General features: G+C 58.3%; 54 protein-coding genes and 1 tRNA gene (1 of these 55 cut by a window edge). 14 read left to right on the top strand and 41 right to left on the bottom strand.

The window, feature by feature from the left end:
- From ACR0L1_RS12115 to ACR0L1_RS12080, 8 genes are all read right to left on the bottom strand, one after another.
- Positions 1-520, bottom strand: partial view of an SMP-30/gluconolactonase/LRE family protein gene (locus ACR0L1_RS12115; protein ID WP_480859045.1) — the 5' portion only. It extends 341 nt beyond the left edge of the window; 520 of the gene's 861 nt are visible here — the first part of the coding sequence; the start codon lies at positions 518-520; its stop codon lies beyond the left edge, outside the window.
- Positions 517-1,122 (bottom strand): 2-dehydro-3-deoxy-6-phosphogalactonate aldolase, encoded by a 606-nt coding sequence (locus tag ACR0L1_RS12110; protein ID WP_170785923.1) that lies wholly within the window; start codon positions 1,120-1,122, stop codon positions 517-519. Before ACR0L1_RS12110 ends, ACR0L1_RS12115 begins: the two co-directional genes overlap by 4 nt.
- Entirely contained in the window at positions 1,119-2,012 is an 894-nt protein-coding gene (locus ACR0L1_RS12105; protein ID WP_480859043.1) for a 2-dehydro-3-deoxygalactonokinase, read from the bottom strand. The genes ACR0L1_RS12110 and ACR0L1_RS12105 overlap by 4 nt, the downstream gene beginning before the upstream one ends.
- A gap of 4 nt (positions 2,013-2,016) precedes the next feature.
- Positions 2,017-2,781: an SDR family NAD(P)-dependent oxidoreductase gene (locus ACR0L1_RS12100; RefSeq protein WP_170790003.1), complete on the bottom strand. Its 765-nt coding sequence runs from the start codon at positions 2,779-2,781 to the stop codon at positions 2,017-2,019.
- 66 nt (positions 2,782-2,847) lie between these two features.
- Positions 2,848-4,188, bottom strand: coding sequence for an alpha-galactosidase (gene melA, locus ACR0L1_RS12095; RefSeq protein WP_480859041.1), 1,341 nt, complete (start codon positions 4,186-4,188; stop codon positions 2,848-2,850).
- Positions 4,189-4,210: 22 nt separating this feature from the next.
- Complete coding sequence (locus tag ACR0L1_RS12090) at positions 4,211-5,059, bottom strand: carbohydrate ABC transporter permease (RefSeq protein ID WP_170773509.1); 849 nt, start codon at positions 5,057-5,059, stop codon at positions 4,211-4,213.
- Between the two features lies 1 nt (position 5,060).
- Complete coding sequence (locus ACR0L1_RS12085) at positions 5,061-5,987, bottom strand: carbohydrate ABC transporter permease (protein WP_480859038.1); 927 nt, start codon at positions 5,985-5,987, stop codon at positions 5,061-5,063.
- A gap of 95 nt (positions 5,988-6,082) precedes the next feature.
- Entirely contained in the window at positions 6,083-7,342 is a 1,260-nt protein-coding gene (locus ACR0L1_RS12080; RefSeq protein ID WP_170773513.1) for an ABC transporter substrate-binding protein, read from the bottom strand.
- Between the two features lie 152 nt (positions 7,343-7,494).
- Here ACR0L1_RS12080 and ACR0L1_RS12075 point away from each other — a divergent pair, with 152 nt between their 5' ends.
- The 7 genes from ACR0L1_RS12075 (at position 7,495) to ACR0L1_RS12045 (ending at position 16,101) form a co-directional block, all read left to right on the top strand.
- Positions 7,495-8,301, top strand: a complete 807-nt coding sequence (locus ACR0L1_RS12075) for an IclR family transcriptional regulator (protein WP_480859320.1) — start codon at positions 7,495-7,497, stop codon at positions 8,299-8,301.
- Positions 8,298-9,356: an ABC transporter ATP-binding protein gene (locus tag ACR0L1_RS12070; RefSeq protein ID WP_480503789.1), complete on the top strand. Its 1,059-nt coding sequence runs from the start codon at positions 8,298-8,300 to the stop codon at positions 9,354-9,356. The genes ACR0L1_RS12075 and ACR0L1_RS12070 overlap by 4 nt, the downstream gene beginning before the upstream one ends.
- A 155-nt stretch (positions 9,357-9,511) precedes the next feature.
- Positions 9,512-10,471, top strand: a complete 960-nt coding sequence (locus tag ACR0L1_RS12065; RefSeq protein WP_480503790.1) for a dihydrodipicolinate synthase family protein — start codon at positions 9,512-9,514, stop codon at positions 10,469-10,471.
- Complete coding sequence (locus ACR0L1_RS12060; protein ID WP_480859036.1) at positions 10,462-11,394, top strand: 4-hydroxyproline epimerase; 933 nt, start codon at positions 10,462-10,464, stop codon at positions 11,392-11,394. The genes ACR0L1_RS12065 and ACR0L1_RS12060 overlap by 10 nt, the downstream gene beginning before the upstream one ends.
- Positions 11,391-12,629 (top strand): NAD(P)/FAD-dependent oxidoreductase, encoded by a 1,239-nt coding sequence (locus tag ACR0L1_RS12055; protein WP_480859034.1) that lies wholly within the window; start codon positions 11,391-11,393, stop codon positions 12,627-12,629. Before ACR0L1_RS12060 ends, ACR0L1_RS12055 begins: the two co-directional genes overlap by 4 nt.
- Before the next feature lie 9 nt (positions 12,630-12,638).
- Complete coding sequence (locus ACR0L1_RS12050) at positions 12,639-13,664, top strand: trans-3-hydroxy-L-proline dehydratase (RefSeq protein ID WP_480503792.1); 1,026 nt, start codon at positions 12,639-12,641, stop codon at positions 13,662-13,664.
- A gap of 220 nt (positions 13,665-13,884) precedes the next feature.
- On the top strand, positions 13,885-16,101 hold the full coding sequence (locus ACR0L1_RS12045) for an NADP-dependent isocitrate dehydrogenase (RefSeq protein ID WP_480859033.1): 2,217 nt from the start codon (positions 13,885-13,887) through the stop codon (positions 16,099-16,101).
- Between the two features lie 173 nt (positions 16,102-16,274).
- On the opposite strand, the gene ACR0L1_RS12040 is transcribed toward ACR0L1_RS12045, so the two are convergent.
- From ACR0L1_RS12040 to ACR0L1_RS11985, 12 genes are all read right to left on the bottom strand, one after another.
- Entirely contained in the window at positions 16,275-17,381 is a 1,107-nt protein-coding gene (locus ACR0L1_RS12040) for a LysM peptidoglycan-binding domain-containing protein (RefSeq protein WP_170773525.1), read from the bottom strand.
- Between the two features lie 44 nt (positions 17,382-17,425).
- The gene (locus tag ACR0L1_RS12035; RefSeq protein ID WP_170790013.1) at positions 17,426-18,688 is read right to left on the bottom strand and encodes a transporter substrate-binding domain-containing protein; all 1,263 of its coding nucleotides are present in this window, start codon (positions 18,686-18,688) and stop codon (positions 17,426-17,428) included.
- A gap of 19 nt (positions 18,689-18,707) precedes the next feature.
- Positions 18,708-19,496 (bottom strand): PP2C family protein-serine/threonine phosphatase, encoded by a 789-nt coding sequence (locus ACR0L1_RS12030; protein ID WP_170790014.1) that lies wholly within the window; start codon positions 19,494-19,496, stop codon positions 18,708-18,710.
- A 3-nt stretch (positions 19,497-19,499) separates the two neighbouring features.
- A complete protein-coding gene (locus ACR0L1_RS12025; RefSeq protein ID WP_480859030.1) occupies positions 19,500-20,534 on the bottom strand; it encodes an FHA domain-containing protein in 1,035 nt (344 codons plus the stop codon).
- Positions 20,535-20,736: 202 nt separating this feature from the next.
- Positions 20,737-22,941, bottom strand: a complete 2,205-nt coding sequence (locus ACR0L1_RS12020) for a serine/threonine protein kinase (RefSeq protein WP_480859028.1) — start codon at positions 22,939-22,941, stop codon at positions 20,737-20,739.
- A 337-nt stretch (positions 22,942-23,278) separates the two neighbouring features.
- A complete protein-coding gene (locus ACR0L1_RS12015; protein WP_480859026.1) occupies positions 23,279-24,559 on the bottom strand; it encodes a dynamin family protein in 1,281 nt (426 codons plus the stop codon).
- Entirely contained in the window at positions 24,556-26,598 is a 2,043-nt protein-coding gene (locus tag ACR0L1_RS12010) for a dynamin family protein (protein ID WP_170790018.1), read from the bottom strand. Before ACR0L1_RS12010 ends, ACR0L1_RS12015 begins: the two co-directional genes overlap by 4 nt.
- Before the next feature lie 67 nt (positions 26,599-26,665).
- Positions 26,666-27,505: a hypothetical protein gene (locus ACR0L1_RS12005; protein WP_480859024.1), complete on the bottom strand. Its 840-nt coding sequence runs from the start codon at positions 27,503-27,505 to the stop codon at positions 26,666-26,668.
- A 23-nt stretch (positions 27,506-27,528) separates the two neighbouring features.
- A complete protein-coding gene (locus ACR0L1_RS12000; RefSeq protein ID WP_170773536.1) occupies positions 27,529-27,930 on the bottom strand; it encodes a hypothetical protein in 402 nt (133 codons plus the stop codon).
- Between the two features lie 30 nt (positions 27,931-27,960).
- Positions 27,961-29,610, bottom strand: a complete 1,650-nt coding sequence (locus ACR0L1_RS11995; protein WP_480859023.1) for a dynamin family protein — start codon at positions 29,608-29,610, stop codon at positions 27,961-27,963.
- A gap of 8 nt (positions 29,611-29,618) precedes the next feature.
- Entirely contained in the window at positions 29,619-31,628 is a 2,010-nt protein-coding gene (locus ACR0L1_RS11990) for a dynamin family protein (RefSeq protein ID WP_480859021.1), read from the bottom strand.
- Between the two features lie 2 nt (positions 31,629-31,630).
- A complete protein-coding gene (locus ACR0L1_RS11985; protein ID WP_174819453.1) occupies positions 31,631-32,038 on the bottom strand; it encodes a hypothetical protein in 408 nt (135 codons plus the stop codon).
- Positions 32,039-32,430: 392 nt separating this feature from the next.
- Between ACR0L1_RS11985 and ACR0L1_RS11980 the strand changes: the two genes are divergently transcribed.
- Positions 32,431-32,515 (top strand) — tRNA-Leu (locus ACR0L1_RS11980).
- Positions 32,516-32,617: 102 nt separating this feature from the next.
- On the opposite strand, the gene ACR0L1_RS11975 is transcribed toward ACR0L1_RS11980, so the two are convergent.
- The 7 genes from ACR0L1_RS11975 to ACR0L1_RS11945 all read right to left on the bottom strand — a co-directional run bounded on the left by ACR0L1_RS11975 (position 32,618) and on the right by ACR0L1_RS11945 (position 39,034).
- Positions 32,618-32,959: a plastocyanin/azurin family copper-binding protein gene (locus tag ACR0L1_RS11975; protein ID WP_480859020.1), complete on the bottom strand. Its 342-nt coding sequence runs from the start codon at positions 32,957-32,959 to the stop codon at positions 32,618-32,620.
- Positions 32,959-33,480, bottom strand: coding sequence for a DUF4142 domain-containing protein (locus tag ACR0L1_RS11970; protein ID WP_170773541.1), 522 nt, complete (start codon positions 33,478-33,480; stop codon positions 32,959-32,961). The genes ACR0L1_RS11975 and ACR0L1_RS11970 overlap by 1 nt, the downstream gene beginning before the upstream one ends.
- 220 nt (positions 33,481-33,700) lie before the next feature.
- Positions 33,701-34,678: an HpcH/HpaI aldolase/citrate lyase family protein gene (locus ACR0L1_RS11965; RefSeq protein ID WP_480503809.1), complete on the bottom strand. Its 978-nt coding sequence runs from the start codon at positions 34,676-34,678 to the stop codon at positions 33,701-33,703.
- A 28-nt stretch (positions 34,679-34,706) separates the two neighbouring features.
- The gene (locus tag ACR0L1_RS11960; protein ID WP_480859318.1) at positions 34,707-35,678 is read right to left on the bottom strand and encodes a 2-hydroxyacid dehydrogenase; all 972 of its coding nucleotides are present in this window, start codon (positions 35,676-35,678) and stop codon (positions 34,707-34,709) included.
- Positions 35,678-36,568 (bottom strand): succinate--CoA ligase subunit alpha, encoded by an 891-nt coding sequence (gene sucD, locus ACR0L1_RS11955; RefSeq protein WP_170773545.1) that lies wholly within the window; start codon positions 36,566-36,568, stop codon positions 35,678-35,680. Before sucD ends, ACR0L1_RS11960 begins: the two co-directional genes overlap by 1 nt.
- Positions 36,565-37,764 (bottom strand): malate--CoA ligase subunit beta, encoded by a 1,200-nt coding sequence (locus ACR0L1_RS11950; RefSeq protein ID WP_170790024.1) that lies wholly within the window; start codon positions 37,762-37,764, stop codon positions 36,565-36,567. Before ACR0L1_RS11950 ends, sucD begins: the two co-directional genes overlap by 4 nt.
- Before the next feature lie 28 nt (positions 37,765-37,792).
- Entirely contained in the window at positions 37,793-39,034 is a 1,242-nt protein-coding gene (locus ACR0L1_RS11945) for a pyridoxal-phosphate-dependent aminotransferase family protein (RefSeq protein WP_480859017.1), read from the bottom strand.
- Between the two features lie 218 nt (positions 39,035-39,252).
- On the opposite strand from ACR0L1_RS11945, the gene ACR0L1_RS11940 reads away from it, so the two are divergent.
- Positions 39,253-39,882, top strand: coding sequence for a response regulator transcription factor (locus ACR0L1_RS11940; protein ID WP_170773551.1), 630 nt, complete (start codon positions 39,253-39,255; stop codon positions 39,880-39,882).
- Here the strand turns inward: ACR0L1_RS11940 and ACR0L1_RS11935 are convergent.
- The 4 genes from ACR0L1_RS11935 to paaZ form a co-directional block, all read right to left on the bottom strand.
- Positions 39,879-40,763, bottom strand: coding sequence for an SGNH/GDSL hydrolase family protein (locus ACR0L1_RS11935; RefSeq protein ID WP_170773553.1), 885 nt, complete (start codon positions 40,761-40,763; stop codon positions 39,879-39,881). The two genes, ACR0L1_RS11940 and ACR0L1_RS11935, sit on opposite strands and share 4 nt — an antisense overlap.
- Before the next feature lie 23 nt (positions 40,764-40,786).
- Positions 40,787-41,650, bottom strand: coding sequence for an SGNH/GDSL hydrolase family protein (locus ACR0L1_RS11930; RefSeq protein ID WP_480859014.1), 864 nt, complete (start codon positions 41,648-41,650; stop codon positions 40,787-40,789).
- A 149-nt stretch (positions 41,651-41,799) separates the two neighbouring features.
- Positions 41,800-42,534: a hypothetical protein gene (locus tag ACR0L1_RS11925; protein WP_480859012.1), complete on the bottom strand. Its 735-nt coding sequence runs from the start codon at positions 42,532-42,534 to the stop codon at positions 41,800-41,802.
- Positions 42,535-42,608: 74 nt separating this feature from the next.
- Positions 42,609-44,660 carry a phenylacetic acid degradation bifunctional protein PaaZ gene (gene paaZ / locus ACR0L1_RS11920; protein WP_480859010.1) on the bottom strand — a complete coding sequence of 684 codons (2,052 nt, stop codon included), beginning with the start codon at positions 44,658-44,660 and terminating at the stop codon, positions 42,609-42,611.
- 149 nt (positions 44,661-44,809) lie between these two features.
- On the opposite strand from paaZ, the gene paaI reads away from it, so the two are divergent.
- Genes paaI through ACR0L1_RS11905 form a run of 3 tightly spaced genes read left to right on the top strand, consistent with a single transcriptional unit; the run spans position 44,810 to position 47,160 of the window.
- On the top strand, positions 44,810-45,235 hold the full coding sequence (paaI, locus tag ACR0L1_RS11915) for a hydroxyphenylacetyl-CoA thioesterase PaaI (protein WP_480503814.1): 426 nt from the start codon (positions 44,810-44,812) through the stop codon (positions 45,233-45,235).
- Between the two features lie 10 nt (positions 45,236-45,245).
- Positions 45,246-46,547, top strand: coding sequence for a phenylacetate--CoA ligase PaaK (gene paaK / locus ACR0L1_RS11910; protein WP_480859008.1), 1,302 nt, complete (start codon positions 45,246-45,248; stop codon positions 46,545-46,547).
- Positions 46,548-46,551: 4 nt separating this feature from the next.
- A complete protein-coding gene (locus tag ACR0L1_RS11905) occupies positions 46,552-47,160 on the top strand; it encodes a TetR/AcrR family transcriptional regulator (RefSeq protein WP_170773565.1) in 609 nt (202 codons plus the stop codon).
- Here ACR0L1_RS11905 and ACR0L1_RS11900 read toward each other — a convergent pair.
- From ACR0L1_RS11900 to pqqA, 10 genes are all read right to left on the bottom strand, one after another.
- Entirely contained in the window at positions 47,157-48,224 is a 1,068-nt protein-coding gene (locus ACR0L1_RS11900) for a 2Fe-2S iron-sulfur cluster-binding protein (RefSeq protein WP_480859006.1), read from the bottom strand. The genes ACR0L1_RS11905 and ACR0L1_RS11900 overlap by 4 nt on opposite strands.
- 9 nt (positions 48,225-48,233) lie before the next feature.
- Complete coding sequence (gene paaD / locus ACR0L1_RS11895; protein ID WP_480859004.1) at positions 48,234-48,692, bottom strand: 1,2-phenylacetyl-CoA epoxidase subunit PaaD; 459 nt, start codon at positions 48,690-48,692, stop codon at positions 48,234-48,236.
- Positions 48,693-48,697: 5 nt separating this feature from the next.
- Positions 48,698-49,459, bottom strand: a complete 762-nt coding sequence (gene paaC / locus ACR0L1_RS11890; protein ID WP_480859002.1) for a 1,2-phenylacetyl-CoA epoxidase subunit PaaC — start codon at positions 49,457-49,459, stop codon at positions 48,698-48,700.
- Positions 49,459-49,749 carry a 1,2-phenylacetyl-CoA epoxidase subunit PaaB gene (gene paaB / locus ACR0L1_RS11885; RefSeq protein ID WP_170785990.1) on the bottom strand — a complete coding sequence of 97 codons (291 nt, stop codon included), beginning with the start codon at positions 49,747-49,749 and terminating at the stop codon, positions 49,459-49,461. Before paaB ends, paaC begins: the two co-directional genes overlap by 1 nt.
- Positions 49,750-49,752: 3 nt before the next feature.
- Complete coding sequence (gene paaA, locus ACR0L1_RS11880; RefSeq protein WP_480858999.1) at positions 49,753-50,748, bottom strand: 1,2-phenylacetyl-CoA epoxidase subunit PaaA; 996 nt, start codon at positions 50,746-50,748, stop codon at positions 49,753-49,755.
- A 126-nt stretch (positions 50,749-50,874) separates the two neighbouring features.
- Positions 50,875-51,954, bottom strand: coding sequence for a pyrroloquinoline quinone biosynthesis protein PqqE (gene pqqE, locus ACR0L1_RS11875; protein WP_480858997.1), 1,080 nt, complete (start codon positions 51,952-51,954; stop codon positions 50,875-50,877).
- Positions 51,951-52,238 carry a pyrroloquinoline quinone biosynthesis peptide chaperone PqqD gene (pqqD, locus tag ACR0L1_RS11870; protein ID WP_170790036.1) on the bottom strand — a complete coding sequence of 96 codons (288 nt, stop codon included), beginning with the start codon at positions 52,236-52,238 and terminating at the stop codon, positions 51,951-51,953. The genes pqqE and pqqD overlap by 4 nt, the downstream gene beginning before the upstream one ends.
- Complete coding sequence (pqqC, locus tag ACR0L1_RS11865) at positions 52,235-52,963, bottom strand: pyrroloquinoline-quinone synthase PqqC (RefSeq protein ID WP_480503821.1); 729 nt, start codon at positions 52,961-52,963, stop codon at positions 52,235-52,237. Before pqqC ends, pqqD begins: the two co-directional genes overlap by 4 nt.
- Entirely contained in the window at positions 52,960-53,847 is an 888-nt protein-coding gene (gene pqqB / locus ACR0L1_RS11860; protein WP_480858995.1) for a pyrroloquinoline quinone biosynthesis protein PqqB, read from the bottom strand. Before pqqB ends, pqqC begins: the two co-directional genes overlap by 4 nt.
- 27 nt (positions 53,848-53,874) lie before the next feature.
- Complete coding sequence (gene pqqA / locus ACR0L1_RS11855) at positions 53,875-53,982, bottom strand: pyrroloquinoline quinone precursor peptide PqqA (protein WP_170537497.1); 108 nt, start codon at positions 53,980-53,982, stop codon at positions 53,875-53,877.
- 197 nt (positions 53,983-54,179) lie between these two features.
- Between pqqA and ACR0L1_RS11850 the strand changes: the two genes are divergently transcribed.
- Both ACR0L1_RS11850 and ACR0L1_RS11845 read left to right on the top strand, forming a co-directional pair.
- Complete coding sequence (locus ACR0L1_RS11850; RefSeq protein WP_480858993.1) at positions 54,180-56,243, top strand: 4Fe-4S binding protein; 2,064 nt, start codon at positions 54,180-54,182, stop codon at positions 56,241-56,243.
- Positions 56,240-57,130, top strand: coding sequence for an FAD:protein FMN transferase (locus tag ACR0L1_RS11845; RefSeq protein ID WP_170790040.1), 891 nt, complete (start codon positions 56,240-56,242; stop codon positions 57,128-57,130). Before ACR0L1_RS11850 ends, ACR0L1_RS11845 begins: the two co-directional genes overlap by 4 nt.
- Positions 57,131-57,217: the final 87 nt, after the last annotated feature.

Raw genomic sequence — 57,217 nt, 5'->3', positions numbered from 1 at the left:
AGCCATCCGATGAATTCAAAGTCCAGCGCATCACCTGCTGGGTCGCTGTATCGCTGAAATAGGCGCAGGATCGGTCGGGCGCGAAACAGATCGCGTTCGAGATCGTGACGTCAGGCACCAAACGGCGCAGTTCCCCGCGCCAAAACCGATAAATCGCGCCTGCTCCACGCTCAGCATTTTTCCCCATCGTTCCGATCCAGAACCCGCCCCACGGATCAGCGCGGCCATCATTCGAGCGTGTGACAGAGTTTTCTGCCTCAAGCGCAGTGATCAGGGTCTTTTTGCGGCTTTCAAGATTGAAGTGCCACAACCCGGTTTCGGACGCGATCAGCAGCGTCTCAGTGTCGACCCACCCGGCGGCCGAGACATGTTCGTCGAACTGCCATTCAACGGGCGCGCTATCGACCTGCGTCATCAAACGTTTGCCAAGAATGTCGAACCAGAAAAGCTGCTTCCGTTGGGGATGCCACAGCGGCCCCTCGCCCAATGCGCAAGGGCGGTCGTCAAAGACGGTGCTCATCCGGCGGCCTCGTTGTAGGCCGCGACGATTCCGCGTGCACGTTCCGAGATCTCGGCTACTGAAAAGCCTGGCTTGAAAAGGGCCGATCCAATGCCGAAACCGTCCGCCCCCGCATTGATCCACACATCGAAATTATCGGGCCCAGCACCACCAACGGCGTAGACTTTTGCCCCTTCCGGCAATACTGGGCGCATAGCGGCCAATCCGGTCGGTCCCGCCATCACACCGGGAAACAACTTGAGCCCCGTTGCGCCTGCTTTGAGGGCGGCAAACGCCTCGGTTGGGGTGTAGACGCCGGGCCAGCTTTGCATGTTCAGCGCGACCGTGCGCTGGATGACATCCGTGTCGCAATTGGGCGAAACGATCAGCTTGCCGCCAACCTTGGCCACGGCATCCACTTGTTCCACGGTCAACACCGTGCCCGCACCAATCAACGCCGTGTCACCAAATTTTTCGGCCAGTATGCCGATGCTTTTCAACGGCTCGGGCGAGTTCAGCGGCACTTCGATCTGGTCGATACCGGCATCAATCAGAGCCTGGCCAACATCGGCCGCTTCGGTCGGGTGAAGACCTCTGAGGATTGCAATAATGGGACGGCTCATGCGGTCTGCCTCGTCAGGTTTCGGGCCTGATGCAGACCCGCCAGAGTGGTGTTCGTACTATCGGCGATTTCAAAAAAAGCGCCTTGCTGTTTCAGGGCGTGACCATAGACATCCGACAGCCCCTCAGCCCCGATGATCGCGATCTGCTGACCTAGCCAATAGGGTCGCGTGGCAGCCAGTTCTGCCCCGATTAGAAATCCTGACAGACGGGCGCGGGCAACAGAAGCATCCTGCCCATTCAGCAAATCAGCTGCGCGCAGTCCAAACAGGCGCGCCGCCATCTGTTCAGGTTTGGACAAAGCATCTGCCGCGGCTTCAGCAAAAGCCGCATCGTCCCATCCTTCTCCGACCGAGTGACGCAGCACCGAATGCCCGCTGAGAAGGCTGAACATCTCACCGGTCATGAAGGTGCGAAAGCTGACCACTTCGCCCGCGCTGACTTGCACCCACTTAGTATGGGTCCCCGGCAAGCAGATCACGCCGTCCCAATTCTTGTATCCTGCCAGATAGCCTGCGATCTGAGTTTCCTCACCCCGCATGACGTCTGGCGGGTTGGCCTGTTTCAAACCGGGCACCACAAAAGCGCGGAAGCGCGGGTCCGTGCCCGGCACCCTGATCGGAGCGCGTGGCACTGGCGCTGAAGGCACAGCAGAGTAAGGGGCCTCGACCCAGCCCTGACGCGCGCCTACCATACCACAGGCGATGACATCGACCGGCTCGGCACCAAGCCAATCCTCGATCAATTCCAGCAATGCATCCTGAAACGCGCCCCGGGTCAGACTTCCCATACCCTTATCCGAGTCCGCCTGATCCAGAACATGGCTGCCCTGCATCGCCCAAACTCGTAAATGAGATGTTCCCCAATCTGCTGCGATCCATTCGATACTCATGGTCTCATCCCGTCACCACGACACCGCCATCGACCGCCATGCACTGACCAGTCATCGCTCGGCTGGCCTGCGAGGCCAGAAAAAGCGTAGGCGCAATCATGTCTTCTGGGGTCAGATGTTCCTTCAGGCATTGCCGGTGCAGATGCGAGGCCAGATCTTCGGGCGTGGCCCACATGTCCAGTTGTTTCTGCGTCAGCACCCAGCCGGGGGCCAGCGCGTTGACACGGATATTCCTGGGGCCAAGTTCACGTGCTAATGAGCGGGTCATGCCGGTTATCCCTGCATTCGAAGTGGTGTAGACCGGATAGCCGGCATTGCCCATCATGTAACTGATCGAACTGAAATTGATGATCGCGCCGCCTTCAGTCATCTGACGTGCGGCTTCCTGTGAGGCAAAGAAATACGCCTTGAGGTTCACCTCGATCATCCAATCCCAGAATTCGGGCGTTGTTTCTTCGAGTGAGTGGCGCTTGTCATTGGCTGCGTTGTTGACCAACACGTTGAGCGGTCCGTGCGCCTCGGCCGCTTTGGTCATCGTGGCGCGTAGCAGTTCGGTATCCGTCATATCCCCTTGCAGGAACAGCGGCGCACGACCGTGTTTTTCGCGCATCTCTTCAACAAAAGCACTGGCATCAGACCGGCCGATGAACGCGACATTGGCCCCCTGCGCCATGAACCCGTCGGTTAGCGCAGCGCCAACGCCTGAGCCTCCACCGGTGATATAAACCGAGGCACCGTTTAGGTCGTGGAATGTGGCGGGTTGGCTCATCAGCGGCTCTTTCTGCTTACGGGGCGCGTAGTTTGGCCCGTTTGGAAAAATAATTTGTCGGGCCTCTCAGGCGGCCCTGGCAGGCTGACACCAATCGGGCAGCCATTCGGAATGCGCGGTCAGGAGATCGGTGACCAGATTGCGAATTTGCCGCAAGTCCAGTTCCGCAGCTGTATGCGGGTCCACCATCGCGGCGTGATAGATATATTCAGGGTTTTGGTCGACAAGCGCACGCACGGTCAACTCCTGCACATTGATCTGGCTGCGCATCAGCGCGATCAGTTGCGGAGGGATATCTGTCACGACCGAGGGCTGTACCCCGTTACTATCCACCAGACAGGGCGTTTCAACCGCCGCGCCCAAAGGCAATTGCGGGATTTGGCCGGTGTTGGGCAAGTTGCCATAAGCCACATAAGGCGTGTCGGTTACGATAGCATTCATCAGATCGGCCGCAAATTCGTGGCTGCGCGTCACTGCGATGTCGCGCCCATCCGTCAGGGTCTTTGCCTGTTCTTTCCAACTGACGATTTGTTCCTCGCAGCGGGTGGGATATTCATCCAGCGGAATCGAAAACTGCTCGATCAGGTCCTCACGACCGTCCTTGATGAACCATGGAACATACTCGGCCAGATGCTCGGAACTCTCGGTGCAAAAATAGCCAAGGTGGTCCATCACCTCGTACCGCACTTTGTTGGGACAGCGGGGCATCAACAAAGGCGGCTTCGGGAACCGCCCACCGGCATAGCCCTGACGCAGCGCGGGATAAAGATCGTGTCCTTCATGCTCCAACCGCAGGAAAAAGGCGACGTGGTTTACGCCCGCTACCTTGTAGCGAATATCGCTTTTTGGAAGGTCCAGATCATGGGCCAGTTCTTCGACGGTGTTCTGGACCGAGTGACACAGCCCGACATGTTTGAGCGTCGGGAAACGTTCGGCCAGAGCCCAGGTGTTGATCGCCATGGGGTTGACGTATTGCAACATCGTTGCATTTGGACAAAGCTTCAGCATTTCATGCGCGATATCCCAAAGAACCGGAACGGTGCGCAGGCCCCGCATGATGCCGCCGACGCCCAATGTATCGGCGATGGTCTGGCGCAGCCCGTATTGCTTGGGGATATCGAAATCCGTGACCGTGCAGGGTTTGTAGCCCCCCACCTGAAACGCTGTTACCACGAAATCCGCCCCATCAAGCGCCGCGCGGCGGTCTGAATGGGTCGTGACGGTTGCGCCGGTCCCGACCGAGCGGATCATGGCGCGGGCAACGGTTTCACTTTCTGCCAAGCGGTTCGCGTCTATATCCATCAACGCGAAATGGCTGTCTGCAAGTGCAGGGGTCAGCAGGGCATCGCCGACGATATTCTGCATGAAGATCGTGGAGCCCGCTCCGACGAAGGCAATCTTTGTCATTTTGCAAACCTTTGGTTTGACGTTATTTTACGGCACCGAGGGTCAGACCCGCGATGAAGTGTTTCTGCATCAGGAAGAACATCGCCACGGGCGGCAGTGCCGCGACGATGGAACCGGCACTCATCAGTTGATAAGCGGCGCGGAATTGGGCGTTAAAGCTGGTGATCCCGGCGGTAACAGGCTGGCTTTCAGCCCCTTGGGTCAACACCACCGCCCAGAAATAGTCGTTCCAGATGAAGGTGAAGATCAGCACGCTCAACGCAGCGATGGCCGGCTTCATCAGCGGCAGAACGACGTACCAAAAGATACGCACCTCGCTAATACCTTCTACCCGCGCGGCCTCGATCAGCTCAAACGGAAGCGCCCGGATGAAGTTGCGCATGAAGAGGGTGCAGAACCCAGTCTGGAAGGCAATGTGAAACAACACCAGCCCGGTTTTGGTGTTGTAGAGGCCCAATTCCAGCGTGAGATCGCGCACCGGCACCATCAGGATTTGGAAAGGCACGAAGTTGCCGGCCACGAAGAGGAAGAAAATCCACAGGTTCGACCTGAACTTGTAGATACCAAGGGCAAATCCAGTCATGCAGCTGAGCGCAACGGCACCAATCACAGTAGGAATGGTGATTAGGAACGAGTTCAACAGATATCGCGGCATGTCCGAGTTGAAGAACACCTGCCCATAGTTGAATGCTCCTTCAAAACTGGACGGCATACCCCAGTAGTTGGCGTTGGTGAAATCCGCCGCGGGTTTGACCGAGAACAGCGCCACCGCCAGCAATGGTCCCAACCACAGCAGCAGGGCAACGGGTAGCATGGCCTGATAGGTGATCTGCGCCGCGCGGGGCTGTTTTTCGATAGGTTTGGGAAACATCTCAATGTCCCCTTTCTTCGCGGTACATCGACCACAGGAAGTAGGCGATGAAGCACAGCATGATGAGGAACAGGATAACCGCAATGGCGGCACCGTAGCCCATGCGGAATCCATATTCGGACAGGGCAACTTCGAACATGTAGTAGGCCAGCACGCGAGACGAACCGAAAGGACCGCCCTGGGTCATGATCGAAATCAAGTCAAAGCTGCGCAAGGCGCCGATGATTGTAACGACGAAAGCAATGAATGTGGCAGGGCGCAGTTGCGGCAGGATGATGTGCCACAGCATCCGCCAGCCCTTTGCGCCATCCAAGCGGCCGGCTTCAATCTGTTCCGGGTCCACGGCGTTCAAACCTGTCAGATACAGGATCATACAATAAGCGGTTTGCGGCCAGAGACCGGCAACGATGATGCCATAGGTCACAAAGCGCTCGTCGCCCAGCACGTTGAGCGGGCCAGGACCGAAGAAGGCAAGGAATTCGTTCAGCAATCCAAAGGTCGGGTCGTAAAACCATGTGAAAACAAGGCCCACAACAACCTGTGAGATCACGAACGGAAAGAAAAACAGCGACTTGTAGAGGCGAATACCCCAAACGGTCTGGTTCAGGAACAGCGCAATGAAAAGCCCTGCAGGGATCGCGGCCAGATACAGTATTAGCCAGATCAGGTTATTCTTGAGTGAGATGAAAAAGGCATCCCGGTCGACCCACTCCCAATAGAGGTCCTCATAGTTGCGAAAGCCTACATATTCCGCAGCACCCAGCCCATCCCACTCATAAAGAGAGAGGTTAAAGGACTGAAAAACTGGAATGATGACGTAGACCATGAAGAACAGCAGGCCAGGGGCAAGGAACAGCCACGGGGCGATGCGCTGCTGGTTGCGGTGAAACCAGCTTTCCTGTTCAGGAGCTTCTGCGGCAGTGGTCATGGGGACACTCGGATTGGATCAAAGGAGCAAGGCGGGCTTTACCCGCCTTGCGCAGGTCTTGGTACAAACCGGGCCAGAGGCCCGGTCTGACCGGATCAGTTGTCGTAGATGCGCTGACGCGCGCGTTCCAGCTTGGCCAGGATGCGGTCGGCATTGTCAGGCTTGACCATGAATTCCTGGAAGCCTTCCATCGACACTTTGGCCATTTCTGCCGGTGCGTCGCGGTCCCAGAACTGGGCGACACCGCCGGGGCTGTTGGACGACAGCATCTCGAAGCCCTGGTTCAGGAATTTGTCGTCATCCACGGCCGATTTTGCGTTGACAGGAAGCTGGCCCAGGTTTTTGCCGTTGTTAATTTCGGTCTGTTCGTCAGGCGAGACAACGAAGCGCAGGAATTCACGCGCAGCTTCCTTGTTCGAGGCGTTCGACGGGATGTGGAACGTATCCGTTGGCGCGTCCTCGGCAAGTTCGACATCGGGGTTGATCGACACAAACTGATAGAAATCCAGCTGATCATCGCTCAGACCGGCTTCGCGCAGCGGGGCCACGGCGAAGTTGCCCATCAGATAGGCTGCAGCTTCGCCATTGACCATGAAGGGCAGGGCTTCTTGCCAGCTATAGGTCTGGTGGTTGTCGATGAACGCGCCCATGTCGATCAGCTGTTTCCAATTGGCGAAGGTCTGCTTGACGCGGTCGTCTTCCCAGCTCACTTCGCCATTGGCCAACTGCTGGTGGAAGTCGAAGCCGTTGGTACGCATGTTCAGATAGTCAAACCAGCCGCCTGCGGTCCACAAGAATTTGGTGCCGATCGTATAGCAGGCGCGGCCGGAATCGACGATCTTCTGACAGTTGGCCAGCTCTTCTTCCCATGTGGTCGGCTCGGTCAGACCCAGCTCATCGAAGATGTCTTTGCGATAGTAAACACCCCACTGGTAATAGGTATAGGGCACGCCCCATTGCTTTCCGTCGATGGTCATCGCGCCTTTGGTCGAGGCCAGATTGTCGCCAATCTCGGCTTCGGCCCAAAGGTCCGACACGTCTTCGAACAGGCCAGCCTCGACATAGGGCTTCATCCGGTTGGCAGCATACCAGGTGGCAACATCCGGAGTATCGGCAGTCAGAAAGTTGCGTATCTGAGTCTTGTAGGCTTCACGGTCGATCACAGTGGTCTCGATCTCCAGACCAGGGTGTTGCGCCGCAAACCGGTCGATCATCGCTTCCATCGTTGCGCGAGGCGCCGGGTTCGATGTGTCCAGGAAAATGCGCAGCTCGCCGGTCAGTTCAGCTGCTACAGGCGCTGCAAGTGCCACACTCGCCGCTAAAGCTGCCGCAGTGCGCTTGAAGATGGAATTCATGGTGTCCTCCCTTAGATTCCATTTTTTTGGTTATTTTGGTTCCAAATAATGAAACCTTGTTTTACATATTGAAAACTACACATCGAATCGGTTAATCTTGTCAAGACCCTCGTGACGAAGACGGTGGATCAATGGGAGGATGGAAGGCGCTCGTGGCTGGCGACGGTACTATAGGAAAAGCGTGCGACGTATTGGAACAGGTGGCAGCGTTTGCCCGCCCGGTCCGATTCGCGGAACTTTTGGAAAGCAGCGATTTTCCAAAGGCGACCCTGTATCGCTTTCTTCAAAGCCTGACAAACCAGGGCATGCTGTCTTATGACCCGGACCGGCAGACATACGCGCCCGGGCTGCGCCTTGTCCGTTTGGCGCATGCGGCGTGGACCCAAAGTTCGCTTGCCCCGATTGCACGACCTTTTCTGGACGCGCTCAGCCGCGAAACGGGCGAGACTGTACACCTTGCCCAACTGGATTCAGGTCAGGTTCTGTATGTCGACAAGCGCAACGCGACCCAACCTGTAGAAATGTATTCGCAAGCGGGTAAAGTTGGCCCCGCTTATTGCACAGGCGTGGGAAAGGCCATGATGGCGTATCTGGACGCTGACGCGCTGGATAAAGCTCTGTCGCAGCAAAGCTTTCATCGGTTTACCGACAAGACCTTGGCGTCAGAACAACTCTTGCGGTCGGATCTCGATGTCATCCGTGCGCGGGGATACGCCGTGGATGATGAAGAACACGAACCGGGCATTATCTGCGTAGCCTGTCCCGTCCTGACCGAAGGGGGGCGGATTTTGGGTGCGATTTCGATCACCGGATCGACGGAACGAATGAGCTTTGATCAGTTGCAGGCATGGGTACCCCGTGTACGCCGCGTGGCTGATCAAATTGGAATTGAAGCGCAAGCGTGGCGGTTTCCCGAAAGCCGTCCAAACGGATCTAAGGACAGGATGCAAGCGACATGACAGGCGTCACTCTGAACAGTGCGATCAAGCGATATGGTGAGACGCAGGTTATTCACGGAATCGATTTACAGATCGAGGATGGCGAGTTTTGCGTCTTTGTGGGTCCATCTGGGTGCGGCAAATCCACTTTGCTTCGGATGATCGCGGGGCTTGAGGAAACGACAGAGGGTGAGATCCGGATCGGGTCGCGCGATGTGACCCATTTGGACCCGGCCAAACGGGGGGTTGCAATGGTGTTCCAGACCTACGCGCTCTACCCGCATATGACAGTGGCCGAGAATATGGGTTTTGGTCTTCGTATGAACGGCGTCGCCAAGACCGAAATCGACAAGAAGGTACAAGAAGCGTCGAGCATTCTGAAACTCGATCAGTATCTGAAGCGCAAGCCCAAAGCTCTGTCCGGTGGCCAGCGGCAACGTGTTGCTATCGGTCGAGCCATCGTGCGCGGCCCCGAGGTGTTTCTGTTCGATGAGCCTCTGTCCAACTTGGATGCCGAGTTGCGCGTCGAAATGCGTGTCGAGATCGCGCGCCTGCACAATGAAATCGGCGCGACCATGATCTATGTGACCCATGATCAGGTCGAAGCGATGACCATGGCGGACAAGATCGTGGTTCTGCGCGATGGCCGGATCGAACAAGTGGGCGCGCCGATGGACCTCTATCGCGACCCGGACAACCGGTTCGTCGCGGGCTTCATCGGTTCGCCTGCGATGAACTTTTTGGAGTGCGACGTGACAGATGGCCATGTGACGCATCCCGCGTTCAGCCAGCCAGTGCCGGTGACGTCTTCGGTTCCTGCTAACGCAACGAAAGTGACGCTGGGCGTTCGCCCCGAACACCTTCAGGTGGACCGTTCTGGCGACAGTTGCACCGTGGACCTGACCGAAGCTTTGGGGGGAGTCAGTTACTCGTATCTGCTGACCGCGAATGGCGACAAGCTGATCGTGGAAGAGCGGGACGATGAGCGCAGCAGGCAAGGCGCACGTATTGGCGTCACCTTCTCGCCCAACCGTGCAATGATGTTCGACGCCGAAACGGGTGAACGGTTGCGGTAAACGCAGACCAGTCCATCGCAGAAGGGCGTTGGCCACGAGACACGGCGCCTTTTGAAGCGCAATTTTGTTGTGGATTTTGTATCCAATATCCGATATCGCGGTTGAAACGGCGCATCTCCTGCGCCGCAACCTCAGATTTGTCGAAGGATCGCCGTATGACGACCAATGTTTTCACCGGCACAATGCCAGCGCTCATGACCCCCTGCACAGCGGACCGTCAACCAGATTTCGACGCGTTGGTGCGCAAGGGGCGACAGATGATCGACGCAGGCATGTCTGCGGTTGTCTATTGCGGGTCGATGGGGGATTGGCCTTTGCTGACCGATGCCCAGCGTATGGAAGGGGTTGAACGTCTGGTGGCCGCGGGGCTGCCCGTTGTCGTGGGCACCGGGGCGATCAATACCAAATCCGCTGTGGCCCATGCGGCGCATGCGCAAAAGGTGGGTGCCGTTGGGTTGATGGTGATCCCACGTGTTCTGTCGCGTGGCAGCTCGCCGACCGCGCAGAAGAACCACTTCAAGGCAATCCTGACCGCAGCACCGGATGTGCCTGCGATCATCTATAACAGCCCCTACTACGGGTTCGCCACGAGGGCCGATTTGTTTTTTGCACTGCGAGCCGAGCATCCCAACCTGATCGGCTTCAAAGAGTTCGGCGGCAAAGAAGACCTGCGCTATGCAGCGGAAAATATCACCAGCCAGGACGATCAGGTCACGCTGATGGTTGGCGTTGATACCGAGGTTTATCATGGGTTCGTCAATTGCGGCGCAACCGGCTCGATTACAGGCATCGGCACCGCATTGCCGCGCGAGGCGCTGTTGCTGGCCGAACTGTCCAAGAGGGCAGCCAAAGGTGATGCCGAAGCCCGCCAGCGCGCGCAGGAACTAACCGAGGCGATTCACGTTCTGTCCAGCTTTGACGAAGGGCCGGATCTGGTGCTTTACTACAAGCATCTTCTGGTGCTGGACGGGGACGAGGAGTACCGGTTGCACTTCAACGAAACGGACGAGCTGACTGACGCGCAGCGTAACTATTGCGAACAGCAATATGCCTTGTTCGGCGCGTGGTTCGCCAATTGGTCGAAACAGGGCGGAGTGATCGCTGAATGCATGTGATCGACAGCCATACCGGAGGCGAGCCCACGCGGGTTATTCTGGATGGTGCACCCGATCTGGGTACTGGGTTGCTGGCCGACCGCGCCCGCAGGCTGGCAACCGATCACGAAAAATTCTACCGCTCGATCATGCTGGAGCCACGCGGTCAACCCGCCATGGTCGGGGCGTTGCTGGTTGAACCGGTCGACGCAACATGCGTAACCGGCGTAATCTATTTCGACGTTGACGCAGTGCTGGGTATGTGTGGCCACGGCACCATCGGGCTGGCGGTGACGCTGGCGCATCTGGGACGTATCGGCATCGGGGAACATCGCATCGAAACCCCCGCTGGTGTGGTGACGGTCACTTTGCACGACGCAAACACAGTGACCGTCCAGAATATCGAAAGCCGCCGGGTGCATCGCGACGTGACACTGGACGTGCCGGGTCATGGCCAGGTGACCGGCGATGTTGCATATGGCGGAAACTGGTTCTTTATAGTAGATCCCAGCCCGATTGCCGTTGAATCTGCCAATATTCGCAAGCTCACCGATATGACGGTCGCTATTCGCGAGGCCTCGATTGCGCAGGGGATAGGCGGCGAACAGGGTGAGCCGATAGACCATGTGATCTTTCAGGGCGCGGCGGATGATCCAGCCATTCACAGCCGCAATTTTGTGCTGTGCCCGGACGATAACTATGACCGCTCGCCCTGCGGCACCGGCTGTTCGGCCCGGTTGGCCTGTTTGGCCGCCGATGGCGCGCTGGCCCCCGGCGATGAGATCACGCAGCAGAGCGTTATCGGCAGCACCTATCGCCTGTCTTATCAGCCCGGCCTGGATGGCGGCGTGATCCCCTCCATCACCGGGCAGGCTTATGTCATGGCGGAAACCACGCTGATCTTCCCGGAATCTGACCCGTTCAGAACAGGGATACAAGTTTGAGCGAGCAGGTCGTCATCATCGGGGCTGGGGTAATTGGCATCACGACCGCGCTGGAACTGCAGCGCCGAGGGCATTCGGTTCTGGTGTTGGACAGGGACGGGGTCGCCTCTCAAACCTCGGCGGGGAATGCAGGGGCATTTGCTTTCCCCGAGGTCGAGCCGCTGGCTACGCCCGGTATCATGCGCAAAGCGCCAAAATGGCTGCTGGACCCGCTGGGTCCTTTGTCTATCCCGCCCTCATACGCGCCGAAGATCGCACCGTGGATGTACCGCTTTTGGCGGGCAAGTCGGCCTTCGCGCTATGCGGATCTGCTGGACGCGCAGGCCCGACTGATGCAGGTCTCAAGCTCTGCGTTAGAGCGTTTGATACCGGCCGTCGAGGGCGAGACGATGATGCAGCGCGATGGACAGATGCAACTTTACGAATCCGAAGCTGAGTTCCGCATCAGTTTGCCCGCTTGGGACCAGCGGCGCGCGCATGGGATTGAATTCGAACTGCTTGAAACGCGCGAAGCGATAGCCGAGAAACAACCGGGCCTCAGCCCCCGCTTCACCCATGCAGGGTTTACGCCGAACTGGATGAATACAATCGATCCAAAGACGTGGGTCCAACATCTGGCCAAAGCATTCAGCGACCGGCAAGGGCGGATCGAGACGCGCGGCGTCCGGGCCCTGACCCCGCTGGAACATGGGACACGCATCACCCTTGAGGATGGAACGTTGGATGCGGCAAAGGTCGTCGTCGCGGCGGGCGCGTGGTCGCACCATCTGGCACAAACGCTGGGCGATCACATCCCCCTTGAGACCGAGCGCGGCTACAATACGACCCTGCCGCCGGGCGCCTTCGATCTGCGGATGCATCTGACGTTTTCCGGCCACGGCTTTGTAGCCAGTCGGATCAACGGCGGCGTGCGCATCGGTGGTGCGGTCGAATTGGGAGGGCTCTCCCTGCCACCCAATTTCAAACGCGCCGAGACTCTGCTGAACAAGGCCGCGCAGTTCATGCCTGGACTGAACACGCAAGGGGGCACACAGTGGATGGGCTTTCGACCATCGCTGCCAGATAGTATCCCGGTCATCGGGCCGTCCCCCAACGCGCCCGATGTGATCTATTCGTTCGGACATGGCCATCTGGGGCTGACGCAATCCGCAGGCACCGCCGAATTGGTTGGTGCGTTGCTGGACGGGACACAGCCGTCCATCTCAATGAACCCCTATTCCGCCACTCGGTTTTAGGGAGGTCAGATGCGCAGCGTGAAAACCATCCACATCATCTCCGCCCACGCAGAAGGCGAGGTGGGCGATGTCATCGTCGGGGGCGTTTTGCCTCCGCCCGGTGAGACCCTCTGGGATCAGCGGTCCTTCATCGCGCGGGACCAGACGCTGCGCAACTTCGTGCTCAATGAGCCGCGCGGCGGCGTGTTTCGGCATGTGAACCTTCTGGTGCCGCCCAAACACCCCGAGGCGGATGCAGCGTTTATCATCATGGAGCCCGAGGATACGCCGCCTATGTCCGGGTCGAATTCCATCTGCGTAGCGACAGTGCTGCTGGATAGCGGGATGATCCCCATGCAGGAACCCGTCACGCATCTGACGCTCGAGGCCCCCGGCGGGCTGGTCCGCGTGCGGGCCGACTGTCGCAATGGCACGGCCGAGCGCATCTATGTGCAGAACCTACACAGCTTCGCCGACCGGATTGCGGCATCGTTGGAGGTTCCGGGGCTCGGGCACCTGACAGTGGACACCGCCTATGGCGGCGATAGTTTCGTCGTGGTCGACGCGACGCAGCTTGGCTTTGACATCGTCGAATCTGAGGCACGTGAACTGGCGCGTGTTGGCGTTGCAATCACCAATGCTGCGAATGAACAACTCGGTTTCCGGCACCCCGAAAACCCAGACTGGACCCATATCTCGTTTTGCGCATTCTGTGGCCCGGTTGAGAAGACAGAAACCGGGCTGCGGGGCAAATCCGCCGTCGCTATTCAACCGGGCAAGATCGACCGCTCGCCCACAGGAACTGCTGTATCGGCGCGCATGGCCCTGATGGCCGCCAAGGGTGAACTGGCCGTTGGGCAGACGTTCGAGGCCGTCTCGATCATCGGCTCTCGCTTTACCGGCAAAATTCTGGACACCGCAACAGTCGGGTCACACCCCGCCATCATCCCCGAAATCAGCGGTCGCGGCTGGATCACCGGCACTCATCAACACATGCTGGACCCCAGCGATCCCTGGCCGGGCGGCTACAAGCTGAGCGACACCTGGGGCGTCTGAAAATTGAGCGCGACGGGGTGATTGACGCGATTTTCCGCAAACCGTGTCAAAATGCGCGGTCAGATGTGATTGATCCCAAGCCAAACGTGATTTAAGGGAGGCCCTGTCAAATCAGAGTCACCGTTGGGGCACCAGGATAGCCGTGCCCCGCCTATGCCACTCGAAAGTGGCCAACTCTTGGAACGCACGCCCCGAAAGGCTTTAAAAAAGGTAAAAGAATATGGCAGATAAATCAGACTTCGACATATTGTATACCATTGTAGACGAAGCGCCCGAGCTGGCCAGCGCCTCGTTCCTTCCCATCATCCGCAAGTTCGCATCCGCCGCAGGCGTAAGCGTTGGGACCAAGGATATCTCGCTGGCCGGACGTATTCTGGCGACCTTCCCCGAGAACCTGACTGACGCGCAGCGCATCACCGATGATCTGGCCGCCCTGGGTGAACTGGTGAAGACACCCGAAGCGAATGTGATCAAGCTGCCCAACATCTCGGCCTCGGTCCCGCAATTGGTGGCCGCAGTCGAAGAACTGCAATCGCAGGGCTACAACATTCCGAACTATCCCGAAGAACCCTCGAGTGACGAAGAAAAGGCTATTCGCGCGCGCTATGACGCCATCAAGGGCTCGGCCGTGAACCCGGTTCTGCGCGAAGGCAACAGCGACCGTCGCGCGGCAAAGGCCGTGAAGAACTACGCCCAGAAGAACCCGCATTCGATGGGCGAATGGGTCTCGGACAGCAAAACCAAAGTGTCGTCCATGCCCGGCAACGATTTCTACGCAAATGAGAAATCGGCCACCATCTCCGCAGACCAAGCAGGCGACGCAAGGATTGAATTCGTCGGCAAAGATGGCAGCACCACCGTTTTGAAAGACGGCTGGCCGTTGGCGGAAGGCACCGTGGCCGACGCGACATTCATGTCGGTCAAAGCTCTGTCCGCGTTTCTGGCCGAGGCCATCGAGGACACCAAAGCAGACGGCACGATGTTCTCGCTGCACATGAAAGCCACCATGATGAAGGTCTCGGACCCAATCATTTTTGGCTATGCGGTAAAGACGTGGCTGGCCCCGGTGTTTGACAAATTCGGCGCGGAACTGGATGCGCTGGGTGTGAACCCGAACTCAGGGCTCGGCGACCTGTTGGAGCGCGTTCAGGGTAATGCAGATATCATGGCCGCCATCGACGCGATCAAGGGCGACCGCCCGTCCATGTATATGGTGGACAGCGATAAAGGCATCACCAACCTGCACGTGCCCTCGGACGTGATCATCGACGCTTCGATGCCTGCCGTGATCCGCGCGGGTGGTAAGGGCTGGGACGAGACCGGTGCCAAGGGCGACACCAATTGCGTGATTCCTGACCGTTGCTATGCGTCCGTCTATGACGAAACGATTAACTTCTTCAAAGCCAATGGCGCTCTGAACCCGGCCACAGCCGGCGCGGTAGCCAATGTGGGCCTGATGGCGCAGAAGGCCGAAGAATACGGCAGCCACCCGACGACGTTCCAGGCACCCGCCGACGGCACCATTCGCATCGTTCTGGCCAATGGTGACGTGCTACATTCGCACGACGTCGAAAAGGGTGACATCTGGCGTTCTTGCACCGTCAAGAAAGCCCCAATCGAGAACTGGATTCAGCTGGCCATGGACCGTCAGCGCCTGACCGGGTCCGAGGCGATCTTCTGGCTGGACGCAAACCGCGCACATGACGCTGAGTTGATCAAATACGTCAAACCGGCGCTTGAGGCCGCAGGCGTGGCTGACAAGTTCATGATCCTGGCCCCGCGCGAAGCGACCCGTCAATCGCTGGAGACGATCACGGCCGGCAACGACTCGATTGCGATTACCGGCAACGTGCTGCGCGACTATCTGACCGATCTGTTCCCGATTCTCGAACTGGGCACCTCGGCCAAGATGCTGTCCATCGTCAAGCTGATGAATGGCGGTGGCCTGTTCGAAACCGGCGCGGGTGGTTCCGCCCCGAAGCACGTGCAGCAGCTGGTCGAGGAAAGCCATCTGCGATGGGATTCGATGGGGGAATTCTGCGCGTTGGGCGAGTCGCTGAACTTCCTGGCCGACAGCAAAGGTAATGCCAAGGCGGGCGTTCTGGGCGCGGCAGCCGAGGCTGCGACGCAGGGCATTCTGGACAACAACCGCTCGCCCAGCCGCAAGGTCGGTCAGCCCGATAACCGCGACAGCCACTATTGGTTTGCGCGCTACTGGGCCGAGGCTTTGGCGGCGCAATCGGACGATGCCGACCTGGCCGCCGAGTTCGCGCCTTTGGCCAAAGCGCTGGCCGATAGCGAAGAAGCGATCCTGTCCGAGCTGGCCTCGGCGCAGGGTGGGGCGGCAGATCTGGGCGGCTATTACCACACTGATCCGGCCAAGACCGCCAAGGTTATGCGCCCCAGCGCCACGCTGAATGCGTTGATCGACGCATAAAACACCGCGTTCGCGCACAGTATCAAAAAAAAGGGCCGACCCCCAAAGTCGGCCCTTTTTTTAGAGTGAGTAGGAAAGAACTGCGCCTTCCCGATCGAGGTTCTTGGTCTGCAACGCCTGCTATGCGGCGTCGTCGCAAAAAAGGGGCCGATCGTGTGACCGGCCCCAGTCTCTTAGTTCGATGCTGCGTTCAGCTTTTCATTCTGCTCGCGCAGCGTGTCCGAAATGATCGCATACCATTCGCCACTTTCGCGCATCTCGTTCAGGCCCTTGTTCATCATGGCGATGTATTCGCGTGCGAACGGGTTGGTGCGGTGCGCCAGGAAACTCATGGACGACAGGGTCGAAACATAGGGGTTTTCCACGATGTCAGCCGACGTAAGGCCCATGTCTTTCTTCGTGGCCGCAAACAATTCAACTTCGAACGCTGCGACATCGGCGGTACCAGTCAGAACCGCATCCAAGCATTCGCGGGCCGAGTTGGGTTGAACCACGGTGGTGTTGCTGCGGTTCAGGCCAACCTCTTCCAGAACGACCATGCTCCAACCGGCCATCCGGCAGATGGTTGCGCCTTCGAAATCCGAGAAGGAGGTTGCGTCGACATATTCGCTCTCGGGCAGGGTGAAAAAGCCGCCTACGACGTCATAGACCGGAACCGAAGCCACAAATTGCGAGCAGCGTGCTTCGGTTTCTTCGGACCATTCATAGGTGCGGTTGGTGCAATCCGGAACTGTCCAGGCGATCGAGATATCGAACGCGCCAAGCGGCAGTAGCGTATCCAGGTGCGATGCCCAATCATCCACAAAGCTGACCGAATATTCACGCTGGTTTCCTGCACGCTGGAGGCTGGTGGTCGCCAGACGGGTCATGATACCGCCGCCGCCCAGACCTTCGCTGGTGAAAGGTTCCCAGCCATTGCCGGCAACCATCTTGATCGGCGGAGCGTAGACATTCGAACGTTTGACACTGGCGGCGCGCTGCTCTTCGGCGGCGATGATGTCCTGCGCGCTCTGGCCGTTCGGCAGGCTGCCATCGTCACAGGGCAGTGCCAGAACCAGACCGGGCTCCAGCGCGTTGGGGTTGGTGATGTCATTGCGGTTCGCGTTGAAGATCGGCTGATAGTTTGAGGTGCCATAGGCCGCGATGGCAATGGTCGCCATCGTGTCGCCATCCTGCACGGTGTAGTTGGTACACGCTTCCTGAGCCGCTGCCGCACCAGCGCTTAGGGCAGTTACAGCCGTGGCCGACAATGCCACCTTCTTCAGATTGAAATTAAACATGTCTCGTCCTCCAGACTTTTGTTGTTTTCAGGCCAGTTGGGGCCTTATCCATTTTCCATTTGATAGCGCAGAGCGGTTGAGACGATGTCCCGCCACTCTCCGGATTGCTGCATGATCGACAGACCCTGGTTGAGCGTCTCAAGGATCGCTTCCCCATCCGGATTATCTTTGTGGGTCATGATGTTAAGCGACTTGATCGCCGCAAGGTTGGGGTTTTCTACAATGCGATGTTCATAGCCAAGGCGCGCAATTGCTTCGACTGCCAGATGCGCTTCGACCGCGACGATATCGGCCGTGCCGTCCATCAAGGCGTGGAAGCAGTCGTCGGGCGACACCGGGCGTAGCATCGAAATCGCTGGCTCATACAGACCCACCGCATCCATATGCGACAGTGACCAGCCTTCGGGGCGGCAGATCGTGGTACCCGCGAAATCGGCATAGGTCAGGGTCTGCTCATAGCCCGAGCCTTCACGGGCAAAGAAGGTATCCACAACCTCGTAGAACGGGTTCGAGAAGTTGTAGGTCTCGCACCGGTTCCGGTCAGTTTCAGACAGGGCGGCGGGTTCTTCGCAATTCGGGCGCGACCAAGGGAAGGTTGCGTCAAAGGCCAGCGTCGGCATCAACAGGTCCAGATGCGAGGACCAGTCATTCACGAACTGGATCTTGTACCCTTGCTCGGGCGCGGCGCGCAGCATCGCGGTCTCAACCAGATTGGTGTAAAGGCCACGGTGGGGCAGGGCCTCATCGGTGAAAGGCGCATAATTGCCGCCTGTGATCAACAGCAGCTGACGATCCTGAAACTCGGGACGGCCGCTTGTATCGGCGTCGCGGATCAGCGCAGCGGCTTCGGCGCGGGCAGCTTCGATTTCTGTCTTGGCGGCAGCTTTGGCCTCAAGCACCGCGTCTTCGCTGGCCTGTTTGGCCTCGGCCTCAGCGGCGGCCACGCGGGCTTCGGCCTCAGCTATGGCTTTTGCGGCACGTTCCTCAGCGGCTTTGACCAGTTCAGACGCCATCTCGGCGGCCATGGCTTCGGCCTCGGTCGCAGGTGGTTCCGGCGCGCGGCCCACGTCTTCCAGACAGGGCATTGTCAGAACGTCGCCCACGCGAATGATGTTGGGATTGTTCCCGATCACATCGCGGTTGGCGTCAAAGATGATGCTGAAGTCTTCGGTCGAATAGACCTGAATGGCCAGCTCGCGCAGGCTGTCGCCGCGCTTGATTTCGTAGGTCGAGCACGCCTCTTGCGCCGAGGCGGCACCTGTTGCCGCCGCAAGAGCCAGGCTGGAGATGATCAGTTGAGGTCTCATGTGTCCTGTCGCTTTGCCTTCATTCGTTTCTTGTCAATTTCACGACCGCAATGGACGCGTTGTCCTGATCGGGGTCGCCTTTATCCCGAAGCGCCTGCCAAAGCGCGTCGGCTATATCCTGTGCCAAGTCACCCGATTGGGCCTGAACTATGGCCTCGATCTCAGCATCGCTGAGATATTGCAGCCCATCGCTGCCCGCGATCAGAACATCCGACGCAGTCAAAGCGACGGGGTGTTCGGGACAATCCACTTTTGGGATCGCCGCGCCCATGATGACCGAGGTCAGTTGGTTGCGATCCGGGTGCGTATGCGCTTCGTCCTGCGTCAGCTTGCCCTCGGCGCATTGCGCGTCGATGATCGGCGCCATCGAATGATCTTCGTTGATCTGGCGCAGCGCTCCGTCGCGGAACAGGTACAAAGGGCTGTCCCCGATCGATATCCAATAGACGTCCGACCCCATCAGAAGAGTACCCAACAGGGTCGAGCCCATGTTGAAACCATCACCCTGTTCTTCGGAATGCTGCGCGATCAGCGCATTTGCCTGCATTGCCGCCAAGGGCAGGGCGTCGATCAGGGCGGGCTTCGATGGCGCACCCGTTTCCAGTTCAGGGTCCAGCGCACCCCGCCAGGCTTTGATCACAAGCTCGGATGCGATGTCACCTGCCGCATGCCCGCCCATGCCATCAGCAACCACGATATACCCAGCATTCGCCACATCGAACATGCGCGCGGCGACCGCGTCTTCTTGCGTGTCGCGCCGACCCTGATCGAGGATCAGCGCAATGTCATATGCCGGGGTCGCCAGCATCTATCAGGCATCCCGCCAGTCGAAATTGTCACCGCAGAATTCTGCAAACCGGATCGAGGTTTCGCTGATGCGGATCAAATCGCCGCTGGCCAGCGCCACGGTGCTGAGAACGGGTTTACCGTTCAGACGTACCAGATTGGCCTTGCCACCGTGACCCAGATAGCATTTGCGATCTTCAGGGTCATAGGCAATCACAGCGTGGTTGCTGCGCGAAATGCCGGTGTCGCCAAAATCAAGCTGGATCGCCTGATCGTCGTTGCGACCAATCTGCATCAGCCCTTCGGTCAGAGTAATGCACGCGCCGCGACCGGGGCCACCTGTTACAACCAGCCAACCGACCGGAAAGGTCTGCTGTGCAGTCTCGGTTTTGGCGACGGGCTCGGCGGTTTCCATCAGGTCCTGAACATGGGTGTCGGCTCGCTCAAACCCCAGGAAGGTGGTTTTGACACGACCACGACGATCCGACTGGGCCGGTTGCGCGGCGGACGGTGTTTCCGCCATCTGCGCCGCCGGAGCATTGGGCAGTGGTTCAGGTTGCAGGTCCACAGCCTCCACGATCTCGGCCACCGACTCGGGCGCAGGATCTTCCGCGACGACTTCGATCACAGGATCGGCCGGCGTCGTATCAAACAGGTTACTGTCTTCTTCTTCGGCCTCGTCAACCTCTTCGTCCGATGCAACGTGCAACGTCACAATCGGGTCTTCTTCGGCCATCTCTTCCTCGGCGGCGGGCTCTTCGGTCGGCTCAAGGACGTCCACAACATCCGCAAGGATTGCCGCATCATCGGTTTCAGCGCTGTCTTCGGCATCGGCCTCGGAAAAGTCCGGCATCTCGGCTTCGGGGATCAGGTCCTCAGCCTCATCGTAGCTGTCCGACGCTGGCATGTTGTTTCCAGCAAGCGCCACGCGCAGTGCGTTGAAGTCTGCAATCGGCTCGGGCTTGTCTTCGCTGGTTTCAGCGATGTCTTCCGCCTCGGCTTCTTTCGGTTTGCCGGCACCTTCGAGAAGCCGGCTGAGAGGGCTTTTATATTTGAACATGGTGACGACACCTTTGTTTCTTGGCACGGGGCAATGCCCCGCTGGGCTTCTACTCACCCCTTCGCAGATCACGCAGAGGCACTGATGATGGAAAACAAACGTCACTGGTACTTTCCGCGACGGGCCGGTTCCCGTCGGGGTCACTCCACTGTCGTGACCCTCAGCAAACACACACTGGCGGATTACAAACGAACCGGTCTGATTACTCCTGCGTCAACTGCATAGTGGCATCTGCTTCGGTACCGTTCCGTAGAACGTTCAACTGGGCTTCAGCTTGTCCTTCGGACACAAGATCAGCCAGCATGGCATCCAGGCTTTCCGGCCCGTCGATGGCCAGCCCCGTCTGCGCCTCTGAGATCAGGATATCGCCCGCCTGCAGGCCACCAGCGGTTGCGGCGGGAACGCTTTTGACCACGGTTTGCCATCCGGTACCGCCACTGTTGCGAACTGTGAAGCCATAGCCGTTGTCCAGCCCCACCATGCGCATGGTGGGCAGAGCCAACAGGCCGTTCTGCGCGCGGGTCTGACCCAGCGGGCGATAGCGCGCGGTGATGCGGGTATAGCCGTCAGGATCCACGTTGAGATCATTGAGAACCTGAGCCGCAAAGCTGGTGTCGGCCTCGATCGGTTCGCCATTCAGGGTGTAGATCGCGGCCCCACGCTGCACCCAATCTCCGATCACGGACATGTCCAGCGCCGGATCAACACCAGTCACAGCAATGACGCTGCCGGTCGATGCGCGCCGTTTCGAGGTCTGGAACGGAATTTCAACGTCCCAATGGGAAAACGCCACCTGTTGTTCGGCCAAAGTGACCGGAGTTGCAGGCTCAACCGGGTCTTCCGCGACAGTTTCGGTCACATCTTCTGCGGGAAGGTCGGCTGCCGGGGCTTCTAGCCCTTCTGTGGCAGCCGTTTCGGCCAGGGTCTGCTCGACAGGTTCTGGCAATGCTTCCGCCTGCTTGGGTGACGTCGGTTCGCCAGTGTCAACCTCGGGTGAGGTCAGCTCTGGCGCGATGTCTTGCGGTTCGGTGGCCGCGGTCAACTCAACAGGGGCCGTGTCTTGCAGCACGGCCAGCTCGGGTGGTTCGACCGGTTCAATCTCGGCAGGAGTTTCGTCAAGGGCTAGGTCCTGAGTTGCAGGCGCGTCCTGACCCGACATCACGAAAAACCCACCTGCGGCTGCGGCCGCGATGACGACTACGGCAGCAGCAATCAGTTTTCCACTACCACCCGAGCCGCTTTTGACCACGGTATCAACGGCGACCGGGGGTTCCTCAGGCGCGGTGAATGTGGCCAGTTCCTCTTCTTTCTTGTCCTCATGACCCAGAACGATATCCGGGTTGCCTGCCAGCAGTGCGGTCACCACTGCCTCGGCGTTTTCGCTTTCTGCTTTGATCCGGGCTTTCTCGGCCTCTTCATCCTTGCGATCCATCCCGACAATGACCGAGATGGGACGGTGAGCGAAGGTATCGAACATTACGCCAGGCCCACGGAACATCCGCAGCCAGTCCAGCGCGCTTTGCAGACGATCGGTTGCGTGCACCTCCATCGCCTTGTCAATCGCCTCAAGGAACCCATCGGGGTATCCATCATACCGACCTGTCAGAGGCTGATAGGGATCATCCTGCCCGTTATTGAAGGCAGTCAGCCGCGTCTGACCATCAATGGGGCGTTCGCCACTGATGGCATGGTAAAGCGTTGCCGCCAGAACATAGAGGTCGCTGCTTGGGCCTTGCTCGGCCCCCCGCACATAGAATTCATGCGGCGAATACCCGTCCTTGATCACACGCAGGGTCAACAGCGCCGCCGATTGATTGGCCGCCTGATCCCGCGCCGCACCGAAGTCAATCAGTTCGGGCTCACCATGTTCGTTGATCAGAATGTTATCGGGCGAGATATCCCGGTGCAGCATCCCGCTTTGATGGATGAAGGACACGGCCGACAGCATCTTTTCGGTGACCTGCACGATGAAATCGGGACCGGCATCATTCTCGGGGTTTTCAACATAATCCAGCAGGTCGCAGCCTTTGATGAAATCCATCGCGATATAGGCTGTGTCATTGTCCTCAAACACCTGATGAACGTCGACAATGTTGGGGTGCACCAGCCGCGCATGGTTGCGGGCTTCCAAAATAAACAGGTCAATGATCGAGCGCAGGTCGTCCTTGTAGGAAGGATCGATTGGTTCGACCGTATCGCCGTTGCGATGACACAGGGCGCCGGGGAAGCATTCCTTGATAACCACGTCGCGTTCCAAACTGTCGCGCGCCAAATAGGTGATGCCAAAACCGCCATTGCTGAGAAACCGCAGGATTTCATACTGCCCGCGCAACAACTTTGCACCGGGTGCCAGGCCTTCAATTTTGGGTTCGTCATGCGTCGTATCGACAGCCTGATTGTGGCTCATTTCTTTCCGCCCGTTCTAAACATTTTGCGGTTCGTGTTCGGGTAAACTGCCCGTCAACTCACGACCAAACACAACCGCAGGACACTTAAGAACGTTAGACGTTTCAAATTTGACTTTATTGGGGCCGCCTCATGGCTTCACTGAGAACCAAAACTTCGCGAATCGCATATATTGTTTCCCGAACGACTAGCGGCACAATATATAGCCCGACACCCGCAAGAAATTGCGGACTGAACGCAGGATTTAGGATGATTGTTGCGCGATTCCGAAACAATAAGCGCGCGATTCTTGACAACTCGAATCGCGCCCTGCGGCGCGATTCAAATGCGATATGACCTCAGGTTCCGGTTTTTGTGTGAGCGGACTCGGCGCGACTTCCGGCCCAGGCAAGGCAGTCACTCAGCTGTGTGAGGATACTGACGGCATCCCTAAGCGGCCCGGCCCCGGTTTCGAATTGCAGCAACAACAGCAGGTCGGTCGCCTTTTCAAACTCGGCTGGAATCCAATCGGCTGACGGATCAATCTCACCACCCTGTTCCAGACGCTCGGCAAAATCTTCGACAATCTCCTGACAGCTGCTCAGAAAACTGCTGGGCTCCATATCCGAGGATTCACGTAAGTCCTCATAGATGCTGGCGATAGCAGCCAACCAATCTTCGAGGATCGGGTTTTCCAACGGAGGCAACGCAGCCTCAAGCGGGGCTTGAACCGAGGGCGACGCGACAGGTGCAGGCTGGTCGAGGGTCAAACTGTCGAGGAAGGGCAGAAACTCGCGTTCCAGCGCATCCCGCGCGGCCTTCAGATCTCCCAGCCGCCGGTCTGAGGCGATTTGCAATACTTGCTCAGCAAGGTTCTGACCACCACAGCTCTGCCACAGGGCAAAATCGGGCTCGGGCTCTTGCGCCATGGCTTTGACGGCAACCGGCGTTCCAATAGGCACGACCGCCCGGAACATATCGCCTTTTTCCTTGTTCAATCGGGCCAGGACCCGATCCAGCGCGTCATGAACCGGCGGAAGGTCCGTATGTGTGATGGCCAGCAGGCTGTTTGCACGCAATTCGGGTGGGACTTTGGACCACAAATGCCGCTCTGACTCGCGCCAGGCGCTGGTGCCATTGGTGCACCAGATGGCGCAATCGACATATTGCAACAAATCCAGCGTAGTTTTCGACGCGTCATCAAGCGACCCCGTACCAGGCAGGTCAAACAGGGAAATTTCCTTCAAAGCGGGGGTATTTAGCCCAACCGAGATGAAATCAGGCTTGTCTGCCGCTGCCTTTTCCAAAGCGATGCCAGAATAGACCTTGGGTTCCTTGTCCCACCAGCCCACCGTAGTTTCCGGCTCATCCGCATAGGCCACGATCACCAAGGGCAATTTAAGATGCTGTGGTCCGGTTGGCAGGATATCGGCCCCTGCCAACATATTGGCGAGGCTCGACTTGCCAGCTCCAAACTCCCCAACAAACCCAATGTTGATCGCATTCGACAGCCGCTCGGCATGGCTCAGTGCACGCGCGCGCATGTCATCCACAGAATCGTCGGATGGTAGTTTTTCAGTCGCGGTCAGGAAACGCTCGAGTTGGCGTACTTCCTTTTCGGTCCCTGGAAATTCGATCATTCCGCAGCCTTTGGTATTTCAATTTCTGATTGGCCCGGTCCGTAGACAGCACCCAGTTCATCCGCAATCCGTTGCGCGGTGTTAAAGGCAGTTTGCGCCTCGGTCCGTTCGTTGGTCTCACCACTTCCAGCGCGATGCTCAAGGTGTCCTGCCAGAAGGGCCAGATAGTGGTCGAGCACTGTATTCAAACGCCCCAGCAGGTTTTCACGGGCCGTATCGACAAGATCGTCGCCAATCATTTCGAATTCCTGAACGATCATGCGTTCCGCCCGATTGACCACGCTTTTGCGCGAAATCAGTCGCGATAACCATGTCACGCGCAGTTCCACGGTGATGCCACGGGTCAAGGCCGTCGTATCAGGGCGGAACCAGCGAACCGCGCTGGTGTTCATCCGGTTGTCCCCGGAGTCCTGCCAGCCCGGCAGGGATCGCAACGCCGCATTGCTTTGCATGTCAACCGCATAAAGCTCGCTCAGCATACGCTGGCGGACAACTTGGGTTGCGCCTTGCACCAGCTCTCTCATCCGATCACGCAAGGGGCCAAAGTTCAGCTCTGTCTCGCCCCCTTTGGCCAACAGCGGAGAATCTCCGTTCGGGCCACGCACCACGTCCGATACGGCCTCGGCCACGGTATCGTCCATGACACCACGCAGGTTGGCCAAAACGTCATCCATATCCTTGACGATCATCTCGGTCTTGTCTTGGACCAGCGCGCGCAGGTCGGCCAGAGTCTTGTCGTTTTCGCTGGGGTCATCCGCCCCGTCTGCGCCCTGATCCTCGATCGCGCGCAGATGCGCCTTGGTGCGGTCAAGCTCACCCTGCGCAAAGCTGTTGAGGTGTTGCCACGCCATTTGCATCTGCTCGTTGCGAGGCCCATCTGCCAGGGCGCGGGTCACATGGCGACGCAAATCCGGCAGGCCCGAGGCGATCATGGCCGCAAAACGCAGAACGCCCTCGCGGCTAATCGGGCCGGGGCCTTGCTTGATCTCTTCGACACCGTCCAGATATTGCTTCATCTGCTCGGGGTGGGCACGTAGCCAGGCCAGAACATCGTCATGGTTCACGCCGGTTTCATCGCCGGTCAATGCGTAGTGCGCCCATTGCGCACTGCCCATGAGAACGTCGATATCCGAATTCCCAAGCGCTTTTTCCAACCCGTCCATTACATCAGCGCGGACTTTGGTCGCGTCATCTGCACCCCCGCCCAACTCATCGACACGGTTGATGAAAACCACAATCTGGCCCAGTTCCAACGCCTGCATCAGGCGGAACAGCTTGAGGTCTGCCCGCGACAGCGCCTGATGCGCCGACAGGACAACTACAAAGAAATCGCTTTCCTTGAGATACTGGCGTGAGATTTCCTCGCGGATCAGCAGCGGGTCATTGACGCCCGGTGTGTCCGTGACGGTGATCGGGAACGGGAAATGGCCAATGTCGAAATAGACCTCGGCTTTGCGGGTGATGTCGCTGTAAAGCCCTCGATCGGAACCGGGATCAAGCGTGCCATCCTCGGACGGCTCATCACCGGCGCAGACATAGCGCGCCAGATCGTCAGATGTCAGATGATCCAGATCGTGATGCTGGCCCAGAAGCTGCGTATAGCTTTCGCCCAAACGCAGCTTGGCGCGGGTTTTCATCGCCTCGACCTGTTCTTCGATCATCTCGCGCTTATAGCTGTCCTCGTCATCGGGGAACATGTTGCGCAGCTCTTCACCCTCGGCGATCAGGGCTTGCCACTGGCGATTGTCGAAAAAGTGGAACTCGGCGCCCTCTGTCCGTCCCGAAGGATGGCCGAAATGCATGTCAGTGATCACGGTCGTCCACGGGTTGACGTCCGACGGCAGATACTCGGCCTGACCGGTGAAACCATTGATCAGGCGCGATTTCCCGGCCTTGATCTGACCCACAAAGGCGATCGAGGGCTTGAGGTTCGACAGATCTCCCACGATGCGCGAGATAAACTGACGTGTTTCGTCATTGCTGACCTCGTTCAGGTCTTCGGCGATGCGGATCAACTCGCGGCGATTACTCTCACTCATAACACTTACCCTGGTCACACTTGTTCACTGATGGGATTCTTGGAAAATTTGAATGGTTGGGGCGCGATCATTCGTCCGTCCCCTTTAACGCAGCCCATACTCCCACAACAGCACCCAGCCTGCGCGCCTCGTGGGTCACGACCGAGACCCTTTCACCGTCATGCAGAACGGCCAGCCCGGTGCCTTTGCCGCCTGAGGGACGCATGACGATTAGCTGCGGATAATCCAGATCTGCGTGGGTATCCTTGTCCCAACCCGCCAGATCACGCGCGAAACTCTGCATCAGGTCCTGACTTACATGCACGGAACCGTCGGCAGCACAATCGCCCGCGGTGGACATGAGGGTCCCGTCCTTGGCCGAAGCCAACACGCGACCCAATCCGAACCGGTCAGACCCGTCATAGAACAGATCGGCCAAGCCCTGCGTTTCCTCTGCCTTTGGCGCATCTGGCACCAGCGACACCACTGGTTCAGCAGACAATTCAATCGCTTTGCAGCATTTGGAAATCTCGCTGAACGTGATCCCGACATCATCTGCATCCAGCGTTGTATCAGGTTGCAAGGACACAAGCTCCAGCGGGGCAGGGGCAGTGGCAATGTCACTGACAAGCTGCGCCAGGCGGTCAGCCAACTCTTCCCTCGATGTTGTTTCAAAATTAGGGGCAACCCCGTCGCTCACGCAGAAAACATCTGTGACGCGCGAGCTGTTGACCTCAATCGCGAGGCAGTCGCCATTGGCTGCCGTAAACTCCAACCTGCGGGGCAAAACGGTTCCGCGAATAGTGCGCAAAACCTGATCACGCCGATCCTGAGCCGTTGTTCCTGTCAAGGTTACCGCTGGATTCACCCGCGCGACAACGCTGCGCCCGATATTCTCGAGCATGTCGAGTATGTTCGCGTCGATCATGCCGTGACCCCCTCTGGTCCCGCTTATACCGCAGCCGCAACCGGCCCGCGGGTTAGGTGTGATTTCGTTAGCGCAAGGCCCAGATTGGCGCTGCTGCGGCAGATGTAGCAGAGCACATGGTCCGGATAGGCCTTGGTACGCAGGAAGATGTTCAAACGGTCTTTCGAGAACACCGCAATTTCACCAAATCCAGTCGGTTCATTCGCATCCTCGCCGGCCTCGCGCAGCAGTGCTTCGAACCCCTTTACACCACGCCCCTGAAACAGGTTGGCAACCGCGATCGCGAGCGTATCCAGAATCTCTGCATCGTTTGGGTCCGGCGTGACCGAGCCCAACAACATCCCCGTCTCCATATCGACATACCCGGCTGCGATGCAGTCGGGTATTGTGCTCATGGCGGCATTCAAAGCGGCTTCGATAGGCATCTGAACGTCTACTTTCTACCTGCCGGTCGGTTACAGAACATGCCACTCGGCCCCGCCGGATTTGTTGCTTTTGGCAAGCGAAGACATGTCCTGCTTAGATTTGCGGGCGCTGTGTTCTGCCGCGATCTGGTCAAACTCGACCAGGAAGGACTGGAACATAGCTTTCAGGCCGTCCGCATCCTGAGGCAGGTCCTCGTCCTCGGTAATGTCGCGCCACATCGCGGCCGCACTCAGCGGTGATCCGGCGGGCACATTCAGCAGATCTTCCAGCTTTTCGGGCTGCGCGTCGCTGTCGGTCCGTTTGGCACCGGTGAGAGGAACAACCTGAATGTCGATCAGGCTGTTGCTTTCGGGCTCAGGCTCGAACTCGTCCTCGGCGCTTTCGGGTTGTTCGGCCATCAACGCGGCAATGGACGAAACGGAACCTTCTGCGCTAATTTCCGGAGCCGAAGTATCCTCAACCTCGGGCTGTTCTGGAGTTGAAACCAGTTTTTCCTCAAGCGCATCGACAAATGTTTCCTCGTCCGAGTCAACTGGAGCTTCGAATGCAGCAACTTCCTGTTCGAACGCATCAACCTCGGTGTAGTCGCTCTCTGCTCCAGCGGACATTTCTGTCAACGTCACTTCGGGCTCTTCGGCGTCCCGGAAGAAGGATCGCAGGTCTTCCTCCTGTGCGTCCTCGGGCGAGTTCGTCATCTCCGCACGCATCCGTTCCGCTTCGTCCGCGTCGATCCGAGGCGCGCGATCCGCGTCGTCCTTGCGAAGTTCCACTCGGGCGGGGCGAACCGGGAAGGATGTCACAACATCCTCGGCATCCGAGACATCAACCGGGTCTACCAGCTTCAGTGGTGCGCGCGCACCGTTGGCATCGGGGCGCAAAGCGTTCATGTCAGGCGCGCCGGTCAGGCTGTCATCAATCTGGTATCTGGCCAACTGATGGGCCCGGTTGTCCATGATCTGTTCGGTGATCTCAAGAAAACTGTCCACCATCTTGCCACCGCCACTGCGCGCCCATTGCTCGGCATCGCCGCTTTTGTCACGAGCCATAATCGCATCGCGGGCCGAGAACAGAATGGAACGGTTGAACAGATGCCCAGCCTCACGGTTGACCCGGCGCAAAACTTTCTGGCGGTCCTTTGCGTCCAAAACATCTGCCCGCGTGACCAGCAACAGTGAATTGTGCTGCAACCGCTCTGGCAAAGACACCCATGTCGCGCGTTCAGTCTCGCGCCAGGCTTGCGTTGCATGGGTACACCACAACACGCCATTCGCCTGACCCACAGCGCGCCGCCAAACATCGTCCGAGATCTTCGGATCCGAGATACCGGGCGTGTCGATCAGATCGACAGCTTCCAGAATATCCGATTGCAGGAAAATCCGAACGAACTGAGCGTCGTTGACCCCGACCGATTCAAGCTGATCCAATCCGATTGTGTCCCGGGACCCATCCGGTCGTTGGACATAGGCGGACTGCTTACCCCAGCTAAACCACACGGGCGGAAGTTGGGTGGCGGTGACCTGCGTCGGCAAAGCGTCCGAGCGCAGCAGGAAGTTCATCAGCGTCGATTTGCCTGCGCTGAACTCTCCCATTAGCGCGAAAACGGGTTTGCGCCGGGACCAGTTTTCAATGCGCTCCCAAGCCTTGGTTGAAACGAAGCGGGTTTGTGAATCTTTTGCCATGTCGCTACTTATGCTGCCTCGTTGCTTAGATCTTTCAGGATGTCGCCCAGGATATCGTCGGGCGATTTCTGCGGGGCCATGCCCGCCATCAGCGCATTCCGGGATGCGTCGGTCTCGGCGGTGGCCGATATGTTCAGCAATGTCTCTTTCTGCTCGCGCAGGAAGTCAGACAGAACAGCACGCACGTTTTCCAACACCGCCGCGATCTGGTTTTCTTCGATATCCTTCGTGATCGAGCTTGCCTCGGACGCAATCAGGCGGGTGTAGTCTGCGGCGTAAGCCTCGAACCCTTTGCGGCGTTGCCACCAGCGGCGCCACCACGTGCTTTGCAAATCCAGCGCAATCGTGCGCCCGATGCCCAACGGGGGCGGGACACGCGGCACAATTGGTGCTTCGATTGCGAACTCGCCAAGATGATTACCCAGCAGCTTATGATAGAGGGCTTCAACATCCGCCGCAGCAGCACTGTAAAGCGCACCAGCCTCTTTACGCATCGCGCGGGCAAAGCTGAAATAGGCCGCCTTTTGCAAGGTCCGCAGTCCGGCGGGATCGTATTGCCAAGTGCCTTCTTCGCCATTCTCTTCCAGATGCGCAATCAAGGAATCCGTCGCGCGTTTGACAAAGTTCTTTTCGGCCGAGTTCAGACGCTCCAGCACTTTTTCCCGCAGGGATGTGGTCAGCACAGCGGCCTTTTTGTCATATTCCGCAATAACGGTCGCAATGGCCTGCTCAGGAGAGACACCGTCGAGGTCACGCACCACACCATCACCATCTGACAGTTTCTTGGCTACGGCAGTTGCGCGGATTTGGCTGGCAATGTTGCGCGCTTTGTGGCGCACACGGTCCAACAGGCGGGTGCCTGCGCCTTCGGCGATCCGTTCGTTCATCGCCAACAGCAGATCGGGCAGGCCTGAAAGCGCCCAGATCTTGTCCAGCGAGGGGGCCTGATCGCCAAACCCTGCAGCCAAATAGAAGGTGTTCAGCGCCTGCCGCGATTCCTCGTTCATGATGTCAGGATTACCGGTCAGTGCGGCCTCGGCCCAAAGCGCGCTGCCAAACACGACGCTGGTATTGCCGTCAATATTGTTCTGTTTCAGCGTGTCCTGAATACGGTCGCGGATTTCGGGCACCTGATTGACCGGATCGGCCAGTTCATCAATTCGGTTCACGAACAGGATGATTTGGCGGTTCTCGAACTGCGCGATGATGCGCATCAGTGCCATATCCATCGTGGTCAGCGCCTGACTTGCCGCCAGTACGACCACGCAAACCTCGGACCCGCGCAGACTGCGCAAGGTGATTTGCTCCCGCACCATGAAGGTATCGTTGACGCCGGGCGTGTCACACAGTCTGAGCGAAATCGGGTATTGCGGGATGTCCATGAACAGTTCCGCAGACTTCGTCACATCGGCAAATCGCCCAGTCTTTGGATTGATATCCGGGTCATCCTCATCCCCGAGGCAAACATAGCGCTGGATCAGTTCTTCGTCGAAATAATCGTATTGATGGCTCTGGCCCAGGATCAGGTCGAAATGCTTGCCCAGACGATCTTCCGACTTGGCCTTCATCTCGCCGATTTGGCGGCGGATATCGTCCATCTCGTCATCGGCCCCGGCGCGATTGGCCAATTCGCCCAGCCGGCCACCGCCGACCATCAGGTTGTCCCATTCTTCCTGTTCAAAGAAAGTAAACTTGGCCTTTTTGTCACCCTCGGTCCGGGTGTTGATGTTCAGCGTTGTCACCACCGAGGTCCACGGGTTCACATCCGACGGCAACAGGGCAGGGCGCCCGGCCAGGATATTCACGATCGACGATTTCCCTGCCTTGACCTGCCCCACAAGCGTGACACTCGCAGTGAAGTTCTCCATCCGCGTTTTCAGCGTCGCAAGACGCGCCGAGGAGCGCGCATCCGCCACTTCTGTCAGCTGGTCGATCTGCGTGGTCAAAGCCGTCATGGCCGAGGTCATCGGTGTCAGAGCTTCGTTGCCAACGGACAAAAGGTGATCGTTACGCGCCATGGTTAACCTCCGGTTCCTGTAGCGGCGATGGGGTGGTCTATCTGGTCGTGCTGCACGCTGGTCAGCGTGTCGATCCGCGCGATCAGGTTCAGTGCATTGCCCAGAATCGCAGCCTCTGCCGAGGGCGAAATCTTTTCATAAGCCCCTGAATCGGCTAGCACTTCGATCGAGCTGAAACTGTCACTGTTTTCCAGACAGGCCAGACGGCGGCCCGTGGGGAAACCTGCGGCTTTGGTTTCGGGCAGCGGCATGCGGGAATTGGCCAACAGATAATGGCCCCCCGAATGTGTGCGCAACGAAATGCCAAAACCCGTATTAGGATGATCCCGGTTCAGGGATTTCAGTTCGCCCAGAAAACTTTCCCGTGCAAGGCCAACGGCGTCTTGCTCGGTCACAGCGGAATTCATCATGTTGGTCACGTTTTCGACCCTTTTTCTGGAGTTGAGCAAAAGCTCTTCAACAACGCCCGGAGGCAAAAAGACTCATCTGGTCCCAGCGCCCATCAACCATCTGCAAGGGGGTCTTAATTTGACGCGAATAAGATTTTTTGGCGTTTGAAATGTGGCGCAAATATGTTTATTGTTTATATACAATATCTTAGAGATAATTTTTGTGCGACCGCAGGCGACAATAATGCACTCAACCACCAAGCTGTCCACGCGAGCAAGCGGCGAACGCTGCAGGCCCGTGATTACGACGTGATCCGACCAGCCGAATTTATTGACCTGAGTCGAAATTTCCCTCTCGCACTTGGGTTCAAGCTTTGCTATTTGGCCCTCAGTCTGGCACGAGATGCCACGATGCGGGTGTGGCGAAATTGGTAGACGCACCAGATTTAGGTTCTGGCGCCGCAAGGCGTGGGGGTTCAAGTCCCTCCACCCGCACCATTTCTTTCTAAAGTTTTTGTTGGAATGGAACAGGTTTCCGCGCTCCAAAAGATTGGGACGACGGTTCGCTTGATGAGGCTTATGTAAAGCCAAATCGACCGATCAAAGGATTTCGATCCGGCCCTTCATATGAGGATGAAACTCGCAAAAATAGGACTGTTCCATCCCTTCCGTGACTTCAATTTCACCGCTTGCGTCTTTCACAAGCTCAAACGTGTCCCAACTGCGATCAACTGCGGTCGCTGTATGGGGTGCGATATCCAGATTGACCCACTTGATCCTATCCCCCGGACGAACCTGTATTTGATCGGGCTCGAACTTGAAGCGACGGATTTGGATTTCATGCGTCATTGGGGCATTCTCTGCACTTCCCCGCGATACCAAAGCGGCTGCCGAAGCAGCCGCTCCGATCACGACGAATCGACGTGACACAGGTTTGGACATCAGTTCAGAGACTCGACCATCATTTCCGCATGACCTTCATGCGCCTTGAAAATCTCAAGGCCCTGCTCGAACAGCGCCTTAACCTCGGCATTGTCGATATTCGGGATCATGGTGTTCTCAACCAGCTCGTTGACGGCCTGATGATACGCCAGTTCATTGGCCGCATAGGCCTTGTCGAACTCGGCACCACGCAGCTGCGACAGATTGTTGATGATCTCTTCCGCGTTGGAATTCAATGTCTGGCTGAATGCATTGTCCTGCGCCGATGCACCCAACTTGTCCAGCAGTCCCAGCGCCGCTGCGTTAACGGCGGTATGATCCCGGATCATCGTATTGGCAAACTCGTGGATGTCGGGATTTTCCGACAGCGCCAAGGCCAGATGCGCATAGCGAATGTCAATGTTGTCAGCAGTATAGGCGATATGCGCGTATTCCAGGTCGCTCATATCAGCAACGTCCTGCGCCGAAGCAGCGGTTACGACAGCCAGCGAAATGGCGAAAGTGGCGAGGAATCTTTTCATGACGGATCTCCGTTGGATTGGACTGATGCGCCCAGTATCCCCAACGATGATCAAGACCACATACTCAGCCGTTCAAAATCCAGCACAGATCGTTCAGATTTCGGAACGCGCGCGCAAATGTGAACCAGGATTGGCAAGTCAGACCGTCCAAACCCACAGAAAAGGGACTAAAACGCGCGGCGCTGTTTGGGATCAGGCAGCGCCGCGCGAGGCAAGCAGATCAAGCGGCTGCAATCTGCTTTGCTTTTTCGACCATGACTTCGGCCTGCCGGATCGAAGCATAGTCAATCAGGCGACCATCCAGCGATACGGCCCCTTTGCCGGCAGTCTCGGCCTCGGCCATGGCGACCAGAATGCGCTGTGCTTTGGTGACTTCAGCATCGCTGGGCGACATGACTTCGTTGGCCAGCGCGATCTGGCTGGGGTGGATGGCCCATTTACCCTCGCAGCCCAGAACGGCTGCGCGTTTGGCAGCCGCCTTATAGCCTTCGGGGTCCTGGAAATCGCCGAACGGGCCGTCAATCGGGCGCAGGCCGTTGGCGCGCGCGGCCACGACCATACGCGCCAGCGCATAGTGCCACATGTCGCCCCAATGGGTTGCGCGGGATGCGTCACCATCGGGATCGGTCAGTACGGAATAGTCCGGGTTCACACCACCAATGATCGTGGTGCGCGCGCGGGTCGAGGCCGCATAGTCAGCCACACCGAAATGAAGGCTTTCGTTTCGTTTCGAGGCCGCCGCGATTTCGCTGACGTTTTGCATGCCTAAGGCGGTTTCGATGATATGTTCGAACCCGATGCGTTTCTTGTACCCCATCGCGTCTTCGATCTGAGTGACCATCATGTCGACCGCATAAACATCTGCTGCGGTGCCGACCTTGGGGATCATGATCAGGTCCAGACGTTCACCCGCCTGTTCGACCACATCGACCACGTCGCGGTACATATAGTGGGTATCCAGACCATTGATCCGCACGGACATGGTCTTGTTGCCCCAGTCGATGTCATTCAAAGCCTGAATGATGTTCTTGCGGGCCTGTTCCTTTTCGTCGGGCGCGACCGCGTCTTCCAGATCAAGGAAGATCACATCGACATCCGACTGGGCCGCTTTTTCGAACATACTGGGCTGGCTGCCCGGCACGGCGAGTTCGCTGCGGTTCAGGCGCGCGGGTGCCTGTTCGATGGCATAAAAGCTCATGGGTTTGGTCCTTTGAAAGAAGTGTGCGTTAGATCACGCGGTCTCGGGGTGAGCGGCCTGCGAAGAAGTCGCCCAGATTGTCCAACACGCGAAAGCCCATGGCCTCGCGCGATTCACGGGTGGCGCTGCCCAGATGCGGCAGCATCACCAGATTGTCGCATTGCAGCAGGTCCGGGCTAATGCGCGGCTCGCCATCGAACACATCCAGCGCGGCCCCGCCGATGGTTTCGAACATCAGCGACTGCACCAGAGCATGCTCGTCTACCACCTCACCGCGCGCAGTGTTGATCAGGAAGGCATCAGGCTTCATCAGGTCCAGCCTGCGCCCGTTGATCAGGTGACGGTTCGCGTCCCCACCGGGGCAGTGCAGCGAGACGAAGTCGCATTGCGGCAGCAAATCGTCCACCGTGTCGACCTGCGTGGCGTTGAATTGCTTCAGTACGTCGGGCGAGACCGTGCTGCGGTTTTGTACCAGAATGTTCATACCGAACCCGCGATGCGCCCGGCGGGCCATTTCCTGACCGATGCGGCCAAAACCGATAATGCCCAACGTCTTGCCGCTGACCTTGGTGCCCACAAGATGGGTCGGGCGCCACCCGGTCCAGCCACCAGCGCGCAGCTCGCGCTCACCTTCACCCGCGCGACGGGCGGCCATCAGCAACAGCGTCATGGCCAGATCGGCGGTGCATTCGGACAGGACGTCCGGCGTGTTGGTCACGGTCATGCCCAGATCACGGGCGGCCGGTTCGTTGATATGACTGTAGCCAACGCCATAATTGGCGAGGATTTTGGTTTGCGCGGCGGGCACGTCCAGCGCCTCGGCGCTGAGCGTATCGGTCACAGTGGGCAGAACCGCGTCGTATTTTTTCAGCGCGTCGCGGATCTCGGCCGGGGACATCGGAATGTCCCCGGTATTCAGCACGGTGTTATAGCTTTCGGCCAGTTGCGCCTCGACGGCGGCAGGCCAGCGACGGGTGACAAGGACCGAAGGTTTGACCATCACGCAGCCTTTCCCATGACACGAGCGATGGTTTCGCCGATCACCGCCGGGTTTTCGGCCACGGTCACGCCCGCCGCCGACAGGATTTCCACCTTCTCGCTGGCGCTTTCGCCAAAGGCCGAGATGATTGCACCTGCATGGCCCATCGTCCGGCCCTTGGGCGCGGTCAGACCCGCGACATAGGCCACAACGGGCTTGGTGATGTGATCGCGGATATATTCCGCCGCTTCGGCTTCCTGAGGGCCGCCGATCTCGCCGATCATAGCAATAACCTCAGTGTCTTCATCCTGTTCGAAACGCTCAAGAATATCGCGGAAGGACGAGCCGTTGATCGGGTCGCCGCCGATGCCGACGCTGGTCGAAACACCGATGCCGCGCTCTTTCAACTGCGCTGCGGCTTCATAGCCCAACGTGCCCGAGCGTCCGATGATGCCCACATTGCCAGGCAGGTAGATATGGCCCGGCATGATCCCCAACAGCGCCTTACCGGGGCTGATGGTGCCAGCGCAGTTCGGGCCGGTCAGCACCATGCGTTTGTCCTTGGGATAGCGGTACATGTAGCGTTTGACGCGGATCATATCCTGCGCCGGGATACCGTCGGTGATGCAGACGCAATAACGGATACCGGCATCTGCGGCTTCCATGATCGAATCCGCCGCAAACGGGGGCGGCACGAAGACAAGGCTGGCATCGGCGCCGGTGGCCTCGACCGCTTGTTTGACGGTGTCAAAGACGGGCACACCTTCAACGGTTTCGCCACCCTTACCCGGGACAACGCCGCCGACGACATTGGTGCCGTACTGCACCATATCCTTAGTGTGTAGGCGTGCCATGCGTCCGGTGATGCCCTGAACGATCACGCGGCTATCACGGTCCAGAAGAATGCTCATTGCACGGCCCTCATCTTGGTGTTTTGGGTCAAATCGTTGCGCCATGCGCCTACGGCGCGCTCGGCGGCTTCCATCAGTGTCGTCGCGCGGATGATCGGCAGGCCCGACTTGGCCAGGATTTTCTGACCTTCTTCAACATTCGTGCCCGCAAGGCGCACGATAACTGGCAGGTCAATCTCAAGCTCGCGCAGCGCCTGCACGACACCTTCGGCCACCCAGTCGCACCGGTTGATACCGGCGAAAATATTGACCAGAACCGCCTGAACATTGTCATCTGACAGAACCAGCCGGAAGGCCTTGGCCACCCGCTCGGGCGAGGCACCTCCACCGATATCCAGAAAGTTCGCAGGCTCGCCACCGGCCAACTTGATCGTGTCCATCGTGGCCATAGCCAGACCGGCGCCGTTCACGATGCAGCCGATATTGCCATCCAGCCCGACATAAGACAGGCCCCGATCCGCCGCGCGGCTTTCGCGCGGGTCTTCCTGACTTTTGTCGCGCAGTTCAGCGATCTGAGGGCGACGGAACAGAGCGTTGTCGTCAAAGCTCATCTTCGCGTCCAGTGCCAAAACACGGTCGTCGCCAGTGATGACCAGCGGGTTGATCTCGACCATAGTTGCGTCCAGCTCGCTGAAAGCGGCATAGCAACCCTGCAAGGTGCGGACCATGTGTTGGGTCAGCTTCGGCTCAAGCCCCAATTTAAACGCGATCTCGCGGGCCTGGAATTCCTGCAGGCCCACCGCCGGTTCAACGATCGAGCGCACGATGCTGTCGGGACGCTCGGCTGAAATTTCCTCGATCTCCATCCCGCCTTCAGACGAGGCAACAATCATCACCCGCTGGCTGGACCGATCCAGCACAAAACCCAGATAGATCTCACGATCAATCGGCACCGCGGATTCCACATAGACGCGGTAGATGCCTTTGCCTTCGGGCCCGGTCTGATGCGTGACCAGCTTACGGCCGAACATGTCGTCACAGGCCGCATGGATTTCGCTTTCCGAGCTGCACAGCTTGACGCCACCGGCCTTGCCACGCCCACCGGCATGGACCTGCGCCTTGACGATCCACTTGTCACCGCCCAGTTCGCGCGCGCGATAAGCGGCCTGTTCGGGGCTGTAGGCCAAGGCCCCCGAAGGGGTCTCGACACCAAATTTCGACAGCAATTCTTTCGCTTGATATTCATGGATATCCATCTGCATTCCTCCCGTTCATGCAGCGCGGTCAGGCCGCGATCGACGTGCCGTAGCGGCTTTCCAGCAGGGCCTCGACCGCCTCAAGATCAACGGAGCCGCCCATGTCCTGCACCGCTTGGCCGAACAGGCGCACGATGTGGCTGATGGCCTGGTGGTTCAGCTGGTTCAGGATGCCAATCCGGACCTGAACAGGCGCGCTGAGCGTCGGCCAGATACCAAATCCCTGTGCCCGACAATTCTGCACCAGCTCCATCTCACGACCGGCCAGTTCCGGCGGCAGGTTCAACACCACAAGGCTGGGCATATCCGACGTCACCTGGCATCCCATCGCAGTCACGGCATCGCGCAGCACGGCCTCGTGCGTTTTGTAGGATTGGGCACGTTTGGCCAACCCCTCGATCAGGGTCAGGCGCAGGGATTCATGGAAGGCGGCCACGGCATAGCCCGAATGGGTGCGGTGGTAAGTGCCTTTCTCGACATCTTGTCCATCGACGATGCCCCAGTGGCGTGCCTCGAAGATCGGGTTGTGAACGTAGGAATAAGCGCCCGACGTCTTCAATACCTCGATATAAGCGTCGGTAAAGCTGACTGGTGCATAGGTCAGCGGCAGGCAGCACAGGCCTTTTTGCGGACACGACGCCCATCCTGCGACGCCAGGGAAATCGTCAATGCGGAAATCCGACACACCGAGAGACGACACAGCGTCGATCAGGCCCATCGCGCCATGACGTTCGCACGCGTCCGAAAAGCCCTGAATATCGTTCACACGGCCCGAACCGGTTTCCCAGTGCGCCATGAAGGCCCATTTCGGTTTATGCTGCGCCAAAACCTCGTCGACCATCTCGCCGGTGACGGGTTGGCCATGGGGCACCTCAATCACGGTGACGCTGGCAGCTTGCGGGTCCAGCGGGTTTGCTGCGTGCTCGGTCGGGGTGGCGGCTTTGATCCGCAGGGTCAGCGCATCGATGCCCGAGAAGGTGCCGTTGGTAAAGGCGACAACCTTGTCACCCGGCATCACGGCCGAGAACATGGTGTCCAGCCCGCTCCAACCGGTTCCGGCGACAGCGAAAGTATAGGTGTTCTCAGTCCCCCAGATCTGACGCAGCATGTGCTTGCATTCGATCATACCGCGCAGAACGTCGCCCTGCATATGGTCGGCAACACCGGCACTGGCGAATGCCTGCAAAACACGGGCATCCGTATTGCCGGGGCCAGGACCCGCAGCAAGTGTTTCAGGGATTTCGAGGGTAGGGTAGATTTGAAATGTCACGTTCGATCCTCCAAAACGACCGGGGTTGGGGGTGCCCGGCCAGACGTGTTGAGGGTGAGGAAAATCGAATCTTGCCTCGTCACGCAACGTAACTTACTACTGCCTTTGGATATCTGTTGGGGTGGGCAAGAAACTACCCATTCTGGTAAATATGCCGTTGTATACGGATTTTGAGCCTACCCATACGGGTAGTTTTTGTAATTTTTCGGGGAAAATCAATGTCCGATGCCGCCTCACGCCCCATTGATGTCATGCTGGCCAACAACAACCCGCTGGTTCTGTCGGCCATGTCTGAAATATTCGAGCGTGACCCCCGATTCTCTCTGGTCGCCACGTCAGCAACGGCCGAAGGGTTTCTGGGTGCCATCATGCGGGTGCCGGTCAAAATCTGCGTGATCTCGTGGAATTTGCCCGTTCTTGGTGCTGCAAAGCTGATCGAGGTCCTGCGCGAACAAGAGAACCCGCCGCGTTTTGTCGTCTATGGCGATGACGGCGGAGAAATCCCCCGATTGGCGATGCAGGCGGGGGCGGCCGGGTTCGCCTCGCGCTCGGGCGAGGTCGAGGGGCTGCTGGAAACCTGCATCGACGTTGCGCGCGGCAAGATGGTGTTCCCTTTTATCGACGTGCGCAAAATGCAAAGGGACCCGCTGCAAAGCCTGTCGCGCAAGGAAATTGTAATCCTTGAAGCCTTGGCCAAAGGCTTATCCAACCGTGATCTATCGAAAGAGCTGCAAATTTCGGCCAACACGGTGAAGTTTCACCTGTCCAACATCTACGAAAAGCTCTCGGTCAAGAACCGGGCCCAGGCAATTGCGTTCTACTATTCGTCCAAGACGGCGTCGGACTAGCTCTGCTCTTTCACCGGTTCGATCTGGGTGAAAATGGCCGTGCAAATCTGATCCATCTCAAGCGCAAAGAAGTTTTTCGCGGCCGCTTCGTTGGGATGGTAGGGATCCTTGACCAGCCCTTTCTTGTTCAGCCGGAAATACTCTTTGTTGCCCTGATTGGCCGCAACGGTTTCCGGCGTCGCCCCCGGCACGAAAGAACAGCGCAGGCCAGAGGTCTCAAACGCCTTCATCAGGTTTTCCTGCGCGCGCAGACGCAGGTCCACGATCTTTTTCTTATAGGCCGGTGCCGTCGTCATGAAGATACAGGGCAAATCCGGCGGCAGCTGGCTTTTCAGGCGCTGCACATCGCGGATCGCGGCCTCGGGGCTGTTGGCCCAACGTTTGGCCGAATTGCCCAGAAATGACATCAGTATCAGCTTTGGGTCATAGTAATCCTCGCGCAGCATCTGCTCCAAAGGCGAGGTCCCCGGCGCGCAGAACTGGTATTCGCGCCCTTGCCCGATCTGGACGAATTTCTTGTCGGAATTGTTGACAAAACCATAGGCACCCGCGTTCACCCGCCATTTCGGATCGACCTTGCAGATCGTGTCCTTTCCGGCCCCCGATCGCGCCGTCCACGCGCTGATCGAGCTGGAACGAACACCAATGACACCCACGCGCATCTTCCCCAAACGTTTCAGATGGCTTTTTTGCTGGGCGTTTGGTTTGCAATGGCTTTTTATGTCGCTGAAAAACTCCAGAAATGCCGGGCCTGACCCGAAAGATATCTGGCTGTCACCGATAATCAAAATCTCGGGCGAGTCGAAAGGTTCCGCCTGCGCTGCAGGCACCATCATCAACGCGCCTATGACAAGGCTCAGTGCTTTTGTCAGAAACTGCATGTTTCCCCCTTTATGCGGTCTCTTTATTCAAGGGCCGAGAATATGGCGTCGCAAAACTCGGTCGTGTTGATCTTTAAAAATTGGCGAATGGCGGCGTTGCTGGGATGATGCGGGTCTTTGACGCGACCGGCATCGTTGCGGCGAAAAAACTTGGGCTTCCCTTCGATTGCCGCACGTGTTTTCGCGTTGAACCCCTCAACCGCAATACACTGCGCATCGGCGCGGTCGAACGCGCGGGCGATGGCGGTTTGCGCTTTCATCCGCTTGTCATTCGTCTTTTTCAGGTAAACCGGCGCGCTGGAGATATAGATACATGCCGTATCTTTAGGCACCTGAGCTAAAGTCCGCCGCACGTCCTCTTCGGCCGCGTCGGGTGAGTTTGCCCATCTGTCCGCAGAATTGCCCAGAAAGGTTAGGATCAGCAGGTCGGGGTCATAGTAGCCATCTGCAAACATCGACTCGAAGGCGGTCTGTTTCGGCTTGCAGAACTGATAGGACTTGCCTTTGCCGATCTGGATGAACACCCGGTCCGGGTTGCCGTCTATGCCGTAGGCGCCTGCATTCACGCCGTATTTCTTGTCTACGTCACAAATCGCACCACGCGTCGGGCCGCTGGTCGAGGTCCAAGATTGTAGCGATGTCGACCGCACCCCGATGGCCGCCGTCTGGCGCGGGCCCAGCTTTTCCAGCAGCTTGGTGCGCTTTTGCGTCATCTCGCAGCGGTTCGGCAATTCCGCAAAGAACCGAACATATTCCTTGCCCGCCCCGAACGAGATCTGGCTATCCCCAAGCACCAGAATATCTGGCTGTGCCAAGGCCGAGTGGCCGCCCAACATCAACACCGAAACCAGCGCTGCGCTTAGAAATGAAACTATCTTTGTCGTCACGCAGTCACCTTGATCGTGCGGTCAAATTTCAACCCGTTTTCTTACTGATCGGTAAAAGATGGCGTATTGGGCAATGAAATACCAATCAACACCAGGTTACAAAAAGGGTTCGTTGCGCTGTTGCATCGGTGAGCACGACGGAGTCGATCTCACATCGTCAGGTGATCCGTTGAAAGTTTGGGCAGTTCGGCCAACAAACCCGAAACACGTTGATGGCATAGCGCAAGCGGGCCGTCTGGACATAGTGAGATATGGGCCCAGCTTGACCCTCGCAGCGCAATTTTGCGCCAATGGTGCAGAAGCAGAAGGCGTATCGTGGCTTGGGGCAGGGCGGGCAGGGTCAGAAAATCCATGCGTCCCGCCAGATCATGAAGACGCTGCACATGCGTTATGGTCTGCGGTGCAACAATCTTGCCGGAAAACCACATGGGCACGGGCTCGGGTTCAAACCGCAGCCGTGTCTGATCGCTGCGCGTAGCCTCGGATACCGGCACCAGAAACAATGCCCGGTCCAGACGGATCATCGCGCCGGTCGGCTCACAATCCTGTCGAGTCAAAGCCACACACCAACCATCGGGAAATTTAACATCCTGACGGTACACGTCCTCATAGACCGCGCGGGTTTCGGTCAAACCATGGCTGGACAGGCTATAGGTCACTTCGCGGCCGATTTTGGTGGATACGATCCAGCCGTCCTTGCGCAGCCTGTGCAGGGCAACGCGCATGGCTTCGGTCTTAATCCCGACCCGGCCCAGAATTGCACCCAGCTGCTTGCCGGTGACGGGCTGACCATTCAGGTCACCAAACAGCGTCACGATCAGGGACCAGGTCTTGATCGGCTCCAGCGCGCTAAGGTCTTCAATCAATGTCTCGGCAAGAGTCAAATGTAGGTCTTTCCAAGGGGGTACACTCTGTTGCGCCCCTTTAAGTACCATGCCGACGGGTCACGTGGCTACGCTTATCCCGCAGGATCAGGCTGCGCATAGGCGTTCATAGTCAGCAACTCGTATTCGGCGGTCAGCTCGTCCTCTTGGTTGCGGATCGAGACATGCCAGCGTACCTCACCATAGTCCTGGTTGCGCGGGGTCTTTTGCATGACCGTCAGGTGCACGCGGATACTATCGCCCGCCTGCACCGGTTTCAGGAACCGCAGATTGTCGAGGCCGGTATTGGCCAGTACCGGGCCTTCGTCCGGCTGTACAAACAGCCCCGCCGCAAAACTCAGCAGCAGGTATCCGTGGGCAACCCGCCCCGGAAAGAACGGATTTCGACTTGCCGCTACCTCGTCCATATGCGCGTAGAACGTGTCGCCCGTGAAATGGGCGAAGGTTTCAATATCATCCAGCGATATCTCGCGCGGGTCCGTCACCAGCGTCTCACCGACCTCCAATTCGTGGAACGTGCGGGTGAAGGGATGGGCGCGGTCCCTGGCCTCGGTCGCCCCCGGCACCCATTTCTTGCCGATCCGCGTCAACAGGTCCGGGCTGCCTTGTACGGCAGTTCGCTGCATATAGTGCATCACACCGCGTATGCCGCCCAGCTCTTCGCCGCCGCCTGCGCGACCAGGGCCGCCATGAACCATGTGGGGCAGGGGGGACCCATGGCCGGTGCTTTCTTTCATCGAGTCACGGTTGTTGAGGTAGAGCCGCCCATGAAACGCCCCGGCACCAATCACAAACTGGCGCGCGACCTCGGGGTCATGTGTGATGACCGAAGCCACAAGGCTGCCCTCGCCCTTGTTGGCCAGTTCAATCGCGTGATCCAAATCCCGATAGGGCATCACTGTAGAAACAGGACCAAAGGCTTCGACCGCGTGCAGAGTTTGGGCCGCATCCGGCGTATTACAGCGGAACAGCATCGGCGGGACAAATGCCCCTTTGTCTGCGTCGGCGCCGTGGACAGTAAAATCATCGGGGTCGCCGAAAATACGCTCGGCCTCTTGCCCGATCAGAGCCGCCTTTTCCAACACATCACGGCGTTGCGCTTGCGAAACCAGCGCTCCCATCTGAGTCTTCTCATCCGCCGGATTCCCGATCACGACCGAGCTCAACCGATCCCGCAGGGCATCTGACACCGCGTCGATATGCGCCTCAGGCACCATGATGCGGCGGATGGCGGTGCATTTCTGCCCGGCTTTCGCGGTCATCTCACGCTGGACCTCCTTGATAAACAAGTCAAACTCGGGCGTTCCGGGCACTGCGTCCGGACCAAGGACTGACGCGTTCAGGCTGTCCTGCTCGGCCACAAAGCGGGTGGCGTTGTCCAGAATACCGGGCGCACTGCGCAGCTTGCGGGCCGTCGCCGCCGAGCCTGTGAAGCTGACGACATCCTGCCCGCCCAGATGATCCAGTATCGGGCCCAGATTGCCGCTGATCAGCTGCACGGCCCCTTCGGGCAGCAGACCACTGTCCAGCATGATCCGAACGCACAGCTCAGTCACATAGCAGGTCGCGGTGGCCGGTTTCACAATCGCGGGCATACCGGCCAGCAGGGTCGGAGCCAGCTTTTCCAGCATCCCCCAGACAGGGAAGTTGAACGCGTTGATGTGAACGGCCACACCGGCCAGCGAGGTGCAGACATGCTGGCCCAAAAACGTACCCTGCCGCGACAGACGTTCAACCGGGCCGTCCAGATAGATCGTGTCATCGGGCATCTCGCGCCGACCCTTGCTGGCGATGACCAAAACCGTGCCGATCCCGCCATCGACATCAATCATGTGATCCCTTTGAGTCGCCCCTGTCGCGAAAGAGGCGTCATAAAGCGCCTGTTTATGCTGACCCAGATGCAGCGCCAGCGCCTTGAGCATTCTGGCCCGGTCGTGAAAGCTCATCTTGCGCAGGGCAGGGCCGCCTTTAGTCTGCGCGTATACCAGCATCGCGCCCACATCCAAGTGACTGGTTCCGGCGCGCGCGATCAGCTCACCGGTAACGGCCGAATGGATCTCGCGTGCGGTGCTGTCGCTGCCGATCCATTGCCCGCAAACATAGCTGTGCACGTCCTGAATATTCATCTGGCGATCCCCGCGATAAGGACCGGCAAGGCGTCACTGATTAATTGACCTACCGGTCGGTTTATGGAATGTTTAGATTTAGGACGGGCAAAGATCAAGGAGAATATCGTGCTGGATAACGCGCCTGACAGACGTCCAAAGGTGCCATCATGACCCCGAGAGAGCGCGCCGAACGTGCAGCCCGGGTCATGTGGGCCTCGGACAATGCCAGCCCCTGGGCAGGTATGCAGATTGATATGGTGGATGAGGGGCAGGCGCAGCTGTCCCTGACCGTCGCAGAACACCACGTCAACGGGCACGGGATTTGCCACGGTGGGCTGATCTTCATGCTGGCCGACAGCGCCTTTGCCTTTGCCTGCAACAGCCGCAATCAATCCACCGTCGCCCAACACAACACGATTTCTTACATCACGCCCGGCCGCTTGGGCGACCGCCTGACGGCCCGCGCGCGCGAGGTCGCTCTGACCGGGCGTAGCGGCATTTATGACGTGACCGTCACCAACCAAAGCGACGCTGTGATCGCTGAATTCCGCGGCGGCTCTCGGGCCGTGCCCGGACAGTTGTTCGAAGAATAGGGAGGCGCCCATGAAAGACCTGACACCGGCCCGAGACACGCTCGACCCGATCGAAATTGCGTCTCTGGATGAAATCAGAGCGCTTCAGTTACAGCGGCTCAGATGGTCACTGAAACACGCCTATGACAATGTGCGCATGTATCGACAACGGTTCGATGCAGCAGGGGTTCACCCGGATGACCTGACGGACCTGAGCGACCTGTCCAGATTCCCATTTACCTACAAAAATGACCTGCGCGACAATTATCCGTTTGGGCTTTTCGCCGTGCCGCAGGATCAGATCCTGCGCCTTCATGCCTCATCCGGGACCACCGGAAAGCCAACCGTGGTCGGGTATACGCGCACGGATATCGACAACTGGGCCCATCTGGTCGCCCGATCAATGCGCGCCAGCGGCACCAAACCCGGTGATACTGTGCAAGTCGCTTATGGCTATGGCCTGTTCACCGGCGGCTTGGGTGCACACTACGGTGCGGAAAAGCTAAACTGCACTGTCGTCCCGGTCTCAGGCGGTATGACCGAGCGGCAAGTGATGCTGATTCAAGACTTCCGCCCCAGCACGATCATGGTGACGCCGTCCTATATGCTCAACATCCTGGAACAATTCCACGCGGCGGGGATCGACCCGCGTGACACCTCTTTGGAGGTCGGCATTTTTGGCGCAGAGCCATGGACCAATGCCATGCGTGCCGAGGTCGAAGAGGCGTTCGACATGCATGCGGTCGATATCTACGGCCTGTCCGAGATCATGGGGCCGGGTGTGGCCAATGAATGTGTCGAAACCAAAGACGGGCTGCATATTTGGGAAGATCACTTCTTTCCCGAAATTATCGACCCCGAAACCGGTGAAGTTCTGCCGGATGGCGAAATGGGCGAGTTGGTTTTCACCACCCTCACCAAAGAGGGCCTGCCCATGATCCGCTACCGGACCCGTGATCTGACACGGCTGTTGCCGGGCACGGCGCGGTCAATGCGGCGGATGGAGAAGATCACCGGGCGCTCGGACGACATGATCATTCTACGCGGCGTGAATGTGTTTCCCACTCAGGTCGAGGAACTGGTTCTCGCAACTCCTGATCTGGCCCCTTATTTCCAGATCGAACTGACCCGCGACGGGCGCATGGACGCGATGACAGTGCATGTTGAGGCTGCGGCAAGCGAGGACTCCAGACAGGCCCTGTCCGGGGTCTTGACAAAAAAGATCAGGGACACGATCGGCGTCGGCGCGACCGTATCTGTCGGCACCCCCGGCAGTGTTGAACGCAGTCAGGGCAAAGCCCGCCGCGTGATCGACAACAGACCCAAGGGCTAAACCAGTGGCCCGCACCATCGCAAAGGATCACGACCAGAAACGTCAAAGCATCCTGTCGGTCGCCGCCAGCGTGTTCGCACGCGAAGGCATTGCGCGCGCCTCGATGAACCAAGTGGCTAAGGCTGCGGGGATTTCGAAGGCCAACATCTACCACTATTACGACGGCAAGGAGGCCTTGTTGTTCGATATTCTGGACACTTACCTCTCTGAATTGAATAACCGCGTCACGGCTCTCAATTTGGACGACATGCCCCCAGCGGATCGATTGCATCTGGTTCTGCGGGAATACCTGTTGGCCTATGAAGGCATGGATTTCGAACACAAAATCCAAAGCGAAGGCGTGTCGCTGCTGCCGCAAAACATGCAGAAGGTTCTGAAGGCCTACCAAAAAGACATGGTCGCGCAGATGAGCGCTATTCTCAACGCGATCAGTGACGGCAAGCTGGGAGATAACCAGCAGCTTTTGCGCGAAGTGACAATGTCAGTCTTCGGAATGCTGAACTGGTACTATATGTGGCAACCCAAAGCCACGCGGGCCGATCGCGAAGGCTATGCCAGAACCATCGCGCGCCTAACCGTTGCCGGGTTGCCCGGAGTGCAGAACGCGGGCTAGTGCCCCGCCTCGTCATAGTCCCAGACCACCTTGTCGGACAGTGCAAAGCACTGACAAGTCAGAACGAACCCTGCCTCAACCTCATAGTCTTCCAGCGCATGGTTGGCGACCATCTCGACCTCGCCCTCCAACACTTTCGCCTTGCAGGTCGAGCACACGCCCGCCTTGCAGGCATGGGGCGCATCCAGGTTTTCAGCCAGCGCGGCCTCGAGCAGGCTGGTATCCTTGGGAATGGTGAACTGCCGCGTTTCGCCGCCCAATGTGACGCGCCCCTTGATGCCATTCTCAGCCACCGACCGCGAGACAGCGCGGGTTCTGGCACGTCCCGGTTGGGATGAAGCAAACAGCTCGAACCGGATCTGATCCTTGGTCAGGCCGTGATCTTTCAACGATTGCGAAATCGCCAACATCATCGGCTCTGGCCCACAAATATAAGCCAACGAAACCGAATTGATGTCGATCCAGTGCTGGAACAGGGCCGCGCATTTTTCGGCATCGACGCGGCCTTTGAACAGGTCAATCTCCTGACTGTCGTCTTCCAGGATATGCACGATGTTCAACCGGTGCAGAAAGCGGTTCTTGAGGTCCTCCAACTCTTCCCGGAACATGATCGTATTGGGGGTACGGTTTGCGTAAACCAGTGTGAACCGGGCCGACGGGTCCTCGGTCAATGCGGTTTTCAGGATCGAAAGCACCGGCGTGATGCCAGAGCCCCCGGCGAAGCCCAGGTAGTGCGGCGCATCGGCATTGGCGGCCGCATGGAAATTGCCCATCGGCGGCATGGCGTTCATGACGTCGCCCACTTGCAGCTCGGTATTAGCCCAGGTGGAAAAGGCACCGCCATCCACACTTTTGATGCCAACCTGCAGGATACCTTCATGCGGGGCGGCGCAGATCGAATAGGACCGGCGCAACTCATCTCCATCGAAATCCCGTTTGAAGGTGAGATACTGGCCCGGCGCAAACGCAAAATGCTCGGGGTTTTCGGGTTTCAAGGTCACGACCACCGCGTCGCGGATGGTTTTGTGGATGTCCGTTACTTTAAGGGGATGAAACATAGCCATAACGGGACCTCAGATACATTTGAAATAGTCAAAGGGTTCAAGACAATCCATGCAGCGCCACTGGGCCTTGCAAGGGGTCGAGCCGAACTGGCTGATCTTTTCGACCTGCTTTGATTTGCAATGCGGGCACCGTTCAGGGCCACCTGCGGGTTGCGGCGGGGCGATGCCGAACTCCTCCAGCCGGGCGCGGCCTTTTGGGGACAGCCAGTCGGTTGTCCATGCCGGCGCTATACGGATCTGGATGTCCAGATTGTCGATACCGTTGCGCGACAATTCGGTTTCTATATCCAACGCAATCACCGCCATGGCGGGACACCCGGAATAGGTCGGCGTGATCGTCACAGTCACACTGTCATTCCTGACGTCCACCCCCCGAATCACGCCCAGATCAACGACCGAGATCACCGGAATCTCGGGGTCGGGCACGTTTTCAAGCCAATCCCAGACCTCCGCTTCGGTGACAGCCATCGTACCTACCACGTGGCCCCCGGATAGGAGCGCTGCAAGGTTTGCATCACCGCTAGCAAATGGCCCAGGTGTTCTGTATGGCGGAACCCTGTACGCCCGCCTTTCTGCGCATAGTCGCTGTCAGGCAGGGTCAGACAGGCCTCTGCCGCAACAGCTTTGACCGTCTCCAACCACGGCGCGCGCAGCTCCGAGGGCAGGGGGGCAACGCCCGTATCGGCCATCGCCTGATCGGTTGCGTCATCAACAAACATCTCGCCGCTATAGGGCCACAGGAACATCAACGCCTCAACCATGCGCGCGTTGCTGTCCTCGGTTCCATCACCCAAAGCGATCACGGTCTGGGACGACCGTTCCAAATGATAAAGCGCCTCTTTCACGCATTTCGCCGCGATCTCGGCAATGCGGGTATCGCCGGAGTCTTGCAAGCGCGTCAGCCAAGGCACCTGAAACGCATCGAACAGGAATTGACGCATCTGGGTTCGGCCAAAGTCACCATTCGGGACCTCAAGCATCAACAGGTTGCGAAAATCGTAGACGTCGCGCAGATAGGCCAGATCATCGGCCGAGCGACCGGTCCCTTCGACCTCGCCCGCATAGCCCAGCCACATCTGCGTCTGACCGATCAGGTCCAGCGCCATATTGGCCAGCGCTATATCTTCTTCCAGAATTGGCGCAACCCCGCACCATTCCGACGTGCGATGCCCCAGCACAAGGGCATTGTCCCCTTGTCTGAGCAGGAATTCGAACAGGGGGTTTTCCAGAGCCATCACATTTTCCCAACTTCTTCCGGGATGTCGTAAAACGTCGGATGACGATAAACCTTGTCCCGCGCCGGATCGAACAGAGGCCCCTTATCCGAGGGGCTGGAGGCGGTGATCTTCGCGGCCTCGACCACCCAGATACTGACGCCCTCGTTCCGACGGGTATAGACATCACGCGCATTGCGGATCGCGTGTTCCGCATCGGCTGCGTGCAATGAGCCGACATGCCGGTGGCTCATACCGTGCTGGCCGCGAATAAAGACTTCCCACAGGGGCCATTCGTTTTCATGTGTCATTGCTTACTCCGCCGCTTGCGCGCGTTTTTGGGATTTGCGGGCATGGGCCAGCATGGCCTCTCGCACCCACGCGCCATCGTCCCAGGCCTTCCGCCGGGCGTTCAGACGCTCGACATTGCACGGGCCATTGCCCGAGATCACTTCGAAGAATTCGGACCAGTCGGGTTCGCTGAATTCATAGTGTCCGGTCTCATCGTTCCATCGCAGGTTCTCGTCGGGGATGGTCAGGCCAAGGAACTCGGCCTGCGGGACGGTTTCGTCCACGAATTTCTGCCGTAGCTCATCATTGGTGTTGATCTTGATTTTCCACGCCATCGACTGCGCCGAATGCACACTTTCCTTGTCGGACGGCCCAAACATCATCAGCGCGGGGTACCAGAACCGGTTCAGCGCATCCTGCGCCATGCGCTTTTGTTCAGCGGTGCCCTCTTTCGCCATCTTGATCATGATGTGGTAGCCTTGGCGCTGGTGAAAGCTTTCTTCCTTGCAGATACGCACCATCGCCCGCGCGTAAGGACCAAAAGAGGTGCGCTGCAACGGCACCTGATTCATGATCGCAGCCCCATCAACCAGCCAACCAACCGCGCCCATATCGGCCCATGTGAGGGTGGGGTAGTTGAAGATGGACGAATACTTCATCCGCTCGGAGTGCAACATCTCGACCAGCTCATCCCGGCTGACCCCCAGCGTTTCGGCCGCGCAATAAAGATACAGCCCATGCCCCGCCTCGTCCTGCACCTTGGCCAGCAGATTGGCTTTGCGTTCTAGTGTCGGGGCGCGGGTGATCCAATTGCCTTCGGGCAGTTGCCCGACAATCTCGGAATGGGCGTGTTGGCCGATCTGGCGGATCAACGTCTTGCGATAGGCATCGGGCATGTAATCCTTGGGCTCGATCTTTTCGCCGCGATCAATGCGGTCTTGAAAGGCCTGATCCTCGGGGCTCATCTCCTTGCGGTCCTGAACACCTTTTCCGGTCGACTGTACCATCTGCGCGTACATGGCTGCGTCCTCCTTACACACCCTAGGGTGACTGATTCAGTCGTCCCACCCTCTATTATGTTACATTTTTTCCAATATTCAATATTTTTGTAACATATTTTCACCAGCAAAAAACCGAACGTGAAATCAATGCTTTCGGTAGATCAGATCAATCGAACCTGCTTCCGGCTCTTCCTGCAAAATGGCCGAGACCTGCGCATGCAAGGGCGACTTGCGACACACCGGATCAGTCGCAGCCGCATCCCCGGCCAAGGCCAAGGCCTGACAGCGGCAGCCGCCAAAGTCGATCTCTTTCCGCTCGCAACTCTGGCAGGGTTCCGGCAACCAATCCGTCCCGCGATAGGCGTTGAAGGCCGGACTGTTTTGCCAGATTTCCGCCAGCGTTTTATTTTGGACGTTGTCAAACTGCAGATGTTTGATGGTTTGCGCGGCGTGGCAGGGCAGAACAGTGCCATCTGGCGTCACGTTCAACCCGGTCGAGCCCCAGCCGCCCATGCAGGCCTTTGGAAAATCCGCATAGTAGTCTGGCGGAACAAAATCGAACGCCAGAACGCCTTGCAGACGCTGTGCGGCTTTGGCGACCGTGTCCTTCACGGCCAGAGTCTGCTCACGTGTCGGCAACAGTGCGGCACGATTTTTCAAAGCCCATCCATGGAATTGGACACAGGCAACCTCAAGCCTGCGTGCTCCCAATTCGACGGCCATTTCAATCGTGCGGTCCAGATCATCCAGATTTTGCCGATGCATCACGGCATTCAGGGTCAAGGGAATGCCCCGATCCCGGATCTCGCGCGCAACGATCATCTTACGGTCAAACCCGCCGCGATACCCGCCGATATGATCAGCCAAAGCGGCATTCGTCCCTTGCAGCGACAGTTGGACATGATCCAGCCCGACCTCTTCCAGCCGGTCCAGCCTTTTGGGGGTCAGCCCGATGCCCGAGGTGATCAGATTGGTGTAAAGCCCAATTTGTGATGCGTAATCTGTCAGTTCTTCCAGATCGCGGCGGGATGCGGGCTCGCCACCGGACAGATGCAGTTGCAAAACACCTAGCGCGTGCGCCTGTTTGAACACGTCTTTCCAAGTATCGGTGTCCAGCTCGGTCTCTTTGCGTTCAAGTTCCACCGGATTGCTGCAATAGGGGCAGCTCAGCGGACAGCGATGCGTCAGCTCGGCCAGCATGGCGATGGGGGCAGGGGCACTCATTCCCGCACCATCAAATAGACGCGGCTGCGCAAGGTCTGCAAAAAGCGCTGAACATCCGTTTCAATCTGCTCGGCCGGGGCGTTGTAGGTAGCGGCAAGGTCCTGCACGATCTCGGAAAACCGGGCAGACCCATCGACGCGGGACAAAATAGCCATCCCGATCTGATCCAGCTCGATCACCTTCTCGGGCGCCATCAACACCGTGCGGTCGCGCACCTCATCGCGCTGCACCCGCACGCCGCGCGGCAGGTATGGACGGTCGCTCTGGCGCAGTTCCAGAGTCATAGCAAACCCTCGCCCGGTTGCCACGCACCCGGAGGGATCATCCCAGGTTCAACATAGGCCGACCACAGCGCATCCAACTGCGCCCACAACACATTGGTTTTGAAGATCAGAGCCTCGCAGGCCATGTCCTCTTTCTCAGACGTGTCGGCATGATCCAGAACCCAATTCAGGCCAAAAGCCACATCCTTGGGGGCCTGAGTCAGACGTTTGCGGAAATAGGACAGACTGTCGGCATTGGCAAAATCGTAATGCTCCAGCAGCCCTTCGATCCGCTGTTCATGAATCTTCGGCGCAAAAAGCTCGGTCAGCGAGGACGCGACTGCCTGCAACAGCGGCTTCTCACGCACATAATGCACATAAGCATCCACTGCGAATTGCGTGGCAGGCAAAATCCCACGCCCCGAGGCGACATAGTCCGGATCAAGCCCAACCGCCTCGGCCAGTTTCAACCAGCGCCGGATGCCACCGCCTTCGCCAATGTCGCCATCATGGTCCTCGATGCGCGAGCGCCATTCGCGGCGGATGTCCGGATCGGTGCAGCGCGACATGAAGGCCGCGTCTTTCATCGGGATCGCGGCCTGATAGGCCCAGCGGTTGATCACCCAGGCTCGCACCTGATCCGGGGTGCACTCACCGCTGTGCAGGCGGTGATGAAACGGGTGCTTGTCATGATAGCGCTCGGCCCCGATCTGACGCAGACGGGCTTCAAGGCTCTCTCGGCTCATATCGTGATCTCCTGCCCGTCATAAGCTATGGTCCAGCCTGCGGCCTCGACAAAGGCACGCTCCGGCCCGTCCGGTTGTAAAATAGGATTGGTGTTGTTGATATGGATATAGGTCTTGGCCGCCGCGATGCCCTTTAAGCCCTCGATCGAGCCGTCCCCACCACTGACCGAGATATGGCCCATACGATGACCCGTCTTTATACCGGTGCCGGTGCGGATCATCTCATCATCATCCCAAAGTGTTCCGTCAAAGAACAACTGATCCGCATCCACAAGTTGATCCAGCAGAGCCGGGGTGATTTGCGCGCATCCCGGAATGTAATAGGCAACCTTGTCTCCTGTCGTCAGGCGCACTCCAACAGTTTGCTCCCCAATGAGATCGGTTTGAACACTGTCACCTTCCATGAACAAAGGCACTTTGCCCGGAACCGCAAACAAGCGCGCCTGTAACCCATCCTGCAAAGCAAAGTCCTGATCCAGAGATATCCGTGTCCGTTCGACCTTTTCACGGTTCACAGCATCGAAGATCCTGTTCTGGGCCAGAACATCCAGAATATCCCCCGTTGCAAACAGCGAAAACGGCGTCTGTTCACGCAGGCTCAACAACCCGGCGATATGGTCGATATCCCCATTGGTCAGCAACACTGACGCCACAGGCGTGTCGCGCAGCGCACGGGGATGCATTTTCGGATTGTCCAGCATCTGCTGCCGGATGTCAGGTGATGCGTTCAGAATGCTCCACCGAACGCCGTCAGGCGAGACTGCCAATGACGATTGGCCGGAAGGCGGGATAAGGCCCTTGCGGGCATCCTCGCAATTCCGGCAACCACAATTCCATTGCGGTAAACCACCGCCTGCAGAAGCCCCAAGAACCAGAAAATGCACCTCGGGCCTCCGCTAGAGATCACGTAATCAGAACAGGTCGCGCTCGTGCTCGCGGCCTTCATCCTCGGACGGAGAATACATGTTGATCTCCATACCGCAGTTCACTTCTTTCAGTTTCGGTGTGCTCCAAGTCATCGCTACCTCCCATGAGTGACTGGCAATTTCAAAAAACCTACAACCCACATCATTTTCGGAAAATGCTGCTTTGGTCGTACGCTCCGGTCACAGTGTCCGAGCCGCGCCCCACCACGTCAACCGTCTTGGGGTCGTAGATAAGGCTTAGGACTTTTGTCGAATGTCGCGGCTTGGGGCGTAAATATAATGTTGCGTATATGCGCGTGATCGTTGCCCTGCTTTTGCTGATCCTAAGCGGTCTGACGGCCATGGCCGAGCCGTTGCCACGTGAGAAACTGGCGTCGTTCGTTCGCGCGCCCTTTTCGCTGGGCGAGGCCCTGAATGACGACGGCGTCTATTCCTTGCTCAACTCTGGCGGGATCGAGGCGGGTTATGTCTTTGAAACAGAACCGTTAGCCCCGCTGCCCGGTTTCTCGGGCGCGCCTATCAACATGCTGGTCGTGCTCGATCTCGAAGGTCGTTTTCTGGACGTCCAACTGATCGAACATAATGAGCCGATCTTTGTGTCAGGTCTGGGCCAGGCACCGTTCCACAACTATTTCGAACAGTATGGAGGGCTGTCTATTTCAGACTCGATCGTCGTCGGCACGCCCTATGGGGATGCCGCCAGCGGCTCACAGCTTGTTTACCTCGACGGCGTCACCAAGGCCACGGCCAGCGTCCGAATTGCCCACGAATCTGTCATGGGGGCCGCCTTGGCGGTTGCCCGCGAAAAGATGCAGGGACTGGCCACCGCGCCCCCGGCCTATCCCGACCCCGACTATGACGAGGCGCTGACATGGGACGCTCTGGTTGATCAAGGCATCGCCACCCACAAGACCCTCAGTAATGCCGAGGTCGACGCGCTGTTTGCTGGAACATTGTGGGAGGATGACGACCCCGAAGCGCAGGACTACCCGGCCGAGCCGTTCCTGGACCTCTGGATTGTGGACCTCGGACCGAAATCCATCGCCCGCGCGGCCCTGTCTGAAGACAGTTTTGATGAGCTTCAACGCTTCATGGAAATCTCGGACAATAATGAGCCGATCCTGCTGATCGAAACCGCCCGTCACGGCTTGGTCAGCGACGAGTTTGTGCGCAACACCGCGCCCGATTGGATCTCGGCCGAACAGGATGGACTGCCTGTCGCGCTGCGCGATGCAGACCTGCTGGTCGAGCTTGCCGACGGAATGCCGGACGGCACCGCTATGATCCTGCGCACCGACCGGCGACTGGGCTTCGATCCATCGCGGGAATGGGTGCTTAAGGTACTGGCTGTGCGCGAACACGGGATGTTTCAACCCGAGATCGGCTCGGTCACCATGGACGTCCCCCATGTCACCCCTGCGCGGTTCTTTCAGCGCCCCGTGCAAATCAAGCCCGCGCCACCTTGGCTCGAAGCACTGCGCAATCGTCAAAACGATATGATTGTGCTTGGTGTCCTGCTGACCGTGCTTGTTGGCATCTTGAGCCTGCGCATGAATGCACTGGCCGCGCAACCTATGTTCACACCACTGCGCCTGACCATTCTGGCGGTGGTGGTTGGCTTTGTCGGATGGTGGGGACAGGGACAGCTTTCCATTGTCACCGTACTGGGCACGCTTAGAACAGCCCTCGACGGGGGCAGCTATGCTTTCCTTCTATACGACCCGTTTTCGCTGCTGATCTGGGCCGTGTCGATTGCAGGCCTCGTCGCGTGGGGCAGGGGACTGTTCTGTGGCTGGCTCTGCCCCTTTGGAGCATTGCAAGAGTTGGCACATCATATCGGAAAAGCCCTGCGCGTCCCGCAAATCGAACCCTCCCGCGCCTGGGACCAAAGGTTGAAGTGGTTGAAGTACATTGTGCTGGGCGGCCTGATCGTCACCGTCTTCGTTGCACCTGATCAGGTCGACAAAGCCGCCGAGGTCGAGCCCTTCAAAACCGCAATCACCACGTTCTTCATCCGTGAATGGTACTATGTGGCCTATGCCGTCTTCTGGCTGCTGCTGGGCATGGTCCTGTTCAAAGGCTTCTGTCGCTATGTCTGCCCCCTGGGCGCATTTCTGGCGATCGGTGGGCTTCTGCGCGGACGCGACTGGATCGATCGACGCGCCGAATGCGGCTCTCCCTGTCAGCTTTGCCGTGTGAAGTGCAAATACGGCGCGATCAAGAAAACAGGCCAGATTCAATATGACGAGTGCTTCCAATGCCTCGACTGCGTCGCCATCCACGATGACAAACAGCGCTGCGTACCACTGATCGTCGCGGCCCGACGTCAGGCCAGAAAGGTCGCCGCCGAATGATCGCCCGCCGCCGTTTCCTTACTATATCCGCCGCCGCACTGGCCACGCCTGCCGCGGCGAGGTCCATCCACTGGCAGGGATACGCCATGGGGGCCGAGGTCAGCCTGACCCTGGATGCCACCCCAGAAGATGCCCAAATCGCCATTTCCCGCGTTGAGAGGCTGCTCAAACGATGCGAGGAGATGTTCAGCCTCTATGATCCAAACTCGGTCCTATCTGAACTCAACAAGACCGGTTTTCTGAGGAACCCTCCGCGCGAAATGCTGGACCTGTTGCGCATCTGCGGGCAAGCACATCGAGTGACCAAAGGCCTGTTTGACCCAACGGTACAACCGCTCTGGGCCGCTTTGCGGCAGGGCGGGGATGTGAATGATGCGCGCTCCCTGATCGGTTGGGAACGCGTTAGCATCACAGCCGAACGGATCAGGCTGGACAATGGTCAGGCATTGACGCTGAATGGCATCGCGCAAGGATATGCGACCGATCTTGTGGCACATGCGCTGAAACAGGCCGGATGGTCCAGCGTTTTGGTCAACATAGGTGAATTCTACGCAGGGGGCCGCCCCTGGACTATGGGCATTGCTGATCCCCTACATGGCCTGGTAGAAACGGTCGCGCTCAAAAACCGTTCCGTCGCAACCTCCAGCCCTGGCGCGATGTACCTGGAAGGAACTCAATCCCACATCCTGAACCCCGACGGGCAAGATCCAGCCTTGTGGTCAACCGTCAGCGTCATCGCCAACACGGCCACTTGGGCAGACGCGCTTTCCACGGCTTTTTGCCATGCGAACGCTGCGGAAATCTCGCGCACTTTAACCCGATCGCCGGACAATCCGACCGCAATCTGTGTGCAAGACGACGGTACCATTCAATCTATTAAAACATAAAAAAGCCCCGCTTTTGTTGCGGGGCTTTTGGGTTCGTTTGTCTAGGCGGTTACGCGCAGGCTTGTACGGCGCGTTTGGTCATGACGC

The sequence above is a fragment of the Ruegeria sp. J8 genome, from assembly GCF_056531925.1.
This window is presented reverse-complemented; position numbering and strand designations above follow the sequence as displayed.

Coding starts and splice junctions, on each gene's coding strand:
- ACR0L1_RS12035 (WP_170790013.1), bottom strand. CDS start 18,688: ATGAGACCTCAACTGATCATCTCCAGCCTGGCTCTTGCGGCGGCAACA.
- ACR0L1_RS12045 (WP_480859033.1), top strand. CDS start 13,885: ATGGCAGATAAATCAGACTTCGACATATTGTATACCATTGTAGACGAA.
- ACR0L1_RS11965 (WP_480503809.1), bottom strand. CDS start 34,678: ATGAGCTTTTATGCCATCGAACAGGCACCCGCGCGCCTGAACCGCAGC.
- ACR0L1_RS11975 (WP_480859020.1), bottom strand. CDS start 32,959: ATGTCCAAACCTGTGTCACGTCGATTCGTCGTGATCGGAGCGGCTGCT.
- ACR0L1_RS12010 (WP_170790018.1), bottom strand. CDS start 26,598: ATGAGTGAGAGTAATCGCCGCGAGTTGATCCGCATCGCCGAAGACCTG.
- ACR0L1_RS11935 (WP_170773553.1), bottom strand. CDS start 40,763: ATGCAGTTTCTGACAAAAGCACTGAGCCTTGTCATAGGCGCGTTGATG.
- ACR0L1_RS11995 (WP_480859023.1), bottom strand. CDS start 29,610: ATGGCAAAAGATTCACAAACCCGCTTCGTTTCAACCAAGGCTTGGGAG.
- paaC (WP_480859002.1), bottom strand. CDS start 49,459: ATGGCTCTGGAAAACCCCCTGTTCGAATTCCTGCTCAGACAAGGGGAC.
- ACR0L1_RS12085 (WP_480859038.1), bottom strand. CDS start 5,987: ATGACCACTGCCGCAGAAGCTCCTGAACAGGAAAGCTGGTTTCACCGC.
- ACR0L1_RS12005 (WP_480859024.1), bottom strand. CDS start 27,505: ATGATCGACGCGAACATACTCGACATGCTCGAGAATATCGGGCGCAGC.
- ACR0L1_RS12015 (WP_480859026.1), bottom strand. CDS start 24,559: ATGATCGAATTTCCAGGGACCGAAAAGGAAGTACGCCAACTCGAGCGT.
- melA (WP_480859041.1), bottom strand. CDS start 4,188: ATGACAAAGATTGCCTTCGTCGGAGCGGGCTCCACGATCTTCATGCAG.
- ACR0L1_RS11990 (WP_480859021.1), bottom strand. CDS start 31,628: ATGGCGCGTAACGATCACCTTTTGTCCGTTGGCAACGAAGCTCTGACA.
- ACR0L1_RS11850 (WP_480858993.1), top strand. CDS start 54,180: ATGCGCGTGATCGTTGCCCTGCTTTTGCTGATCCTAAGCGGTCTGACG.
- ACR0L1_RS12050 (WP_480503792.1), top strand. CDS start 12,639: ATGCGCAGCGTGAAAACCATCCACATCATCTCCGCCCACGCAGAAGGC.
- ACR0L1_RS11985 (WP_174819453.1), bottom strand. CDS start 32,038: ATGATGAATTCCGCTGTGACCGAGCAAGACGCCGTTGGCCTTGCACGG.
- ACR0L1_RS12080 (WP_170773513.1), bottom strand. CDS start 7,342: ATGAATTCCATCTTCAAGCGCACTGCGGCAGCTTTAGCGGCGAGTGTG.
- ACR0L1_RS12065 (WP_480503790.1), top strand. CDS start 9,512: ATGACGACCAATGTTTTCACCGGCACAATGCCAGCGCTCATGACCCCC.
- paaI (WP_480503814.1), top strand. CDS start 44,810: ATGACCCCGAGAGAGCGCGCCGAACGTGCAGCCCGGGTCATGTGGGCC.
- ACR0L1_RS11970 (WP_170773541.1), bottom strand. CDS start 33,480: ATGAAAAGATTCCTCGCCACTTTCGCCATTTCGCTGGCTGTCGTAACC.
- ACR0L1_RS12070 (WP_480503789.1), top strand. CDS start 8,298: ATGACAGGCGTCACTCTGAACAGTGCGATCAAGCGATATGGTGAGACG.
- sucD (WP_170773545.1), bottom strand. CDS start 36,568: ATGAGCATTCTTCTGGACCGTGATAGCCGCGTGATCGTTCAGGGCATC.
- paaD (WP_480859004.1), bottom strand. CDS start 48,692: ATGGCTGTCACCGAAGCGGAGGTCTGGGATTGGCTTGAAAACGTGCCC.
- ACR0L1_RS12020 (WP_480859028.1), bottom strand. CDS start 22,941: ATGAGCCACAATCAGGCTGTCGATACGACGCATGACGAACCCAAAATT.
- ACR0L1_RS12000 (WP_170773536.1), bottom strand. CDS start 27,930: ATGCCTATCGAAGCCGCTTTGAATGCCGCCATGAGCACAATACCCGAC.
- ACR0L1_RS11950 (WP_170790024.1), bottom strand. CDS start 37,764: ATGGATATCCATGAATATCAAGCGAAAGAATTGCTGTCGAAATTTGGT.
- ACR0L1_RS11960 (WP_480859318.1), bottom strand. CDS start 35,678: ATGGTCAAACCTTCGGTCCTTGTCACCCGTCGCTGGCCTGCCGCCGTC.
- pqqA (WP_170537497.1), bottom strand. CDS start 53,982: ATGACTTGGAGCACACCGAAACTGAAAGAAGTGAACTGCGGTATGGAG.
- paaB (WP_170785990.1), bottom strand. CDS start 49,749: ATGACACATGAAAACGAATGGCCCCTGTGGGAAGTCTTTATTCGCGGC.
- ACR0L1_RS12100 (WP_170790003.1), bottom strand. CDS start 2,781: ATGAGCCAACCCGCCACATTCCACGACCTAAACGGTGCCTCGGTTTAT.
- ACR0L1_RS12060 (WP_480859036.1), top strand. CDS start 10,462: ATGCATGTGATCGACAGCCATACCGGAGGCGAGCCCACGCGGGTTATT.
- paaA (WP_480858999.1), bottom strand. CDS start 50,748: ATGTACGCGCAGATGGTACAGTCGACCGGAAAAGGTGTTCAGGACCGC.
- ACR0L1_RS12105 (WP_480859043.1), bottom strand. CDS start 2,012: ATGAGTATCGAATGGATCGCAGCAGATTGGGGAACATCTCATTTACGA.
- ACR0L1_RS11940 (WP_170773551.1), top strand. CDS start 39,253: ATGTCCGATGCCGCCTCACGCCCCATTGATGTCATGCTGGCCAACAAC.
- paaK (WP_480859008.1), top strand. CDS start 45,246: ATGAAAGACCTGACACCGGCCCGAGACACGCTCGACCCGATCGAAATT.
- pqqE (WP_480858997.1), bottom strand. CDS start 51,954: ATGAGTGCCCCTGCCCCCATCGCCATGCTGGCCGAGCTGACGCATCGC.
- ACR0L1_RS11845 (WP_170790040.1), top strand. CDS start 56,240: ATGATCGCCCGCCGCCGTTTCCTTACTATATCCGCCGCCGCACTGGCC.
- ACR0L1_RS12090 (WP_170773509.1), bottom strand. CDS start 5,059: ATGTTTCCCAAACCTATCGAAAAACAGCCCCGCGCGGCGCAGATCACC.
- pqqC (WP_480503821.1), bottom strand. CDS start 52,963: ATGAGCCGAGAGAGCCTTGAAGCCCGTCTGCGTCAGATCGGGGCCGAG.
- ACR0L1_RS12030 (WP_170790014.1), bottom strand. CDS start 19,496: ATGCTGGCGACCCCGGCATATGACATTGCGCTGATCCTCGATCAGGGT.
- pqqD (WP_170790036.1), bottom strand. CDS start 52,238: ATGACTCTGGAACTGCGCCAGAGCGACCGTCCATACCTGCCGCGCGGC.
- ACR0L1_RS12110 (WP_170785923.1), bottom strand. CDS start 1,122: ATGAGCCGTCCCATTATTGCAATCCTCAGAGGTCTTCACCCGACCGAA.
- paaZ (WP_480859010.1), bottom strand. CDS start 44,660: ATGAATATTCAGGACGTGCACAGCTATGTTTGCGGGCAATGGATCGGC.
- ACR0L1_RS12040 (WP_170773525.1), bottom strand. CDS start 17,381: ATGTTTAATTTCAATCTGAAGAAGGTGGCATTGTCGGCCACGGCTGTA.
- ACR0L1_RS11900 (WP_480859006.1), bottom strand. CDS start 48,224: ATGGCTATGTTTCATCCCCTTAAAGTAACGGACATCCACAAAACCATC.
- ACR0L1_RS12025 (WP_480859030.1), bottom strand. CDS start 20,534: ATGTTCAAATATAAAAGCCCTCTCAGCCGGCTTCTCGAAGGTGCCGGC.